General features: G+C 66.1%; 48 protein-coding genes (1 of these 48 cut by a window edge). 16 read left to right on the top strand and 32 right to left on the bottom strand.

The window, feature by feature from the left end:
* Positions 1 to 92 precede the first annotated feature (92 nt).
* The gene (locus BMY69_RS09590; protein WP_255364516.1) at positions 93 to 1,841 is read right to left on the bottom strand and encodes a M28 family metallopeptidase; all 1,749 of its coding nucleotides are present in this window, start codon (positions 1,839 to 1,841) and stop codon (positions 93 to 95) included.
* 407 nt (positions 1,842 to 2,248) lie between these two features.
* On the opposite strand from BMY69_RS09590, the gene BMY69_RS09585 reads away from it, so the two are divergent.
* Complete coding sequence (locus BMY69_RS09585) at positions 2,249 to 3,229, top strand: helix-turn-helix domain-containing protein (protein WP_177191133.1); 981 nt, start codon at positions 2,249 to 2,251, stop codon at positions 3,227 to 3,229.
* Positions 3,230 to 3,350: 121 nt separating this feature from the next.
* Positions 3,351 to 4,310 carry an LD-carboxypeptidase gene (locus BMY69_RS09580; RefSeq protein ID WP_090177559.1) on the top strand — a complete coding sequence of 320 codons (960 nt, stop codon included), beginning with the start codon at positions 3,351 to 3,353 and terminating at the stop codon, positions 4,308 to 4,310.
* A 58-nt stretch (positions 4,311 to 4,368) separates the two neighbouring features.
* On the opposite strand, the gene BMY69_RS09575 is transcribed toward BMY69_RS09580, so the two are convergent.
* The gene (locus BMY69_RS09575; RefSeq protein WP_139206062.1) at positions 4,369 to 4,710 is read right to left on the bottom strand and encodes a hypothetical protein; all 342 of its coding nucleotides are present in this window, start codon (positions 4,708 to 4,710) and stop codon (positions 4,369 to 4,371) included.
* A 232-nt stretch (positions 4,711 to 4,942) separates the two neighbouring features.
* On the opposite strand from BMY69_RS09575, the gene BMY69_RS09570 reads away from it, so the two are divergent.
* Genes BMY69_RS09570 through BMY69_RS09560 form a run of 3 tightly spaced genes read left to right on the top strand, consistent with a single transcriptional unit; the run spans position 4,943 to position 7,288 of the window.
* Positions 4,943 to 6,184: a sensor histidine kinase gene (locus BMY69_RS09570; RefSeq protein WP_090177556.1), complete on the top strand. Its 1,242-nt coding sequence runs from the start codon at positions 4,943 to 4,945 to the stop codon at positions 6,182 to 6,184.
* The gene (locus tag BMY69_RS09565) at positions 6,177 to 6,944 is read left to right on the top strand and encodes a LytR/AlgR family response regulator transcription factor (RefSeq protein WP_090177554.1); all 768 of its coding nucleotides are present in this window, start codon (positions 6,177 to 6,179) and stop codon (positions 6,942 to 6,944) included. Before BMY69_RS09570 ends, BMY69_RS09565 begins: the two co-directional genes overlap by 8 nt.
* Positions 6,945 to 6,958: 14 nt before the next feature.
* On the top strand, positions 6,959 to 7,288 hold the full coding sequence (locus BMY69_RS09560) for a hypothetical protein (protein ID WP_090054078.1): 330 nt from the start codon (positions 6,959 to 6,961) through the stop codon (positions 7,286 to 7,288).
* A gap of 142 nt (positions 7,289 to 7,430) precedes the next feature.
* Here BMY69_RS09560 and BMY69_RS09555 read toward each other — a convergent pair whose 3' ends face one another.
* Positions 7,431 to 9,425: a CocE/NonD family hydrolase gene (locus tag BMY69_RS09555; protein ID WP_090177551.1), complete on the bottom strand. Its 1,995-nt coding sequence runs from the start codon at positions 9,423 to 9,425 to the stop codon at positions 7,431 to 7,433.
* A gap of 175 nt (positions 9,426 to 9,600) precedes the next feature.
* Between BMY69_RS09555 and BMY69_RS09550 the strand changes: the two genes are divergently transcribed.
* The 3 genes from BMY69_RS09550 to BMY69_RS09540 all read left to right on the top strand — a co-directional run bounded on the left by BMY69_RS09550 (position 9,601) and on the right by BMY69_RS09540 (position 12,756).
* Positions 9,601 to 11,196 carry a Na+/H+ antiporter gene (locus BMY69_RS09550; protein WP_090177548.1) on the top strand — a complete coding sequence of 532 codons (1,596 nt, stop codon included), beginning with the start codon at positions 9,601 to 9,603 and terminating at the stop codon, positions 11,194 to 11,196.
* A gap of 22 nt (positions 11,197 to 11,218) precedes the next feature.
* Positions 11,219 to 11,917: a glutamine amidotransferase gene (locus BMY69_RS09545; protein WP_090177547.1), complete on the top strand. Its 699-nt coding sequence runs from the start codon at positions 11,219 to 11,221 to the stop codon at positions 11,915 to 11,917.
* Positions 11,918 to 12,054: 137 nt separating this feature from the next.
* On the top strand, positions 12,055 to 12,756 hold the full coding sequence (locus BMY69_RS09540) for an SOS response-associated peptidase (protein ID WP_090177543.1): 702 nt from the start codon (positions 12,055 to 12,057) through the stop codon (positions 12,754 to 12,756).
* A 400-nt stretch (positions 12,757 to 13,156) separates the two neighbouring features.
* On the opposite strand, the gene BMY69_RS09535 is transcribed toward BMY69_RS09540, so the two are convergent.
* The gene (locus BMY69_RS09535; protein WP_090177540.1) at positions 13,157 to 14,926 is read right to left on the bottom strand and encodes a sensor domain-containing diguanylate cyclase; all 1,770 of its coding nucleotides are present in this window, start codon (positions 14,924 to 14,926) and stop codon (positions 13,157 to 13,159) included.
* 126 nt (positions 14,927 to 15,052) lie between these two features.
* Between BMY69_RS09535 and BMY69_RS09530 the strand changes: the two genes are divergently transcribed.
* Entirely contained in the window at positions 15,053 to 15,586 is a 534-nt protein-coding gene (locus tag BMY69_RS09530; protein WP_090177538.1) for a PAS domain-containing protein, read from the top strand.
* A 217-nt stretch (positions 15,587 to 15,803) separates the two neighbouring features.
* Here the strand turns inward: BMY69_RS09530 and kdsA are convergent, their stop codons facing one another.
* Positions 15,804 to 16,649: a 3-deoxy-8-phosphooctulonate synthase gene (kdsA, locus tag BMY69_RS09525; RefSeq protein WP_090054062.1), complete on the bottom strand. Its 846-nt coding sequence runs from the start codon at positions 16,647 to 16,649 to the stop codon at positions 15,804 to 15,806.
* 169 nt (positions 16,650 to 16,818) lie between these two features.
* Here kdsA and BMY69_RS09520 point away from each other — a divergent pair, with 169 nt between their 5' ends.
* The 3 genes from BMY69_RS09520 (at position 16,819) to BMY69_RS09510 (ending at position 18,872) form a co-directional block, all read left to right on the top strand.
* The gene (locus BMY69_RS09520) at positions 16,819 to 17,202 is read left to right on the top strand and encodes a malic enzyme-like NAD(P)-binding protein (RefSeq protein ID WP_218143155.1); all 384 of its coding nucleotides are present in this window, start codon (positions 16,819 to 16,821) and stop codon (positions 17,200 to 17,202) included.
* 2 nt (positions 17,203 to 17,204) lie between these two features.
* Positions 17,205 to 18,455, top strand: a complete 1,251-nt coding sequence (locus tag BMY69_RS09515; protein ID WP_090177532.1) for a threonine/serine exporter family protein — start codon at positions 17,205 to 17,207, stop codon at positions 18,453 to 18,455.
* Positions 18,456 to 18,521: 66 nt separating this feature from the next.
* Positions 18,522 to 18,872 carry a hypothetical protein gene (locus BMY69_RS09510; protein WP_090177529.1) on the top strand — a complete coding sequence of 117 codons (351 nt, stop codon included), beginning with the start codon at positions 18,522 to 18,524 and terminating at the stop codon, positions 18,870 to 18,872.
* A 16-nt stretch (positions 18,873 to 18,888) separates the two neighbouring features.
* Here the strand turns inward: BMY69_RS09510 and BMY69_RS09505 are convergent, their stop codons facing one another.
* The 5 genes from BMY69_RS09505 to BMY69_RS09485 form a co-directional block, all read right to left on the bottom strand.
* Positions 18,889 to 19,665 (bottom strand): molybdopterin-binding protein, encoded by a 777-nt coding sequence (locus BMY69_RS09505; protein WP_090177526.1) that lies wholly within the window; start codon positions 19,663 to 19,665, stop codon positions 18,889 to 18,891.
* On the bottom strand, positions 19,662 to 20,534 hold the full coding sequence (locus tag BMY69_RS09500) for a cytochrome b/b6 domain-containing protein (RefSeq protein ID WP_090177524.1): 873 nt from the start codon (positions 20,532 to 20,534) through the stop codon (positions 19,662 to 19,664). The genes BMY69_RS09505 and BMY69_RS09500 overlap by 4 nt, the downstream gene beginning before the upstream one ends.
* 49 nt (positions 20,535 to 20,583) lie before the next feature.
* On the bottom strand, positions 20,584 to 21,207 hold the full coding sequence (locus BMY69_RS09495) for a hypothetical protein (RefSeq protein WP_090177522.1): 624 nt from the start codon (positions 21,205 to 21,207) through the stop codon (positions 20,584 to 20,586).
* Between the two features lie 74 nt (positions 21,208 to 21,281).
* Positions 21,282 to 21,737 carry a PaaI family thioesterase gene (locus BMY69_RS09490; RefSeq protein ID WP_090177519.1) on the bottom strand — a complete coding sequence of 152 codons (456 nt, stop codon included), beginning with the start codon at positions 21,735 to 21,737 and terminating at the stop codon, positions 21,282 to 21,284.
* Between the two features lie 130 nt (positions 21,738 to 21,867).
* On the bottom strand, positions 21,868 to 24,294 hold the full coding sequence (locus tag BMY69_RS09485; RefSeq protein ID WP_090177516.1) for a glycosyl hydrolase family 95 catalytic domain-containing protein: 2,427 nt from the start codon (positions 24,292 to 24,294) through the stop codon (positions 21,868 to 21,870).
* 294 nt (positions 24,295 to 24,588) lie between these two features.
* On the opposite strand from BMY69_RS09485, the gene BMY69_RS09480 reads away from it, so the two are divergent.
* Both BMY69_RS09480 and BMY69_RS09475 read left to right on the top strand, forming a co-directional pair.
* Positions 24,589 to 27,480, top strand: a complete 2,892-nt coding sequence (locus BMY69_RS09480; protein ID WP_090177513.1) for a TonB-dependent receptor — start codon at positions 24,589 to 24,591, stop codon at positions 27,478 to 27,480.
* A 20-nt stretch (positions 27,481 to 27,500) separates the two neighbouring features.
* Complete coding sequence (locus BMY69_RS09475; RefSeq protein WP_255364515.1) at positions 27,501 to 28,679, top strand: glycoside hydrolase family 27 protein; 1,179 nt, start codon at positions 27,501 to 27,503, stop codon at positions 28,677 to 28,679.
* Between the two features lie 124 nt (positions 28,680 to 28,803).
* On the opposite strand, the gene BMY69_RS09470 is transcribed toward BMY69_RS09475, so the two are convergent.
* From BMY69_RS09470 to BMY69_RS19335, 11 genes are all read right to left on the bottom strand, one after another.
* Complete coding sequence (locus BMY69_RS09470) at positions 28,804 to 29,901, bottom strand: sterol desaturase family protein (protein ID WP_090177510.1); 1,098 nt, start codon at positions 29,899 to 29,901, stop codon at positions 28,804 to 28,806.
* A gap of 355 nt (positions 29,902 to 30,256) precedes the next feature.
* Positions 30,257 to 30,607, bottom strand: coding sequence for a hypothetical protein (locus tag BMY69_RS19355; RefSeq protein ID WP_143070452.1), 351 nt, complete (start codon positions 30,605 to 30,607; stop codon positions 30,257 to 30,259).
* Positions 30,608 to 30,709: 102 nt separating this feature from the next.
* Positions 30,710 to 31,099, bottom strand: a complete 390-nt coding sequence (locus BMY69_RS09465) for a hypothetical protein (RefSeq protein ID WP_090177507.1) — start codon at positions 31,097 to 31,099, stop codon at positions 30,710 to 30,712.
* A 107-nt stretch (positions 31,100 to 31,206) separates the two neighbouring features.
* A complete protein-coding gene (locus BMY69_RS09460) occupies positions 31,207 to 31,971 on the bottom strand; it encodes an SEL1-like repeat protein (RefSeq protein WP_090177504.1) in 765 nt (254 codons plus the stop codon).
* 63 nt (positions 31,972 to 32,034) lie between these two features.
* Positions 32,035 to 32,487, bottom strand: a complete 453-nt coding sequence (locus BMY69_RS09455; RefSeq protein WP_143070451.1) for a hypothetical protein — start codon at positions 32,485 to 32,487, stop codon at positions 32,035 to 32,037.
* 143 nt (positions 32,488 to 32,630) lie between these two features.
* Positions 32,631 to 33,077 carry a hypothetical protein gene (locus tag BMY69_RS19350; RefSeq protein WP_143070450.1) on the bottom strand — a complete coding sequence of 149 codons (447 nt, stop codon included), beginning with the start codon at positions 33,075 to 33,077 and terminating at the stop codon, positions 32,631 to 32,633.
* Positions 33,078 to 33,132: 55 nt separating this feature from the next.
* On the bottom strand, positions 33,133 to 33,441 hold the full coding sequence (locus tag BMY69_RS19345; RefSeq protein ID WP_143070449.1) for a DUF6968 family protein: 309 nt from the start codon (positions 33,439 to 33,441) through the stop codon (positions 33,133 to 33,135).
* 579 nt (positions 33,442 to 34,020) lie between these two features.
* Complete coding sequence (locus BMY69_RS09450; RefSeq protein ID WP_143070448.1) at positions 34,021 to 34,512, bottom strand: hypothetical protein; 492 nt, start codon at positions 34,510 to 34,512, stop codon at positions 34,021 to 34,023.
* A 223-nt stretch (positions 34,513 to 34,735) separates the two neighbouring features.
* Positions 34,736 to 35,365 carry a hypothetical protein gene (locus BMY69_RS09445; protein ID WP_143070447.1) on the bottom strand — a complete coding sequence of 210 codons (630 nt, stop codon included), beginning with the start codon at positions 35,363 to 35,365 and terminating at the stop codon, positions 34,736 to 34,738.
* A 141-nt stretch (positions 35,366 to 35,506) separates the two neighbouring features.
* Positions 35,507 to 36,067, bottom strand: a complete 561-nt coding sequence (locus BMY69_RS19340) for a hypothetical protein (protein WP_143070446.1) — start codon at positions 36,065 to 36,067, stop codon at positions 35,507 to 35,509.
* A gap of 237 nt (positions 36,068 to 36,304) precedes the next feature.
* Entirely contained in the window at positions 36,305 to 37,300 is a 996-nt protein-coding gene (locus tag BMY69_RS19335; RefSeq protein WP_143070445.1) for a hypothetical protein, read from the bottom strand.
* On the opposite strand from BMY69_RS19335, the gene BMY69_RS09435 reads away from it, so the two are divergent.
* Positions 37,299 to 43,214, top strand: coding sequence for an autotransporter domain-containing protein (locus BMY69_RS09435; RefSeq protein ID WP_090177491.1), 5,916 nt, complete (start codon positions 37,299 to 37,301; stop codon positions 43,212 to 43,214). The genes BMY69_RS19335 and BMY69_RS09435 overlap by 2 nt on opposite strands.
* Before the next feature lie 197 nt (positions 43,215 to 43,411).
* On the opposite strand, the gene BMY69_RS09430 is transcribed toward BMY69_RS09435, so the two are convergent.
* The 4 genes from BMY69_RS09430 to BMY69_RS09415 are packed head-to-tail and all read right to left on the bottom strand — an operon-like array spanning position 43,412 to position 45,676.
* Positions 43,412 to 43,639 carry a hypothetical protein gene (locus tag BMY69_RS09430; RefSeq protein WP_090177488.1) on the bottom strand — a complete coding sequence of 76 codons (228 nt, stop codon included), beginning with the start codon at positions 43,637 to 43,639 and terminating at the stop codon, positions 43,412 to 43,414.
* Positions 43,636 to 44,799: an Arm DNA-binding domain-containing protein gene (locus BMY69_RS09425; protein ID WP_090177485.1), complete on the bottom strand. Its 1,164-nt coding sequence runs from the start codon at positions 44,797 to 44,799 to the stop codon at positions 43,636 to 43,638. Before BMY69_RS09425 ends, BMY69_RS09430 begins: the two co-directional genes overlap by 4 nt.
* On the bottom strand, positions 44,751 to 44,954 hold the full coding sequence (locus BMY69_RS09420; RefSeq protein WP_090177483.1) for a hypothetical protein: 204 nt from the start codon (positions 44,952 to 44,954) through the stop codon (positions 44,751 to 44,753). The genes BMY69_RS09425 and BMY69_RS09420 overlap by 49 nt, the downstream gene beginning before the upstream one ends.
* Positions 44,951 to 45,676, bottom strand: a complete 726-nt coding sequence (locus BMY69_RS09415) for a hypothetical protein (protein WP_090177481.1) — start codon at positions 45,674 to 45,676, stop codon at positions 44,951 to 44,953. The genes BMY69_RS09420 and BMY69_RS09415 overlap by 4 nt, the downstream gene beginning before the upstream one ends.
* Here BMY69_RS09415 and BMY69_RS09410 point away from each other — a divergent pair.
* Positions 45,675 to 45,923: a hypothetical protein gene (locus tag BMY69_RS09410; RefSeq protein WP_090177480.1), complete on the top strand. Its 249-nt coding sequence runs from the start codon at positions 45,675 to 45,677 to the stop codon at positions 45,921 to 45,923. The two genes, BMY69_RS09415 and BMY69_RS09410, sit on opposite strands and share 2 nt — an antisense overlap.
* A 5-nt stretch (positions 45,924 to 45,928) precedes the next feature.
* On the opposite strand, the gene BMY69_RS09405 is transcribed toward BMY69_RS09410, so the two are convergent.
* The 7 genes in view from BMY69_RS09405 to BMY69_RS09380 are tightly spaced (at most 3 nt apart) and all read right to left on the bottom strand, a layout consistent with a single transcriptional unit that may run on beyond the window.
* Positions 45,929 to 46,210, bottom strand: a complete 282-nt coding sequence (locus tag BMY69_RS09405; RefSeq protein WP_090177477.1) for a hypothetical protein — start codon at positions 46,208 to 46,210, stop codon at positions 45,929 to 45,931.
* The gene (locus tag BMY69_RS09400; RefSeq protein WP_090177474.1) at positions 46,207 to 47,169 is read right to left on the bottom strand and encodes a hypothetical protein; all 963 of its coding nucleotides are present in this window, start codon (positions 47,167 to 47,169) and stop codon (positions 46,207 to 46,209) included. Before BMY69_RS09400 ends, BMY69_RS09405 begins: the two co-directional genes overlap by 4 nt.
* Entirely contained in the window at positions 47,166 to 47,333 is a 168-nt protein-coding gene (locus BMY69_RS19655) for a hypothetical protein (protein WP_177191132.1), read from the bottom strand. The genes BMY69_RS09400 and BMY69_RS19655 overlap by 4 nt, the downstream gene beginning before the upstream one ends.
* A complete protein-coding gene (locus BMY69_RS09395) occupies positions 47,330 to 48,415 on the bottom strand; it encodes a DNA-methyltransferase (RefSeq protein WP_090177471.1) in 1,086 nt (361 codons plus the stop codon). The genes BMY69_RS19655 and BMY69_RS09395 overlap by 4 nt, the downstream gene beginning before the upstream one ends.
* Complete coding sequence (locus BMY69_RS09390; RefSeq protein ID WP_090177469.1) at positions 48,412 to 50,370, bottom strand: DNA cytosine methyltransferase; 1,959 nt, start codon at positions 50,368 to 50,370, stop codon at positions 48,412 to 48,414. Before BMY69_RS09390 ends, BMY69_RS09395 begins: the two co-directional genes overlap by 4 nt.
* The gene (locus BMY69_RS09385) at positions 50,363 to 50,569 is read right to left on the bottom strand and encodes a hypothetical protein (RefSeq protein ID WP_090177466.1); all 207 of its coding nucleotides are present in this window, start codon (positions 50,567 to 50,569) and stop codon (positions 50,363 to 50,365) included. The genes BMY69_RS09390 and BMY69_RS09385 overlap by 8 nt, the downstream gene beginning before the upstream one ends.
* A 3-nt stretch (positions 50,570 to 50,572) precedes the next feature.
* Positions 50,573 to 52,315: the 3' portion of a YqaJ viral recombinase family protein gene (locus BMY69_RS09380; RefSeq protein WP_090177464.1), read on the bottom strand. Its footprint extends 15 nt past the window's final position; 1,743 of the gene's 1,758 nt are visible here — the last part of the coding sequence; its start codon lies beyond the right edge, outside the window; it ends in the stop codon at positions 50,573 to 50,575.

The raw sequence follows: 52,315 nt of genomic DNA, 5'->3' as shown, positions 1-52,315 counted from the left end.
ACGTCATCGCGACAACCGATCGCCCCGCCGTGGACCCCGGCGTGCGCCGGGGTGACGCGCCGGAGCGTCCGGGTATCCACGGCGACGACGCATCACTTCGCCTTCTTCGAGGCTCCCGAAGCCAGTGACTTCTCCCGCACCGCCTTGAACTCGCTGCCTTCCTTCCACACGGGCCAGACGTCGCTGTTCGCGAGCTTCTCGCCCAGCGCATAGAACGCCTTCACGTTCTGCGTCACGCCGTCGAAGCTCCAGCGCATGTCGTACACGTCGGTCGGCTGGTGATAGCGGTTCTTCGTGTAATCCTCTTCGGCGGCCAGGCCCGCGGCCTTGCCGCCCTGGACCATGTCGGTACCGCCGCCCGCCGACAGCGCCGGCACGCCGGCCTTGGCGAAGTTGAAGTGGTCGGAGCGGAAGTAGTGGCCCTTCTCCGGCGACGCGTCGCCGCTGACGACGCGGCCGTCGGCCTTGAGCACGTCGGCGAACATGTCCTCCAGATCGCCCTGGCCCAGGCCGGTCACTTCCATGTCGCGCGTGGCGCCCGTGATCGGCAGCGCGTCCATGTTGATGTCGGCCACCGTCTTGTCGAGCGGGAACGGCGGATGCGCGACGTAGTACTTGGAACCCAGCAGGCCCGATTCCTCCATCGTCACCGCGGCGAAGATCACCGAGCGCTTCGGTTTCTCCTGCGCGAACTTGCCGGCGATCTCCAGCATCGCGGCGATGCCGGTGCCGTTGTCGATGGCGCCGTTGTAGATCTGGTGACCCTTCAGCGCCGGGTCGTGGCCGAGGTGGTCCCAGTGCGCCGAGTAGACGATCGCCTCGCCGGGCTCCGAGGTGCCCTTGACCATGCCGATCACGTTGTTGCTCAGCGAGTGGGAAATCGTGCTCTGCAGGTGGATCGATGCCTTCGCGTCGAGCGGCACGGCCCTGAAGCCGCGCACGTCCGCCTGCTTCGCCAGATCGTCGAAGTTCTTGCCCGCCTTCGCGAACAGCCGCTGCGCCGATTCGTGCGTCAGCCAGCCGGCGACGGGGAGGCGCGGCGCGGGATCCTCGCTCTCGGGAAGATCGAGGCGGGGCGTCGTCCAGCCGCTGCGGACGACATTCCAGCCGTATGCGGCGGGTTCCGTCTGGTGGACGATGAACGCCGCGGCCGCGCCCTTGCGCGCGGCCTCTTCGAACTTGTACGTCCAGCGTCCGTAGTAGGTCATCTCGCGACCCTTGAACAATGCCTTGTCCGCGCCGTTCCAGCCCGGGTCGTTCACCAGGATCACCAGCGTCTTGCCCTTGACGTCGATGCCGTCGAAGTCGTTCCACTGCGCTTCCGGCGCGTCGACGCCGTAGCCGACGAAGACGATGTCCGAGTCCTTCAGATCGACATCGGACTTCGCCTGGAGCGTGCCGACGACCATGTCGTTTCCGAATGCGAACTTCTCGGTGCCGCCGCCTTCCGCGACATCGAGGGCCAGCGTGTCCTGCCCGTTCAGCGTGGTGGAGACGGCGGGCACCGTCTGGATCCAGTCGCCCTTGTTGCCGGGCTCCAGCCCCATGCGCTTGAACTGTTCGATGATGTAGTTCGTCGTCAGGCGTTCCCCGAGGGTCCCGGGCTTGCGCCCGTCGTATTCGTCGGACGAGATCACGCGCAGGTGCGCCGCGAAGTCGTCGCCCGTGATCTCCGGGCTGAAGTCGTGATGCTCGTTGGCCACCGCGGGCATCGGAGGCGGGGGCGAGGTGGAGGCGCGGGCCGGTGCCGTCGAGGGGGCGGCCGGGGCCTTTTCTTCGTCGTGGGACTGGCAGGCCGCCAGCGTCAGGGCCGTGAGGCAGGCAAGGGCGAGGCGTCGCATCGGCGGAGGAGTTCCTTCGTGGCTCGTCGTCCAACGAGTGTAGCGGGTGCGGGTGTCGCCCTGCCGGAATTGCTCGCCTAGCAGCAAATTTGCCAAATTCGTCAAATACTTCCGCCACTCGCTACGCCGAATCGGCAAATTCACAAAGTGCTGGCATTTGGTCCCATACACCGTTAGTTATAGGCGTCGGCGGACAGTTTCCCTCTCGGGGAATCCGATTCGGCGTAGGGACGAGGCGGGTGAGCAACCCGCGGGGAAACAGCGCGGGGGTGCGTGATGGTGTGGGTGCGAGTCGAAGGGAACTGTACGGGCAGCGGTAGGGGCGTTGCCGGGGATGGCCCGCGGGTGACCGCGCCATTCCCGCCGATGCGGAACGCATGGGTTGCACATGGCAGGGAGATAACGGCATGAGTCGTCCTTCCGACGTTCACGGCCTGGAAGACTACGATCTGGTCACTCTCGGTGCGGCGCTCGGCCTTTGCGAGGTCGATCTGCTCACGCTGAGCCCGGCGCGACCTCGCGCCGCCATCGCATCCACGACCCACGAGGGCGTGACATACCTGACCGCGCACATCGACTTCGACGTGCGCGGCTCGCTAACCGTTCCCGAAGACGCCTGCATGCTGGTCTATCTGCACGAGGCCGGCGAGCGCAGCTGGTGCCAGGGTGTCAGCGTCGAATCGGACATGGCGGTGACGTTGCTGCGGGGCACGCCCACCGATTTCATGTTCGAGCGCGGCACGCGCCTCACCCTGGTAGTGGCACCGTACGCGCGATTCCGTGCCCGCTTCCTCGCATCGGACCATGCGGACGTCGACATGGCCGCCCAGCGGCTGCGGCTGTTCTCGGTGCGGTCGGAACACCTCCGGCGCGCCTACCGGCAGATCGCCGCGCAGGTGCGGGAGCAGGGCGAACCGGCGATGGGGCCGATCGAAGACCTGCTCGACGAACACATCCGCGTCGCGCTCTCGTCGTCGTCGGAGGATCGACCGGTGGCATCGCGCGGACGCCGTGCCCATTACCAGGTCGTGCGCCGGGCCGAGCGGTTCATGCGCGCGAACCTCCGCCGCGACATCTATTCGCTCGAGCTCTGCCAGGCGGCGGGCGCGAGCGAGCGAGGCCTTCGCTACGCCTTCGACGACCTGCTCGGCATCCCGCCTAACCGTTACCTGGCCATGCTTCGTCTGTGCACGGCGCATCGCAGCCTGGTCACGGCGGAAGCCGGCCGTCGATCCGTGAAATCCGTCGCGCTCAGCTGCGGCATGTGGGATCTGTCCCGCTTCGCTGAGAAGTATCGCAGCGTGTTCGGCGAGCAGCCCCGCGAGACGTTGACCCGCAGCGCCGGGGCCGAGGATCTGACCCCCGCCGAGGAATACGACGGCTGGTAGGCCCAGGCCCGTCGTAGCCCGCCACCGGACCCTTCCCGCCATGCCCTTGCCAAGGGGAGGGGAGGGTCCGCAGCAACTTGCAGTTGCGTTTGCGCATGTGCGGAGCGATGCTTTGCCCCACATGCCAAAACGACTCGATATCCGACTCATCGCGCCCTCCGGCTATGCGGACGACCACGCGGCGCGCGAGCGCGGCGTCGAACGACTGCTGGCCGCCGGCCACACCGTGCACGGTGCCGATGTGCTCGATCGGGTGATGCTGCGTTTCGCGGGCACCGACGCCGAGCGCGCGGCCGACCTCAACCAGCTTGCGGACCCGGGCGTGCCGTTGCCGCATCTCGTCATGGCCACGTGCGGTGGTTATGGCGCGATCTCGCTGCTCGATCGCATCGACTTCGACGGCCTGGCCGCCCGCTTCCTCGACGAGTCCTGCGTGCTGGTCGGACATGGCGACTTCACGGTGCTGCAGTGCGCGCTCTACGCTCGCAGCGCGATAGGATCGCTCCACGGGCCGATGCTGGTCGCCGATTTCGGTGCCCCCTACCTGCGCGAGAACACGTGGCGGCATTTCTGGCATACGGTGCTCTCGCCGCGCACCGACATGAGCTGGACGTGCGCCGACGATCAGCGCGATCTCCTGGTGGAAGGCACGCTCTGGGGTGGCAATCTCTCCGCCTTGTGCAGTCTCGTCGGCACGTCGTACCTGCCGCGCATCGACGGCGGCATCCTCTTCGTGGAGGAAGTCGGCGAGCAGGCGTGGCGCATCGAACGCATGCTCTACGAGCTGAAACTCGCCGGGGTGCTGGAGCGGCAGCGCGCCATCGTGATCGGCGGGCTTGGCGGCCAGCGCGTCAGCGAATACGACAACGGCTACGACATCGATCACGCCCTGCAACGCTTCGGCAAAGCCTGCAATCTGCCGATCCTTCGCGGCCTCTCGTTCGGCCATGGCGCCGACAAATGGACGCTGCCTTTCGGCGCGCACGCCGTGCTCGAGTGCGTCGCGGGCACCGCCACGCTTTCCGCGTTCGACTACGCGTATGCCGGTGCGGCCAACGGCGGGCCCGTCGCGTCCGCCTGATTCGCTGGAGGGAGCGATGTACGAATGCGGCCCACGCGGGCCGCATCGTTCCTTTTCCTCAGGAAAGCGCCGTGACCTGCGTGGCGCCGATGACGCCGATGAAGACGATCGACAGCATCCAGAAACGCGCCGGGTCGCGCCAGACGCAGACGCCGAGGCACACGATGCCGAGCACGCACGACACGATGCCGGCCGCGGTCAGGCCGACCGCGACGAGCGACGGATCGCCACCGCCGGACGCGAGCAACATGGGTCGGAAAATCGCATACCAGGCCAGGACGAGGCAGGCACCGCCGACGATGCCGAGCAGCCAGTTGGCGGGATGGTTTTTCGGCAACATCTGGATGCCGAGGTAGATGGCGAGTACGACGACAGCGAAAACGACGAGCAATAAAGCCATGCGTTAACCCCTTGAAGTGTGTCGTGGCCCGCGGTCCCCACCGCTGGCCGTTTCCCGAGCATGGACCATGGGGGCCGCGAGGTCATGCTGCGCCGCGCAAGCCACCGTGCGGAAAGCGCGGCACGCACGGCAGGCGTTTCGTCGGCCCAGGCGCCGTTTCGTCGGAAACGCCGTGATCCGCGCGTTGACCGCATCGTATGCTCCCGGCCACTCGAAGACGGAAGCTCCCCAGATGGCAAGCCTGAAGTTCGTGATCCGACTCGTCGTGGCATGGCTCGCCGCATGGTGCGTGCTCCTTGTCGCGCTGAACGCCATCGGCTGGGGCGAAGGCCCCCTGCCGTTGGTCTTCACGCTGTGGTTCGTCGGTCTGCTCGTCGCGCTCGCACGCGGCGCGACGCATCTGTATCGCGTGCGCGTGCTCGCCGGACGCATCGACGCGGAGACGGTGTCCAATCGCCAGCGCCGTCGCGTCGAGGTGCCTTATCCGGCGGACGAGGCGTTCGCCATCGTCGAGGCGGTGGTCCGCGAACTGCCGAACGTGCGCGATGTCGGCAGCACGCGCGGTGGCTTGCAGGTGAGGGCGGAGATTCCGCCCGATCTTCCGCAGAAGCAGCAGCGCGGGCGCCTGTCGAGGCTGTATTCGATCGTCGTGCGGAGCACGAAGGTGGTGGCCACCGTGACGCCCGGGGACGGTTCGAGCAGCGTCATGTACGTCTGCGAGCCCGACGGCGGCGCGTGGATCGACTGGTTCAATCCCGACGGTGGCGCGTCGCTCGAATACGTCGAGACGCTGGTGCGCGCCACGACGCAGCGCCTCGCCGAGCGGCGCAACCGCGAACGCGACGACGTGCGCCAGAGCAAGATGGAGAAGGAACTCACGGCCGCGCAGCTCGGCCTGCTGCAGGCGCAGGTCGAACCGCATTTCCTGTACAACACGCTCGCCAGCGCGCAGGAACTCGTGCGCACCGACCCGGCACGCGCCGACCGCATGCTTGGCCACCTCATCGCCTACCTGCGCCGTTCGCTGCCGCGCACGGATGGGTCGCTGTCGACGCTGGGCGAAGAGCTCGAGCGCTCGACGGCCTGGCTGGAGATCATGCAGCTGCGGATGGGCGAGCGCCTGGCGATCCATGTCGACGTTCCGGCGCATGCGCAGAACGTGCCGATGCCGTCGATGATGCTGCAGACGCTCGTCGAGAACGCGATCAAGCACGGTCTCGAGCCGAAGCCTGGCGGTGGCGGCGTCTGGATCCGCGCGGGCGTCGACGGGGCGGGCCTGTCGCTCACGGTGGCCGACGATGGCCTCGGCTTCCGCAGCGACGGCGCGGGCACCGGCATCGGCCTGAAGAACCTGCGCGAACGACTGCGGCTGATGTACGGGAGCGCGGCGACGTTCTCCATCGGTAACAATTTTCCGAGCGGTGTCGCGGCGACGATCACGTTGCCCGTGACGGGGGTGGCCGACCATGCCTAAGTGCATCGTTGCCGAAGACGAGAAGCTGCTCGCCGCGGCGCTCCAGCGCGAACTCGCGCAGGCGTGGCCGGACCTCGAGGTGGCCGAGGTGGCCGAAGACGGCGGAGCGGCGCTGGAGGCCATCGCCACGCATCGACCCGACGTCGCGTTCCTCGACATTCGCATGCCGGGCCTGACGGGCATGGAGGTCGCCGCCGCGGCCGCGGACGTGAGTCCGGCGACGCTGGTGGTGTTCATCACGGCGTACGACCAGTACGCCGTCGACGCCTTCGAACGCGGGGCGGTGGACTATCTGCTCAAGCCGGTCACGCAGGATCGCCTCGCGCAGACGGTGACCCGCCTGCGCGGACGCCTCGCCGACGCGGCGCGCCATGCGGGCCGCACGGCGCAGCTGGCCAGGGACCTCGGGCCGCGCTTCGATACGCCGCCCGACGAGCCGCTGACCTGGGTGACCGCGAGCGCGGGCAGGGCGACGCGCCTGATCCTCGTCGAGGACGTGATCTATTTCCGTGCCGACAACAAGTACACGCTCGTCGCGACGGCCGATGGCGACGCGCTGCTGACGCGGCCCATCCGGGATCTGCTTCGTCAGCTCGATCCGCGGATCTTTCGCCAGATCCACCGCTCCACGATCGTCAATCTGCGTCAGGTCGCATCCGTCGAACGCGACGACACCGGCAAGGGCTGCCTGCACCTGCGCGGCCGCCCGGAAACCCTGGGCGTCAGCCAGCCCTTCATGACCATCTTCCGGGCCATGTAGGCGAGGAGTCCACCATGCGTCTGTTCCTCTCCATCATCTACTGTTTCCTGAACCTCGCCGGCTGCACGGACGCAGGCAACCGCACGCTCACCGCGAGCGCCCGCGAGAACGGCACCGTCACGCTGGAGAGCCGCACCGAGGTGCGCATGGGTCGCGCGCGCTTCGCCTGCGAGGCGAGCCGCGCGGATCGCTGCTGGTACACCGTGTTCGACGCGGGCAGGGAAGTACGCGCGTTCTCGCTGGCGGCACGGGAGGAACGCCTTGTCGACGGATTGCCGCCCGGCTTTACCTTGTGCGTGACGACGAACGCCGACAAGGTGACGAAAGACTGCAAACCCGCGTGAGCGCGTTACTCCTGTAGGAGCGCGCCCTGCGCGCGACATCTTTCGGCCAGAGCCCGGACCTGGCGCGTTCGCCCGAAGACTGGCGCGAAAAAATGTCGCGCGCAGGGCGCGCTCCTACCCGAAGGCAGGAGCGCGCTTACGGTCACGGCGTATTCCGCGGCACCACCGTGTAGACGATCTTCGACGGATGCGCCGCGTCGTGATGCACCACGTTGTGCGCGATCACGCCCTTGGCTTCGTCGTAATTGTTGCCGCCGGTGTTGAGGTTGCGGTCGAAGCGCGGGAAGTTGCTGCTCGTCACCGCCACGCGCAGCTTGTGGCCGGCGGCGAAGAAGTTGCTGGTGTCGATCGGCTGGAACGTGACCTTGTAGGTCTCGCCGTCCTTCATCCACACCGGCGGCTTCCCGTAGCCGTCGCGATAGCGCATGCGCTGGATGTTCTCCGTGATGTTGTACGCCTTGCCGTCCGGATACACGTCCATCACCTTGAAGGTGAAGTCGGTGTCCTTCGCGTCCGACGAGACATACAGCGTCACCGTGATCGGGCCGCTGACCTCGGTGCCCTCCTTGAAGGGTTCGGAGTCGTACACGAGGATGTCGTTGCGCGTGAGCTGCGGATTCTGGTCGAACGAGCCGAACTTCACCGCGGTGCCCTGGCAGCAACCGCCGCCGCCCAGCGTGGTGACGGGATTGGCGGGATCGTAGAGAAAGCTGTCCGGCTGGTCGGTATCGGCCGGCTTCTCGGCCAGCTTGCCGTCGCCGTAGAGCGTGTTCGCCTTGCCGCCACTGGTGAAGTAGAGCTCGCGCGTGGTGGCGCCGACGGGCGGCCACGTGGGCGAGTTACGCCACTTGTTCTCGCCCATCACGTAGTACATCACCTTGGGCTGCTTGTCGACGATCGGGCTGTCCACGCCCTTGAGGAACTTGTCGAACCAGCCGAACACGAGGCCCTCGTAATCGAACCGGGCATCGCCCACGTCGAGATCGCCGATCATGGTGTGCTCGGTGGCGCGGGTGAACGCGCAGTGCAGCACGGGCGCGATCACGGCGTACTGCTGATCGGCGACGGCCTTGGACGCGGTCTCGCGAACGTGGTTGTAAGCCGCGAGGTTCGGCGACACCGAGACGTCGAACCAGCTCATGAACCACAGGCCCGGCTTGTCGATCTTCATGTTCTCGTGCCACAGGCCGCCCTTGTACCAGTTCGGGCTGTTCGGCGTGCGCGCGATCATGTTGCCGCCCGTCGGCACGTCCATGGCATCGGCGAAGATGCCCTTCGGGCCGTCGATCGCCTTCATGATGTCCTTCTCGGGCAGCGTCCAGAACGCCTTGTCCCAGTCGACCGGCGGCATGGCGGCGGCGAGGTCGAACGCCTTCGACGCGCGGATCAGGTCCGCCTGCGACGTGCCGGGCGGGAACATCGGGCGCACCTGGTTCTGCTCGCCGTAGAGCCACGAGATGAAGAGCATCTGCACGGCGCCGCCGCGGTACCAGTTGCCCTGCTCGTAATACGGGCCGACCTTGCCGACGCCGGCACCGAAACCCTGCACGTTGAACGTAGCCAGGCCGGGCTCGTTCTCGGCGACCACGGCCATCTGCCATTCGGCGGTGGACGAACAACCCGTGGTGCCGACCTTGCCGTTGGACCACGGCTGCGAGGTCATCCAGCGCACGGCGTCGACGCCGTCGCTGAGCGGCGCGCCGAGGATCTCGTAATTGCCTTCGGAGAAGAAATGGCCGCGCTCGTTCATGTCGACATACGCGTAACCGCGCTTCACCGCGGCGAGCTGCCGGCTCATGTCGCGCGGCGCGCCGAGCTTCACGTCCCAGAAGTTGAAGTTGTACGGCGTGCGCACGAAGATCGTCGGCACCTTGCCGGCGGCGTTCTTCGGCCGGTAGACGTCGGCCGCCATGCGTTTGCCGTCGCGCATCTTCACCATCACCTTGCGGTCGATGATCGCCACGTCCTCGAGCTGGCGCTCGATGTCGTTGCGCTTGTCGACCATGGCCTTCTGCTCGGGCGTCAGCGTCGTCTGCTGCGCGGCGACGGGACCGGCGGCGAGCGCCAGGCAGAACGTGGCGACGCCGACCGACAACGCGGTCCTGACATCGTGGAGGGCAGGGCGCTTCGATCGCATCGGCAGGCTCGTTTTTTCAGGGACGGTTCATCGAGTCTGGCAAATCGATCAGGGCAGGACAATGCATGACTTCCGGCACGGTGTCTTGTCCGTCTGTCGGCAGCGTGCGTGGCTCTTTCAATCCGGAAGGAGCCACGGGCGCTAAGATGCATCGTTGGCAAAGGGGACGAGACGCATGGCGTCGACCGAGACATTCAAGTTCATCCTGATCCTGCTGGTGGCGATCCTCGCCCTCGAGCTGATCGCGAGGCGGCTGCGCCTTCCGTCCGCGGCCGCGCTTCTGGCCGGTGGCATCGCCATCGCGTTCCTGCCGGGCATCCCGGCAGTGAGCTTCGATCCCGAGCTGGTGCTGACGGTGTTCCTGCCGCCGCTGCTCATGGATGGGGCGTTCTATACCGTGTGGTCCGAATTCCGCAAATACCTCGGCGGCATCCTCTGGCTCGCGGTGGGCGCCGTGGTGTTCACGACCTTCGTCGTGGGCGTCACGGTGCACTGGGTGTTGCCGTCGCTGCCGTGGGCCGCGTGCTTCGCGCTGGGTGCCGTGGTGTCGCCGCCGGATGCGGTCGCGGCGAAGGCGGTGCTGGGCAAGGTCCGCCTGCCGCGGCGCCTGCTCGTGCTGCTCGAAGGCGAAAGCCTGCTCAACGACGCGACCGGCCTGGTGCTGTTCCGCTTCGCGGTCGCGGCCGCGCTCACCGGTGCCTTCAGCACGCAGGCCGCCGTGCTGAGCTTCGCGGGGCTCGCCGTCGGCGGCATCGTCGTCGGTCTCGTGGTGGGCGGATTGCTCGTTTTCGCCCTGCGCTACATCGACCACGTGTTCCTGGCGATCACCGCGTCGTGCCTGTCGCCGTGGGCCGCGTATATCGGCGGCGAATCGCTGCACGTCTCCGGTGTGATGTCGGTGGTCGCCTGCGGCATCGTGTTCGGCTGGTACCAGCACGACGTGTTCACGGCGAACATCCGCGTGCGCAGCACGGCGTTCTGGGAGGTCATGATCTTCCTGCTCGAGGCGCTGGTCTTCATCCTGATCGGGTTCTCGCTGCGTGGCGTCGTCGAGCGTCTCGGTGGCCTGGGCAACGCCATCGACTCCCTTGGCGTCCCCCTGCTGGCCGTGCTCGCCGCCGTGATCCTCTCGCGATTCTTCTGGATCTACGCCACGGATTACCTGCGCGTGCCGCTCGGGCGCCTGGTCGGCAGGCATCCCGCGCCGCCCTCGCCGAAGGCGTCGTTCCTGCTCAGCTGGGCCGGCATGCGAGGCGTGGTGACGCTGGCGATCGCCCTGTCCCTGCCCGAAGCGGTGCCCGGTCGCGACCTCACGCTTGCCGCCGCCTTCGCGGTGATCCTCGTCACCGTCGTGGTGCAGGGCGGGACGATCGCGCCGGTGATCCGCTGGCTGGGCCTCGATCGCGTGGAGCGCTCGGCGTCGGAACACCTCACCGAGGCGCAGGCGCTCGTGCTCGTCGATGCCGCGCAACTCGAAGCCGTCAAGGCGCGTGCCTACGACGAGACGGGCGCGCTCATCCACCCGCGCCTGCTCGAGCAATACACGTACCGCGTATCGATCGCGGAGCGCTACGCGAAGGCGCCGGAAACGCTCGGCACCGGTCGCATGGACCACTACGACGTGGTGCTGGCCGCCATCGCCGCCGGCCGTGCGGAACTGCTGCGCCTGCATCGCTCCGGGCGCATCCACGACGAACTCTTGCACTATCTCGAGCGCGATCTCGATTTCCAGCAGATCGAAGCCGAGAACGACCGGCAGAGCCCTCCCTGACGGCATCACGGAAACCCGAACCATGACGACGTGCGTCGCCCTGCGCCACATCCATTTCGAAGACCTGGGCTACATCGAGCCGCTGCTGCGCGAGCGCGGCTACGACGTCCGTTACGTCGACGCGCCGGTGGCGAACCTCGCCGCGTTCGACCCGCTCGCCGACGACCTCATGGTCGTGCTCGGTGGTCCGGTCGGTGTGTACGACGACGACACGTATCCGTTCCTGCGCGCGGAGATCGACCTCATCCGGCGGCGCCTCGCCGCGGGCAAGCCGATCCTGGGCGTGTGCCTCGGCGCGCAGCTGATCGCCAGCGCGCTCGGGGCGAAGGTGTATGCGCTCGGCGTCAAGGAGATCGGTTTCGGCCCGCTCACGTTGACCGATGCCGGGCGCGCGTCGCCGCTCGCCGCGGTGGGCACCGCGCCGGTGCTGCACTGGCATGGCGACCAGTTCGACATCCCGGAGGGGATGCGCCATCTCGCGAGCACGCCGGTCGGCGCGAACCAGGCGTTCGGCGACGGCAAGGGCGTCCTTGGCCTGCAGTTCCATCTCGAGGCCGACCTCGCGCAGATCGAGCGCTGGCTCGTCGGCCACGCGTCGGAACTCGCGCAGGCCGGCATCGATCCGCGCACCCTCCGCGCGCAGGCGGCCGACGCGGCGGCGGTGCTTCCCGGCGCCTGCCGCGCCGTCGTCGCGGCGTGGCTCGACGAAGCGTATGCATGAGTGGAAGGCCCGGCCGAGCCAGCCGGATCCTTGAATAAGAGCTAGCGTTATTCAAGGATATCGTTCCGCCGATCGGGCCGCGTGGGCCTCTTGGTTCTCCCCGCGTCATCAGCAGGCAGATGATGTAGCTTGGTTCCATGTGCGGCCGCTACGCCACCTTCGGACCTGCCAGCCTCAGTCGGGAGGCGCGGATGGTGCTGGAAGAGCTCGAGGTCGACATCATCAGCGAGATCAACCAGCGCGAGCCGGCGTACAACATCGCGCCGACGGCACGCGGCCTAGTGCTGGGCCATGGCGCCGGCGGGTTCGAGACGAAGCTCTATCGCTGGGGTCTCGTGCCGTCCTGGGCGAAGGACGCGAAGGGCGGCGCGAAGCTGTTCAACGCGCGCTCGGAAACCGTGGCGACGACGCCGTCGTTCCGCAACGCGTTCCGCAAGCGTCGTTGCCTGGTCCCGGCATCCGGCTACTTCGAATGGCGCACGGAGGACGGCGCCAAGCAGCCGTACTTCCTGCACCACCCGGAAGGTCACCTGATGATGTTCGCGGGCCTGTGGGAGGGCTGGCGCGCGTCGCCCGACGACGACTGGCTGCACACGTACACCATCGTCACCGGCGAGCCGGGCAAGGTCTCGGCCGACATCCACCAGCGCCAGCCGGTGATCCTGCCGCCGGACCTCTGGCGCGTGTGGATGACCGGCGAGCCCGACGAAGCGTCGGCCGTGCTGGCCGCCGTGCCCGAGGCCGAGCTGACCTACCACCCGGTCACGAAGGCCGTGAACTCCTCGAGGAACCAGGGCTCCGGACTGGTCGAACCGACCGGACGGGACCGACCGGCCTGACGGTCGCCTCGTAGTCGACGTCGTCGGCGCGGAAGAGCGCTTCCCAGTCGTCGTCGCTCGGTACCCGATAGGGATCCGGCGGCATCTGCCGGCGGATGTGCGCGGCATGGTGCTTCGCGTACGCCTCGACGCTGCGTTCGAGCGCCACGGCGACCTTCGCCCGGGTCGGGCGCCAGCACGCCGGGCCGTACAGCCAGACGAGTTCCCAGCGTGGTCCGGTCTCCTGCGCGAGGCGGCGCAATCGTGCGAACGGGCGTCCGCGGCGCGACAGCCGGGCTTCGTATCCATACCCGTAGTTCGACCAGACGACGTGGCCTTCGGGTACTCCGCGTGGTGGTTTCATGGCATGCCCCCTTCGACATGGGCGGAGCATGGCGGTGCCGGATCTCAGGGCCTTGGATCAGGTTTCCTGGCGATCGCGCGAACGGTGGTGGCGACCCTCCCGGCCCGCGTAAAGATCGCCGTCCGCGCGGGCGATCACGGTATCCACGGCCTCGCCGGGTTCGCTGACCGTGCCGCCGATGCTGAGCGCGATCTCCGCGATCGCGGCTTCCTCTTCGATCAGGGCGCGTGTCTCGCCGAGCCTGGCGGGGTCGTCGATCACCATCAGGAATTCGTCGCCGCCGAGACGCACCACGGCATCGCGCTCGGCGGCGCAACGATGGAGCAGGCCGACGGTGGCGACGAGGATCTCGTCTCCACGCTGGTGCCCGAACGTGTCGTTGATGGCCTTGAAGTGGTTCAGATCGATGACGATGCACGCCCAGGGGCGATGCGCCTTCACGCGTTGCTCCAGCCGCTCCAGGTAACGCCGGTTGAAGGCCCGGGTCAGGGGGTCCTTCGTCGACCACTCCACCAGCAGCTGTTCATAGCGATGCTGTTCCGTGACGTCCTGGGCGTGGCCCAGGACGTAGGACTCGTCGACATCCTTCTCCACCGCGTTCTGGTAGCGCCAGTACCGCAACCCGCCGTCCGAGCCGATCAGCTCGAGCAGCCCCCGATCGATGCCTTCGCGCTGGATGCGTTCCAGGTACGCCTCGAACGCCGGTCGTCGCGCGGGCATCATGAACTCGGCGAGGTTGCGCCCGAGCATGGCACTGATGTCGAAGCCGAGCGACGCCGCGGCGGCCGGATTGATCGACAGGAGGGTGCCGTCGAAGTCGTGCGTGCAGATGAGACCGAGCGAAAGTTCGAAGATCTGCCGGAAACGCCTCTCGCTCGACTGCAGCGCCTCGATCGCGCGGCGACGGTCGGTGACGTCCTGGAAGGCACCGGCGAGACGGACGGGCACGCCGTTTTCCCGTTCGAGCGCACCTACCGTGCGCACCCAGATGGGCCGTCCCTTCGCGGTCACGAAGGGCAGCTCGAGGTCCCACGGCGTGTCGTGGAGTATCGCGGCGTCGATCGCCTGCCTGAGCACTTCGCGCGCGTCGGGCGGGTAGTAGGTGAGGGCATCCTCCAGGCGCGGATCGACGTCCGGCGGGAGGTCGTGGATCACATAGGTCTGTTCCGACCAGCGCAGGTCGCCGTTGCGCAGGTCGAGTTCCCATCCGCCGATGCCGGCGACGCGGCCGGTGCGCTGGAGGAACTGCTGGCTGCCGCGCAGTTCGGCTTCCAGGGCCTGCGAGACCTGCGCCAGCCGCCGTGCCTCGGCGGCATCCTGTTCGGCGGATTCGCGTCGTTCGAGCAACTCCCGGCGGCGTTCGAGCGCGACGGATGCGGCTTCCGCGAGATGGGCGAGGGCTTCCAGTTGCTGCGGCGTGAGTTGCCGCGGCTCGTTGTCCAGCACGCAGAGCGCGCCGAGCGTCACGCCATCCGCGGTCTGCACCGGGAAGCCGGTGTACGCGCGGACATCCGGCGCGCCGGTGACGAACGGGTTGTCTTCGAAGCGCGGGTCCTTCGTGGCGTCGTGCACCTCCAGCGGGCCCGACGCCGCGACGACGTGCTGACAGAACGAATACTCGCGGGGTGTCTCGTGCACTCCAGGCAGGCCGACGTTCGCCTTGAACCACTGGCGGTTCTCGTCGATCAGGCTGAGCAGGGACATGGGCATGCCGGTGACGGCCGCGGCGGCGAGCACGATGGCATCGAACATGTCCTCGGGCGCGCTGTCCAGCACCCGGAGTGCGCGGAGCCGGGCGAGGCGGGCCTGCTCGTCGATCGGAGTCATGACTGGGTACGTCGCTCCCTCTCGTGATGGGCGAAGCTTGCATGCGCCGGAAGCGAGGTCAAGCGCGATTCCTTCACGATTTGCACATGCGGGCCAGTGCGATAAATCGGGCGTAACGCATGAGTCATGCGCCACCGGTTTCCGTGGGGGGGGACTTTGGGCCGATCCGCACCAGCAAGCATCCATCCGCTCCTCGACGGCGCGTGGTCGGGCACGCGACTCGACGCGCTGGCGGCGCTGCCGCAGGCCGTCGTTCTGGCGGACCGGGAGGGCCGGATCGTCTTCGCGAACGCCGCCGCCGACGCGATCCTCGGCCGCGTCCGCCGCGGCGCCGGCATCGATGATTACAGTTCCATGCACGGCATCTTCACGCTCGAAGGCCGCCCGTTTCCCACGACGGATCTGCCGCTGTCCCGCGCCATCCTGCGTCGCGAGACCACCCACGATGTCGTGATGAAGGTGCGCCGAAGCGACGGCGAATCGGCCTGGATTTCGGTATCCGGGCAGCCGCTTCTCGACAAGGACGGTGCGCTGGTCGGCGGCGTCGTGCTGTTCGAGGCGGTCCCCGAGGCACCGCGTACCGTGCAGCCCGCCCGGGCGGTGCTGAGAAATTCGTCAGGAACGCCACTCCGGCGGAGCAGGGTCCTGTCCAGCTCTTGACGGCCATCGCGTTAGACTTGGCGCCGCCGATTCATCAGTAAGCCGCCATGCACGAAAGCGACCCGACCGAACGCAGCGACGACGCGCCGACGTCCGTCCCGGATGAAGCCCCTGCGCGCGCGCCGGATGAGGGCGAGCCACCACGGCCGCGCCGCCCGGACGTGCCGGGCGGTCCGCTGATCCGGAAGGGCCGGTTGCGCTCGGGGCAGTAGCCTCTTCAGCGGATATCAAGCGCCGGGAAACCCTTGACCAGGTCGTCGATGGCCTTGATCTGCTTGAGGAACGGCTCGAGCTTGTCCAGCGGGAGCGCACTCGGGCCGTCGCAGCGGGCGTGGTCGGGATCTTCGTGGGCTTCGAGGAACAGGCCGGCCAGACCGACCGCCATGCCGGCGCGGGCCAGTTCGGCCACCTGGCGGCGGCGGCCGCCGCTCGCCGAGCTGGTGGACTCGCGCCGCTGCAGGCTGTGGGTGACGTCGAAGATCACCGGGCAGTTGTCGCTGCCTTCGATCATCTCGCGGAACCCGAGCATGTCGACGACGAGGTTGTCGTAGCCGAACTGCGTCCCGCGCTCGCAGAGGATGATGCGGTCGTTGCCGGACTCGCGGATCTTCTCCGTCATCAGGCGCGTCTGGCCCGGGCTCATGAACTGCGGTTTCTTCACGTTGACGACGCGGCCCGTCTTCGCGATGGCGACCACGAGGTCCGTCTGGCGGGCGAGGAACGCCGGCACCTGCAGCACGTCCACGATCTCCGCCGCCACGGCCGCCTGGTCGATCTCGTGGATGTCCGTGATGATCGGTACGCCGAACTCGCCCTTCACGCGCTCGAAGATGCGCATGCCTTCCTCGAGGCCAACCCCGCGGAACGAGTGGATCGACGAGCGGTTGGCCTTGTCGAAACTCGCCTTGAAGACGTACGGGATGCCCAGCCGTCCCGTCACGTCGACGTAATGCGCGACGGCGCGCAGGGTCGAGTCGAGGTCTTCCAGCACGTTGATGCCGCCGAAGAGCACGAAGGGCAGGGCGTTGCCGACGTCGACGCCGGGAGTGATGGTGATGTTCATCGCTTAGCGTTCCGGATGCGCGGGTAATGACAAAAAGCATAGCATTCGTCCGCGTCGCGCCGCTGCGACCGGCCGTCCCCGGCGCGCATCTACAAAACCGGTGTCTTCCGCGCAATAGGGTGGAGAACGGGTTGCCTACCCTTCGCGCATGTCCCCGGAGGAGCCCGCCATGAGCACGTCGCTGACCGGTTACAGCCTGCTTCGCAATCCCCGCCTCAACCGCGGCACGGCGTTCCCGCTGGAAGAACGCAAGGCGCTGGGTATCGAGGGCCTGTTGCCTCCCGCGCCCAGTTCGCTCGAACACCAGATCGCACGCATCCGCCTCGAACTGTCGCGTCTCGACACCGACCTGCTGCGCGATGGGGTGGCTTTCGTTCCGGGGCAGGGCAACAACGTCGACATCTTTCCGGCGATGGGCATGGCGCTGTACGCGACCCAGATGCGTCGCGTCACGCAGGACATGTTCATCGTCGCCGCGCGCGCCAGCCCATCCCGGGTTTCCGACGACGGCCTCGCCAACGGGCTCATGGCCTACAAAGCGGAATACCGCTGACGATGGCCGACGATCGCGTCGCCGTGCACGTGCTGTCCCGTGCCGGCGACCTCTTCCAGGCATCCGGCGCCGACACGGCGCATGCGTTGCGGCACGTCCGCGAGGCGTCGTCGCGGCTGGGCATCGACAGCGACGTGATGATCACGATGGAGAACATCGTCGTGACGGTGGAACAGGGCGATCGTTTCGCCACTCGGGTCGGTCCGCGGCTCGCGCCGCCGGGCGTGGACATGGGGCGACTGATCGCGTTGCGTGCCGCCATCGCCGACATCGTGCCCGGTACGTCGTCCGCCGCGTTCGACGCGAGCCTCGATCGCGTGGACCATTCGCCGCGTTATCCCGGCTGGCTCGTGGTAATCGGCATGGCGACGACCGCCGCCGCGCTTGCCCGGCTCTTCGGCGCCACCTGGACGGTCGTCGCCGCGTCCTTCCTGGCGGGGCTGGTGAACGTGCTCCTGCGGACGCGGCTGGGTAAATACGGCATGAACGGCATCGCCGTGGCAGCGATCACCGCGTTCGTCAGTGGCGTGGCGGGCGTGCTCGCGCTGAAACCGTTTCCCGGCGTGTCGCCCGTGCTGTGCCTGACCGCGGCGGGGATGATCCTCGTTCCCGGCGTGCCGCTGATCAACGGGGTGCGCGACCTGGTGACCGGCCACGCGGCCAACGGCATCAGCCGTCTTGCCACGAGCGTCGCCATGTTGATGGCGATCGGCCTCGCGCTGCTGGCCGCGGCGGCATCTACCGGGGGAACGCTGCCCGTCGACGCCGCGCCGGTCGCGCTCGGTCTTGCCGAAGACGTCGCGTTCGCCGGCATCGCGGCCCTCGGCTTCGCGCTCCTGTTCAACGTGCCGGCGCATGCCATCTGGATCTGCGTCGTCTGCGGCATGGCCAGCCATGGGCTGCGCACGGCATTGCAACACGCCGGCCTCGATCTCGCCGCGGCGTCGCTCGCCGGCACGCTGGCCGCCGGAGTGATCGCGCGCGTCGCGACGCGCCGCATCGCCGCCCCGGCCGTGGCGTTCGCCTTCGCGGGCACGGTGGCGCTGATTCCGGGCTCTTACGGCTTCCGTACGGCGGTGGGAGCGATCGAAATCATGCAGGCGGGCGGAACGGCGACGCCCGGACTCCTCGCCACCACGGTATCGCTCGCGATCACCACCCTCGTCGTGACGCTCGCGATCGCGACCGGGCTTTGCGTGGCACTGGCCGGCGAGTCCGTCCATCGACACGGTCGCGCGCCAAGCTTGCCATGACAGCCATTCGGTGGTCTGATCGAAAGGCAACCGATCGATGTCGCCGTCCGTACCAGGGAGAGTGTCATGCGCGCAGTCCTGATCGTCAGCCTCGTTCTCGCCACCGGCATCGCCAATGCGGCGACACCCCAACCGATTACACGCGCTACGCCGCGTGCCGGCTTCGGCACGCGACAGAACAGCGCCGAGTTCTCGCAGTGCCTGCTCGATACGGTCAGGCCGGCCTATCCGGCGACCCGCGTCGAGCAAACGAAAGACGGGCTGCTGATCACGGTGGCGAGTGCCGCGCAGGTCGCTGCGATCGTCGCGGTCGGCGATTACATGGAAGGTAACGGCGCGGCCGTCTCCGTGCGCTCGCCCGGCGCGCGGCAGCCCGAAAAGGATCCTGTCTACAAGGCCGCGCGGGGCTGCGCCTGACGTCGCATCGTCAGCGTCAGATGCCGCCGTACCACTCGTATCCGCGATCTTCCCAGTAGCCGCCCTTGCCGCCGAAGAAGGCCGCGAACGAATCGACGACCTCGATGCGCATGAGGTACTTCGCCTGCTTGTAACCCAGCTGGCGCTCGACACGCAGGCGCAGCGGCGCGCCATGGGCGACCGGCAGGTCCTTGCCGTTCATGCCGTAGGCGAGGATGGTCTGCGGGTGGTACGCGTCGACCAGGTCGATGCTTTCGTAGTAGCGGCCGCTGCCGTCCAGCGTCTGTTCGAGTTCGTCGGCGCAGTGGAACACCACGTAGCGCGCGCCGGGTTTGAGGCCCGCCACGTCGAGGATGCGTCCCAGCGGCACGCCCTGCCACTTGCCGATGGCGCTCCACCCTTCGACGCAATCGTGGCGGGTGATCTGCGTGCGCGGCGCGAAACGCTTCAGTTCGTCGAGCGAGATGCTCTGCGGGTGCTGAACCAGGCCGTCGACCTTGAGGCGCCAGTCGGCGAAGTGGTTCTCGAGCAGGCTGGCGTATTCGTCCGAATCCGGCATCTGCGTGCCATTGGCGCGGAAGACGGGCGAGAGGTCGGCTTCCGTGTATTCCTTCGCCAGGGCATGCCGGCCCTGCAACGCGCGCTGCGCGCGCAGGGTGAGCTTCTCCGTTTCGCGCAGCAGGGCGTCGAAACTGCCGCCCTGCGCGAGCCGGTCGCAGGAGGCGAGGGCGAGGGCGCTGCCACCCAGCGCGAGGCTCCGGAGGAACCGGCGGCGTGAGTTGTCGAGCGTCATGGCGACGTGTCCTCGTCGGAGATGGCGTAGCGCCCGGTGATCATCGAGCGAAGGTTGTTCCACAGGCCCGACAGGATGACCATCGCCACATGGACGACGACGAAGGCCACCAGCAGCGACGCCGTGACGAAATGGATCGACCGCGCGGACGGTCGGCCGCCGAAGAGCCCGGGCAGGAAGGGAAACGCCGCGTCGACGCCGGGCGACATCGTCAGGCCCGTGAGCACCATCAGAGGTAGCAGCACGAACGCCACCGCCATGTAACTCAGCTTCTGCAACGCGTTGTAGCGGCGCGCCTCCTCGCCATGCGCGAAACGCAGGCGCGCATGGTCGACGATCTCGCGCCAGAGGTGACGCGGCGACAACTGATCGCGATCGGGTAGCAGGTCGCGACGGAAGTGGCCGCGCAGGATGCCGTGGCCCAGGTAGATCAGCCCGTTGAAGAACAGGAGCCACGCGAAGAAGAAATGCCAGCGGCGGCCCGCGCCGAGGTCGTGGTACGAAGGGATCGTGATCCATGTCGGGAACGCGCGCGCGGTGGGGCTGCCGTCTTCGTTCGACACGCCGAGCACGCCCGTCGTATCGATGCGCAGGGGGCCGGCCCGAAGGAAACCGTGCAGGGTGTCGCCGTCCGCCCGATTGCCGATCTCGAAGAAGGCGTGGTCGGCGTCGGCACCGTACTGGCCCCAGTAGAGCCGGGGATGGGCGTTGAAGATCTGCAGGCCGCTGAGCAGCAGGAACGACAGGCACGTGACGTTGAGCCAGTGCGTCAGGCGCACGACGAGCGAATGTCGACGGATCAGGCGACGGCGCGGCGCGACGGGGGTGTCGTTGCCGGCGTCGGCGCCGGCGAGAACGGGCGTGGTCATCGAAACACTCCATGCGCCGGCCAGCGCGGGGCTGGCCGGCGCTCGGGCCTTACATGGGCGGCACGACGCCGTTCTTGCCGATGATCAGCTGGTTCGAGGTCAGGCTGCCGTCGGTGGCCTTTTCAGCGCTGACAAAGACGACAGTGCCCGGCTTGACGTCCGCCACGGTGGCCGGCGCCAGCGTCACGACGGGCGTCCCGTTGGGGATGGCGATCTTCTTGTCCTGGCCGTGGTAGTTCACGGTCACGGTGCTCCCGTCGACCGACTTCACCGAGTCGGCCACCGTGGCATTCGTCATCGTGCTGTGCGGCTTCAGGTCCCACGGGTAGCTGCCTTCGCCGAGGCCCTTCAGCTGCGGGGGGAGAATCAGCACTTCCAGCGCGCCGTCGCCGCCTTCCGACTTCGGCATCGAGGCGATGCCCACGAAGTCGCCCTGCTTGATGTCGCCGATGCTCGCCTTCGCGACGCCCGAGAGCTTGTAGCCCTCGATGAGGGTGATCGTCACGTCCTTGCCTTCGCGCGACTTCACCTGCAGGTGGTCGCCGGAGAGAGCGGTGACCGTGCCGCGAACGCGGACCTTCTCGGCGCCGTTATCGGCGAAGGCGGGCGACACGGCGCCGGCGACGAGCGCGGCGGTCGCGCCGAGGATGAACAGCTTGGTGCGGTGGGACATCGGAGGTTCCTTTGCGACAGCCGTCGCGGGTGAGGGAGTCCTCAGTCTACCAACTAGTAGGGTGGTGTCAATCGTCAGATGAGGGGCGCCGAGATCGCGAACGTTCCCGTGGCATGGGCGTAGAGAACGCCGTCGGCGTCCGTGATCCGCGCCTCGGCCAGTGCCAGCGTGCGCCCGCGATGCAGGATGGAGCCGGTGCCGTAGACCACGCCGGCGCGCGGCATGACGGGTCTGACGTAGGTGATGTTGAGGTCGGTCGTGACGAAGCGCGTGCCGACGTCCACCTGCGTCTGCACGGCCAGGGCCATGGCGCCGTCCAGCATCGTGGCCAGATATCCGCCGTGCACGGAGCCCATGGGATTTCCGTGTTCGGGGCCGGGCGAGGCTTCGATCACCACGCGCCCGTCCTCGATGTCGCCGAGGGTCATGCCGAGGGTTTCACCGATGCCGACGCCGAGGCCGCCGGTGCGCTTCGCGGTAAGGAGGAAGTCGAGCCCGGTGGCGGTGTGTTGGTCTGTGCGGGTGGTCATGTCGGGCCTTGAGAGCGGGAAAGGAGTCTAGCTACCTAATAGTAGGTAGACTCGGCGGCTTGCGCCAGACCCGACGGCGCGGTCGCCTCGCGATGCTCAATGAGGGACGAGCTGGCGCCGCGGCGTTCGCTTAGCGGAAATCACCCGTGTCGGGAGCAAGCGTCACCGCCGCGCCGCGACGCAGCGAGAGCGTCTTCGTCCATGCGCCGATCTTCAGACGCGTCGTCTCACCACCGACGCTCCGCACCGTCACCGACGTGACCTTGCCGTCATTCCACGACAGATCGACGACGAAACCGCCGCGCGCGCCGATGCCGGTGACGCTGCCTGCCGCCGCCCATGCCTTCGGCAGCGCCGGGAGCAACGTGATCTCGCCCGGCCACGACTGCACCAGCATTTCCAGCATGGCGGTCGGCGTGCCGTAGTTCGCGTCGATCTGGAACGCGTCGCTGGTCGCGTCGAGGTTGTACATGTCGAACAGGTTCTGCGCGGTGCCGTTGGTCAGGCGATGCGACGGCTTTAGGTTGATGCGGATGAGGTCGTACGCCTTCTCGGCCTCGCCCAGACGCGCCCAGCACATCGCGCGCCATGCGCAGGCCCAACCGTAGCCGCCGGTCCCGCGCGCCTCCAGCAGCTTCGTCACGCCTTCGATCAACGCGGGCGGGCTGCTGTCCTTGCGGATGCGGTCGCCGGGAAAGAAGCCGATCAATGGCGAGAGGTGGCGGTGCCCCGGCTCGCCCAGATCGTCGGGCGTCATCCATTCCTCGAGCCAGCCGGTCTTGCCGCTCACCTGCGGCAGGTACAGGCGCGACTGCAGTCCGGCGATCGTCGCGGCGTAGCCGACATCCTTGCCGAGCAGCGCGCTGGCCTGGCGATAGTTTTCGAACAGGTCCCAGACCAGTTCCTGCGAATACGTGTTGCCCTTGGCGTCGGTGGGGCCGTGCTCGGGGGACCAGTCGGCGTCGTCGATCAGTACTTCGCGCATCCGCCCCGTGGCCGGGTCTCGCACGCTGACGGTAAGCAGGCGCGCTTCCCAGAACTCGCAGGCGCCTTTGAGCACGGGGTAGATACGGGCGAGGTATGCCTTGTCGGGCCGGTATTGATAGTGCTGCCACAGGTTGTTGCACAGCCACGCGTTGCCGGCGGGATGCCATCGCCAGCCTCCGCCGCCGTAGATGTTGGTGGAGATGCCGACGGTCCAGCCGGCGATCTTTCCCGAGCTGTTGCGATAGCTGCTGCGTGGATCGTTGAAGTGCTTCTTCGTGATCCGCGTCCATCCTTCGACCTGGCTGAGGCAGTACTCGGTGAAGGGATCGAAGCACGCGGACAGGCCGGCCCTGTCGGGCAGCCAGTAGTTCATCTGGATGTTGATGTCGTTGTGGTAATCGGCCATCCACGCCGACGTGTTGCTGTCGAGCCACGGCCCTTGCAGTCCGGTGGGCAGGCCGCCTCGCGAACCGGCGATCGTGAGGTAGCGGCCGTATTGCAGATAGGTCGCTTCGAGCTCCGGGTCCGGGGCTGCTCCGCCGGCGTGCGCCTGCAGGCGCGACCACGTGTCCATCCCGCGCTGCGCTTCCGTCGACGCGCCCAGATCCACGCGCATGGTGTCGAACAGCGAGCGGTGGTCGGCGACGTGCGTGTGCAACAGTGTGGCGGGTGCCACCAACGCGGCGGCGTTCGCTTTTTGCAGGGCGAGCGTCAGGGGATCGAGCGACCCATCCATGTAGTTTCGCGAAACGTCCGGTGTGTAGTTCGTGCCGCCGCAAACGATCACCGACAGTGTGGCGCAGTTCTCAAATCGGAGAACTCGCGTATCGGTGCGGATCCGACCGGATGCCGATACCGTGACGCCCGTCGCGTATCGAAGGCCATTCGGCAGGGTGCCGGCGAAATGCGTCGACGCCATGGAGGGCGTTTCGGGCACCATCCCGACACGCGTGGCGTCCTCGTGCATCCCCCGCAGGTCGATCGATCCGCTGTACGTGCCACCACCGCTCTGCGATAGCTGGATCGCGATCATGTCGTCGGGGTGGCTGGCGAAGACATTCCACGTGTACGTGATGCCGTCCTTCCGGTACGTGACGCGCAGCGTGCCCTGCCCGAGATCGAGCTCGCGGCGGTAATCGGTGATGTGGGCCGCATCGTGACCGTCGATCGCGAGGTACAGCTTCGCCAGCATCACCAGGCCGCCGAAATGGTCGGCGGTGTATTCGAACTGGCCGTCCTCGCCCAACGGCACGTCGCGCTCTCCCAGCCACATCGAGGCGTCGGTGAGGTAGAGGAACGTCGACGCCGGGTCGCCACCGACCAGGGCCCCGAGGCGTCCGTTGCCGATCGGCAAGGCTTCGCGTATCGCGTTCGATTCCGGTGCGGGCGTCTCGTAGCGGAGCACGTGTCGACCCGACGACGCGGGAACGGGACCGGGGGGACGTCGCACCGGTCCGCCGTGCGCGAAGGGGGAAAGCGAAAGCCATGGGAGGGTGGCCGCCGCCATGCCGGTCATGCGCAGGAAACGTCGCCGATCCATCGCCGCGAGGCGCGCCTCGTTCAGGTCCATCCGTCGATCCCCGTCGCTCGTCATAGGCACTGCCAGGCCGTTGAGAACTGATTTGTAAGACAAATCAAGCTAACCCGATGCGATGAGGCTTGTCATGCTGCGGCGCAGCTTGTTGGAACCTCCGAAAAAGCGCAACGATGAATATGTACGACAAATGACGGTGAGCTGCTGACCGCTTTGCGGGACTGAACAACGGAGCTTCGTGGTGCCGTCTTGGGGATCGGCGCCTGTGAGCCTCGGGCGGCAACCGTGTGTGCTCGTTGGGGTGTCCACAAAAGTCGGGGAGTGAAGGTCATGCAGCTAACGAAGTTGGCGGTCGCCGTGCGTCGGTCGCTTGTGGCAACGGGTGTCGCCTGGATGGTGGGGTATGGCGCACCGGGGTTTGCGCAGGCGGCGACGGGGGCGGCCCCGGCCGATGCGGCATCGTCCGCGACACCGGCGCAAGCCGCCGGTCCGCAGACGACGAAGGAAGAAGACAAGAAGAAGGTCACCGAACTCGGTGCCGTGGCCGTGACCGGCCAGCTCGCCGCGCTCCAGCGCGCACAGGCGATCAAGCAGGACTCGGTCAACGTCGTCGATTCCATCTCCGCCGAAGAGGCGGGCAAGTTTCCCGATCCGAACGTGGCGGACGCGCTCCAGCGCGTGCCGGGCGTGTCGGTGAACCGCAGCGGCGGTGAGTCGAGCCAGATCGCGGTGCGCGGCTTCGGCCCCGACTTCGTGGCCGTCACGATCAACGGACGCCCGATGGCCACGGCCTCCGGTTCGCGCGCCTTCAACTTCGACGTGCTCCCGTCCGAAATCATCAGCGTCGCGCAGGTCAACAAGACGTCCTCGGCGGACATTTCCGAAGTCGACATCGGCGGTGTCGTGGATATCCAGACGGCGCGTCCGCTCGACTTCGGCGGCTACCACGGCGCCTGGAGCGCCGCGGGCGTGAACAGCAACCTGACCGGCGACTGGAAGGGCAAGACGACGCCGAAAGCCTCGGGTCTGTTCGGCTGGACCAACGCCGACCACACCTTCGGCTGGATGGCCTCGGCCTCGTACTACAAGCGCAAGGACACGCAGCTCAACACGCAGGCGGGTTCCTGGTACGAGAACCAGAACATCTCGCAGCTCTCGAACCTGAGCGATCCGCGCTTCACCAACGTGGCGGTGCCCGAAACGCTTTCCAGCAACGTGGTGGACGAGACGCGCGTGCGCAAGGGCGTCAGCGGCGCCATCGACTGGAAGCCGATCGACCAGCTCACCGTGCAGTTCGATTCGCTGTACTCGAGCTACAAGGTGGATCCGTTCATCCACTACTTCGGTGAATACGGCAACACCGGCGACATCCAGTCGCTGACCACCGACGCCAACAACACGGTGACGAGCTTCGTCCGTAACGGCTCGGGCCCGAACGTGATGGCGAACGACTATGTGCAGTCGTACCAGCCCACGTACGAGAAGAGCTACCAGAACGGCCTCAACGTCGCGTTCGACTTCGACCAGTCGACCAAGCTGAGCCTCGACGTCTCCAATTCCAAGGCATGGAACAAGGAGAGCCCGAACGGTTACTTCCTCGTTGTGGGCACCAAGAACTTCGGTACCAATCCGACCTGGACCAACAACGGCAACGACACGCCGCCGAGCTACTCGAACATCCTGTCGCCCACCAGCCTCGACGGGCTCAAGGCGCACTGCTGCAACGCCGGCTCCGGCAACAACGTGACCGACAAGGTGGACAACTACCAGCTCAAGCTGGACAAGTCGTTCACCGACGGCACGCTTTCCCGCTTGCTGGTGGGCGTGCAGTACACGAAGGACACCGTGAAGCAGGCTAGCTGGGGCACGCCGAACAGCATCCTCTGCAACGCCTATTGCGGCTATAACGTGGATGTTCCGCCCGAGGCCATCGGTGCTTACGTCTATACCGCGCCGCCGAAGATCCACGGCGTTTCCTCGCCCGGCCAGCCGGAGCAGTGGGTCCAGTACGATCCGCGCGCCTATCTGAACTACCTGGCGTCGCCCGCCGCGTACAACCAGCTCCCGGACGACAAGCGCGCCGCGCTGCTCGCCGGCCTGGCCGCCAACGGTGGCACCCTCGACGCCGCCCCGAATCCGGGCAGCTTCAACGAGGTGAGCGAGAAGAAGAAGGCGTTCTTCGCCAAGGCCGTGTTCGAAGGCACGATGTGGGACATGCCCTGGGCGGTGGACGTGGGCGCGCGGTACCTGCATGTCGCCTCGACCTCCACGGCGATCAACCAGCCGCCGATCGCGTACCGCGTCGATCCGAACGACACCAGCAACGGTCAGGTGACCCTCGGACCGCTGGCGCCGCAGTCGGATACCGGCGGGTACCACAAGTGGCTGCCGTCGCTGAACTTCAAGTGGAACCTGCTGGAGAACCTGATCTACCGCTTCTCGTGGTCGAAGTCGCTGACGCCGCCGGCGCTCAGCAACCTCTACTACAACCGCAGCTTCGGCACCCGCCCGAACTCGCTGACCATCTCGCAGGGCAATCCGCAGCTGCAGCCGTACACGTCGCGTAACTTCGACATGGGCCTGGAGTGGTACATCAACGACGCGAGCTACATCGCGGTCGAAGGCTTCGTGAAGCGGGTGGGCAACTTCAGCACGATCGTGAGCACGCCTGTGCCGTTCCTGACGAACGAAAACACCGGACAGCCGTTCATCTGGTCGCTGACCCAGCCCATCAACCTGAACTCCTCGAAGATCTACGGCGGGGAAGCCACGTTCAATTACCAGTTCAAGAACGTGCTGCCCGATCCGTTCGATGGCCTGGGCATGGCGGTGAACTACACGCATGTGAAGAGCAGCACCCAGCTCAACCAGGGTGTGATCGCCTCGTCGGGCAAGTTCGCGGTGCCGGGCATCGGCGATTCGGCCAATGCGAGCCTTTATTACGAGAAGGGCCCGGTGCAGGTGCGCGTCGCGTACAACTGGCGCGGCAAGTACCTGGAGAGCATCTCGTACGGTGCGGGCTCGACGCCGGCCACGCGTAGCGCCTACGGCCAGGTGGACCTGAGCGCGAGCTACGACATCAACAAGCACCTGACGGTGTTCGCCTCCGGCACGAACCTCACGCACGAGCACCTGTACGACTACTCGGTGTACCGCAACCGCTTCCTGTATGCCGAAGCCAACGGCACCGTCTACACCGTCGGCCTGCGGGGTACGTTCTGATGCGGCGCGATGTCAGGTTCATGCGAAGCGCGGCTCTCGGCATGCTGGTGTGCGCGGCGGGTATCGCCACCGCGCCGGTGCAGGCGGAGGAGGCCGCGGGTGCGTTGCCGCAGATGGGCTTCAACAACTGGAACTCGACGCACTGCCGCGCCGAATTCGACGAGGCGATGATCCGCGGTGTGGCCGACAAGGTCATCAGCCTCGGGCTGCGCGATGCCGGCTACACGTACGTCAACATCGACGATTGCTGGGCCAACTGGCAGCGCGACAAGGACGGCCGCCTGCAGCCGAATCCGAAGCGCTTCCCGAGCGGCATCGCGGCGCTCGCCGACTACATCCACGCGCACGGGCTGAAGTTCGGTCTGTACTCCAGCGCGGGTACGTCCACCTGCGAACCGCTGCAGGAGAACCGTGGCTTCCCGGGCGGCCTGGGCCACGAGAAGGAGGACGCGAAGTCCTTCGCATCGTGGAAGGTGGATTACCTCAAGTACGACAACTGCAACAACCAGAAGCTCGACGCGCATAAACGCTATACGGACATGGCCGAAGCGTTGCGCAACAGCGGCCGCACGATCTTCTTCAGCATGTGCGAGTGGGGCGAGAACAAGCCCTGGCTCTGGGCGGGCAAGCCGCCGGTGGACGCCGGTTCCTGGCGTACCACGGGCGACATCAGCGACAACTACGCCTCCATGCTGAAGATCTTCAAGGAGAACGTGGTCCTCGACAAATACGCCAGCCTCGGCCACTGGAACGACCCGGACATGCTCGAGGTCGGTAACGGCGGCATGACCGACGTCGAGTACCGCAGCCACTTCAGCCTCTGGTCGATCATGGCGGCGCCGCTGCTCATCGGCACCGACCTGCGCACCATCAAGCCGGACGCCCTGGCCATCCTGCTCAACAAGGACGTGATCGCCATCGACCAGGATCCGCTCGGCGTGCAGGGTCACCAGGTGCGCGACAAGGATGGCATCCACGTCATCGTCAAGCCGCTCAAGGACGGCGGCCGCGCGGTCGCGGTGTTCAACGAAGGCGACAAGGCGAAGGACGTGACGGTGCCGGCCACCGAGATCGGCCTGAAGGCCGGTGGCAGCTACACGATGCGCGATCTCTGGGCGCATACGGACGCGAAGGGCGATGGTTCGATCAAGGCCAGCCTCGCGCCGCATGCGACAGTGATGTACCGCATCAGTCAGTGACGAACCGGTGCCGGCCGGGCCAAGGCCCGGTCGGCATCCCACCACAATTCAGGATCAGGTGGGAGCCGATCCTATCGGCGATCCCGCGCCAGCGGACAACGTGCGAGAGACGCGGCCACCTCTCTCAGGCCGCAGCTTCCTCCGCCGGCGCATCGGCCAACCCCGAAGCACCGCTCGTCACCGGACGATGCCCCACACCCTGCGCCTCCCATTCGGAAACGGGCACGGGTCGATAGTCCTCGGTGAACGCCACCTCGCCCAGCCGCCAGCCCGCCGGGCGTCGCACGGCACCCCAGAAGCGCCTCAGCGCGTTCCAGTGCAGTCCGATCAGTCCATGGTTGTTGTCATCGTCGACCATTGGATCGCCCACGCCCGTGGGGCGCACCGGTTCACCATACAGGGCGGTACCGAACACCACGTCCCAGAGCGAAAACACCTGGCCGAAGTTGCAGTCGTGCAGTCCGGGCCGGTCCGGATCGACCAGCATGTGGTGCAGGCGATGGAAGGGCGGGTCGACGAAGACGCGACCGAACACTCCGCCGAAGTGAATGCGCACGTTCGCGTGCGAGAAGTTCTGCACCAGCTCGCCGAGCAGCATCAGCCACGCGAATTCGTCGGGCTCCACGCCCATCACGATCCCCACGGTCGCGAGGATGATCGACTGGATGAAACCGTCGACGGGACTGCCCCGGTCGTTCGTCCAGCAGCTCATCTGCCGCGTGCTGTGATGCATGCTGTGCAGCGCCCACCACCACGGCAGCGCGTGCTGCAGGCGATGCATCCAGTAATAGACCAGGTCGTATACCATGTAGTAGATGCCGAACAGCACGTACGGATGCTGTTTCAGCGCCGGAAACCAGTGCGTGATCGCGAGAGGCGACGCGCTGGCGTCGGAGGGGCCGGTGTCCACGCCGCCGATCCAATTCGCGAGCGGCGTGAGGATGAGGAAGCTGAAGAGCGGAAAGATGCCGACCAGCATCATCACCGTATAGGTGAAATCCACACGGGTGAGCTTGCGGTCCTTCCAGCGCTCGGCGGGCACCCAGCTTTCGAGGGGGCGAAAGACGAAGCCGATGATGCACAGCTGCAGCGTCGCGATCAGGAGCGCCGCGGCGATGTCCTTCGGATCGCCCGCCAGACGCCCCAGGTGCAGGGCGCCAAGGACCGGTACGACCGCGTGCGCGCTGAACCAGTCGACCAGATGGGACCAAAGCTGAAGCATCGCGGCACCGTGACGGGGGAGGGCGGTCGGATGATGACGACACGCCGTGACCCGCCCAGCCTGAGGCATACGGGTTTCGTGGTGCTTTCGCGCGTCAGGCGCTTTTTGCCAGGAGGGCAGCGTGCGAGGTCGTCTTTCTGCATGGCGAGGATGGCTCCCCGCCGAGCGGCCGTTGGATTGATTTTCGTGATCATCGCGATCGACGTGCTCGTCCTCTTGTCCATGGCCAACGCCATCCCGCAAGATATTGCACATGGCATACCGCTGCCCTCGGCCCGAGGTACGCCAGGTCACCGCCCGGGCGGCTTGACTGGCGCGACGCAACCGGTGGGTAGTGCTGGAGCCTGTTCCCCGGTCACTTCATGTATTCCACCCGCAGGATCTTGCCACTTCGGCGATTCACGGTGTACGAGGCGCCGCCACCCTTGTACCGTTGCCCCTCCGATCGGGGGACAAATTCGTATTCGAACATTAGTTCGGTGGTTCTGATGACTAGATCGCAGTGAGCGATGTCGCCGAGATAGCTGTCCATGTCCGAGCCGCTTCGGTATTCCTTCAGGTGATCCCTGAACGCTGCAAAAGCAGGTCCGGACATCGCTACACCGTCGGCCGATGTGGCTCCTCCGCACGACTGAACTTCACTGGTGCAGCCCGCGGTCTGTGCAAATACGATGATGACGGCCAATAGGGTCTGTAGCCGCTTCATGTAACCGACTCACGGGTAAGGAAGAAGTGTCAGCGCCATCCCTGAGGGCGCTGTGGCATGTGCGGTGGACATCGATGCGGCGGCGGATGAGGGCGCGCTGCGCTATCGAGTGACCACCCCGTCGACCACGGAAAGCCCCTCGATCAACGCGGCAACTGTCGCTCCGTAACTTGGAGCGATCCAGAAGACCCGATAGCCCTCGTTGGAAACCCGCTCGCGCAACCGCGCAAGCTCTCTATCGTTCGTGCTCCCGTGGTTCAGGTCGATCAATACGTCTTTCGTAATCTCAGGGTCTGTCGAAAGCTCGCACTCGAAGATGATGTTTCCCTCTGAAAAACCGTCGACCTTGAAGCGGCTTACGCCCGAGAGGATCAAGGTGAATTGCGATCCCTGAGCGGTGCGCACGAACAACCTCGCTTCGTCGTCCCTTGTCAGGACGCCGTCGAGATACCCATCGTGGAGCGGTGGTAGCGGCGAGAATGGTCGGCTCATACGTCTTTTTTGGTCTCGTGCTGCGTTGGCACGGGGTCGAAATGAACGGCGTCCTCTTCATCTCGTTCGAGCTAGCCGGAACCGCGACCGAGCCGGCGTGGGACTGGTTACCTCGGCAGACTGTCCAGCCTTACGTCCTGCGGTCGTATGAGTCGGAGCCAGAGCGTTCTCAGAAGAATTCCCGCCATCTTTCCATAGAAACGAACGTCGATTCGTCGTCCTTCTCGCTGATGCTCCATGTGAGCCAGCCTTGACTGGCTCAGGATGAAACCGCCTTTCGCCGCCAATCTATATGCCGACTCCGCTAGCTCGCGGTCAACTGCCGTACCTATCCCTCGGAAGTACATCTCGCCGAGCCACTGTGCCGCCAGACGGTCTCCATCCTGCGACGCCTGCCGTATGAATCCGAGGGCGCGATGGGCGTCGCCTCCGGCAAGCAGGAGTTCTCCGGCATATCTCACGTCTGCCGGCTGTCCACGCCGTGCCAGCCAAAGACTGGACGCGAGCATCCCAGCCCTGTCGTCGTCACCGAATTGCAGCGCCAGCATCGTCCGATGCGTGCCTTCTCGCTCGGCCATGGGCGAAACCGCTGCCAGCTGAGTGGCTTCATGCTTCCGCCCGCTCAGATAGAGTTCGCGCAGGCACGTCTGAAACTCCGCCTCCGCTTCCGTCGCTCCAAGATCGAAGGCTCTGGCGTACCACCTTCCGGCGGAATGGAAGTCCTGGCGCTCGATAAACGCCCAGCCGATATACCGGGCGTACCTGGGGTCGTCACCGAGGCCGGATGAGGTTTCCAAGGCCAGTGCACCTTCGAGATCGTTGGCCCGATCAAGTGCATCCAGGGCCGACCACGCGACATCTGAATCATTCATACGGCGACCTGTGGTTCATGCATCGTATCTGGCGTCGTTGAAACCGCGGGTTTGGATCGACGGTCAATCACAGAAATTCTCGAGCGATGCCATCCCCGGGCTACCCTGCGGCAGGTTCGCTGCTGCCAGAACGAAACCTTGACGCCAACGGGTGCCGTCACCGACAGGGGTGCCTTCGGCATGAATCATGAAAATCCCGCGAAGACCGTCATTCTTGTACAGTTCGCTTAGCCAATATCCGCCGTTGGCGGGCTTTCCCGCTTGGATGGGCTTGGCTTCCCACTTTCTGATCGCAGACTTCTCGCATAGCGAAAATCCCTGGGCGAGCAGTTTATCCCGAATGGCCTGGACGTACTGATAGGATCCGGACTCCGCGATGACGTGGAACGTCACGCCGTCGCCTGAATCGGACTGATGTATGTAAGAGACACTTCTGGCGCTGGCTGGCACCATCGCCTCCAGCTGGTTGTCTGGACTGGAACAGGCCGCGGTGCCCATGGCAGTCATAATCAGCACGGCTATCTTCCATGTAGGTAGCATGTCTATTCCTTAACCGGTGATCGTCGACGAGGTCAGCCATTGCGGTATGGCGTGAACGAATGGCCCTTCGCTCGTGGGAGTTTCAACGCATGCGCCGCTGGATAGGTACGTCGGGCCTCTTACGGACATCCTGCGAAAGAGGGGCCCGGTCTGTCCGACCCAGGAATGACAGGTCCGTCGAGACCGAGCTCGTTCAACTTCTGAAAGAGATCCCGAACACGAGGCTTTTCGCTCGGTGAAAGCCGGTCGCACTGCGCCATAAGGCCTGCTGTATCGGCTGCCATTCTGATGCGCATCAGATGAGACGTTTTGTCCCGATCATCCTGCCGAATCGATCGATACATCGCGACATCCTGGCTAAGCTCCGCCAGATATCGGGAGGTCAGCATCTCGTCGATGAAAACGGTATAAAAGCGATAGACGAGCACGGCAGCAACTGCGGCGCCAAGGAAAGCTGAGGCAGTTGCGAGAAGAAGACTTTTTACATTCATAAGGCTTTGGCCGCCTTGCATCATCGGGCGAGGCAAAAAGGGCATCGCATGGCCGGCCCCTGTCCTTCCGGCCATTCGAATCGACGTCCATCACGATTGCAGTCGATCCAACCGTGAGACAAATATGCCATCAAGGAGTGGGTGGTCCAAACCCGATCCCCAAATTCCCGAGAAACGTCAATCGACCATCTCGAACCTCGGGCGTACCAGACAGGTACATCGCGGCTCGGTCGATACCGAGAATCAGTGCCTGAAGCGCATCCACACCACCAGCGGAGCGAACCTTCTCATCACCGATACCGCGCAACTGGAAGGGGCAAAAGTAGTCTGTTCCATCGTCGTATGGGCGGGGCAGGCCGATCAGCAGTTCAATCGAGCCGCGCTCCGATTCGAAGGACCGTGAGGCAATGACTCGACCAAGTTCCATCAAATTGTCCAAGGCTAAGGTTTACCGGCGGTACCGGGGTCGGTAGCGGCAGGGTCTCGCGACGAACGGAGACGGGTAAAGTCAAAGTTGCACGCGTTACCCATGTTGAGCCTTGCAATCTACATCGTCCCGCAAGAGATCCGCCGAATAGTCCCCGAAATATCGGTCGAGCACTCCCCGTGGCACCTCGGCGATCGGCGGCCCGAAGCCCGCATCGAACGGTCCAGAGAAGGACGCCCCAGCTTCCCATGCGGTGGGCGATGGCACCCATCCGGCCTGCTGCAGATTTCCTGTCGAAAGGGAGCGCATTGATGGGTAACGTGCCGAGGTCAACAATCACCTCTGCCTTCTTCCAGTCAAGGTAGTGAGCTGAGACACGAAGCGTGCCCAGTCCTCTCGTGGCCGTTTCGGACTGGATTTCAGACGGCGTGTTGTAGTTGTCCAAGTCCTTGCATTGAGTGGCGGCGTCGCTCGATAAGATTCGAAGAGCGGCGACGAAGTAATAGAAAGTGTTCTCGAACACTTCATGGTCACTCATCTCGCTGGATGACAATCACATCTCCTAAGTAGGCTGGCAGAAGTTCGGCTTTTCTACCAAATCGCGAGTGCGCGCCCTTCATCATGCAGTTCCGCTGCCTCAACCTGCTGCCGGGACTCATCATCGAGCGGAATGGACAAGGTTCCAACATCGCCAAAGGTCAACGTTATGTTCTGCCCATCCACTTCCAGAGCGTCAGTCACCACAGCGCCGATGAATGCACAAAGCTGGTCACGAAAGTGGCCTGGGTCGTGCTCATAGATGACAGGGCGAGGCTTGCTGTAAGACGTCAAGGTTGCACCATCGAACTGGAACTGGAAATAGTCCATGACGAAAGCGACGGCCGAAAGCTGTCTTCCGAGCAATACCCGCTTGAGGATGGATGTAGCGTTCGTCATGTCCTGTCTCGCGATGTGCCGAACCGGTGAGTTATCGGGAACGGTCTGGCCGATAGATGGGTCAATCCCCTGGCTCGAACTGTTTTGATAGGTGCCATACCCGGTCGGGTATTGGTACTTTTGTTCTCGGACACTCGCGACGTGCATGCGTCAGCCATGAGGCAGTTCTGGGCACAGGGCTCAGGAACGTTACGGCCGTCGACGTGAAATGCCTCACGGCGCATTGTTAAGGATGCGAGTTCGTGCATGGAGCCAGGTCCAGACCTGATGTTGCAGGCGGCTGAAGGGCAGGTCACGGCGGCATGGCTCCAGGCATGGGCGGCGGTTGGCCAAGCGTTCCTGAGTGTTGCGGCGATATTTGCGGCCGTCCTCATCGCTCGCGCCAACCGGGCTCATTGGCCCGGTTGTCGGGCCACAAAGGGCCGGCAACCGGAAAAAATGCCCTATCGCCGTTCTGCGAAAGGGTCCGGCACGATGGACAATAGCTCACTTGCGGACTGCCGGACCGGAACCCACGAAGGGTGCTTGAATGCAACAAGACAGCCGTGAACGTCGTCATGTTTTCGCCTTCGGGGATAACGGCCGCATCCGGCAGGTCTTGCAGTAAATGCTTGAACTGGTTGAGTCGGTCGACAGTCGCCGCATTGAGCTGGCCTCGCTGCAACGACACCACGGAGCCAATGAAGTCCCTGGCATCTGTCGTCAGTTCCCAAGGGGCATTGTAGGAGCCCATAATCTCGCACTGTTCGACGGGATCAGCGCTGGCGACCTCCAAAGTCTTCCTCAATTGGCTCACGTAATTCAAATAGTCATCGTTCGTGTCGTCGGACATTGCTTGGCTCAGAGGATGGGCGGCTCGTAAGGCGGCGGGAATCGGCTCGATTGGCTCGATAACCAGGGGTTTCAGGAATACCGGTGTCTCCGGCGTCGGCTCTTCGACTTGCTCAGCCGGGCGGTAGGGCCTGGATGACGGACGAGGGTGCGCTTCCTCGGCTGTCATTAGGTTTCCCTGCTTGTCATACCGTTACCGCTTCGGAATGCTCGGCCGGGCGCTGGAGAAGCGGCTTGACGGCATCGAGCGCGCACCATGCCGGCAAAAGGAAGAAAGAGCGACCTGCCAGTCTTGGCAATGCGCCGTAGCTCAGTCAGAAGTCCACACGTAGACCCATGTGTCACCTTGCTTCGCATAAGTCACGGCAGTCGACTCCAGATGGCCCGCAACGACAACGTCGTGGCTGGAGCGTACTTCTTCGCGCTCATTTTTTCCGACTGGTGGTGAATTGAGCGCCGCGCTGCGCGTATACCAACCTGGACCGTCCTTCCGCACGTAGCAGAATTTTACGTCGTCACAGAACGTAGGTAGGTTTTCCAAGGCCCACCCTTCGCCTATCTTGAAAGCCACCACGAGTTGCGGGTGCCCGTTGTTGGAAACGCCGTAGAACGCGTACGCGTCGGACGTCGCATCCACGAATTTACCGTGAGCAAGCACGTAGCATCCGCTGCCTCCATCCCTGACATCGGCCTCGACGCTGGCGGTGTCGAGGCTTCTCATGGCCGGCACAGAAAGGCCCGGTCTTTCCTTGACAAGGTGCTTGACCAAGCCTGAGGGCAGGGCGTCGCTGCAAGGTTCCGCCGAGACGTGTCCAGAAAACAGCGTCGCGCCTGCGACGACGCACGCCAGGAACGATGTTGCATGTCTCATCAGTGCACTCCAAGTGCAGCAAGGCGCTGGGGGCTGCCACCGGCGGAGGAAGCCCTCGTCCGCGCCTTGATGTCGGGCACGAGTCCGGCCGAACATGCGGAGCGGCGGGGCGTGAAAATCAGCACCGGAAGGTCCCAGGTGTGGGCGGTGCTAGAAAGGTCGGGACAGAAGAGCATTGCATCGCTACTCCTGTCCCTTTGACTGTTTGGATTGACGCCCATCGTTGCGGCATTCGATTTAGCGGGGCGTACGTCGCCCAAGCATCTCCGCGAGACTCAAGTCCTTCATGTTATGAAAAATCACATCCTTTATTCGCCAGCCGGCTTGCGTTTCGACCGTGATGTATTCGATACGGATCTTTTCGTTGTCGCTTGGGTAAGTGAACGACACCATGACACGGTCTTTTCCGGTGGCTTCCAATGTCAAGTCGGTAGCGGCGGGGTCTTGCGACGAAAAAAGGATGTTGAAGTCGAGGTTGCACACCTCACCCTCGTGTTTTGCCTGGCAATCAGCATCGCCTTGCAACAGATCCACTAAATGGTGCTCGAAGTATCGTTCGAGCATGCTCCGTGGGGCTTCAGCTATCGTTGGCCCGAAGCCCGTATCAGCGGGGCCTGAGGACGACGCCATCGCCTCCCAAGCGTGGTCCCGGTAAAGGTGAGCGACCACATCGAGGGAGCCTGCCGCAGATCTTCTGTCGACGGCTAGTGCATTGATGGGCGAAAAGCAGGCAGTTGCTGACAAAAGCAGCATCATCCGGAGCGAGCCAGATTTCATCGTTTTCATTCTTTTCATTTCACTGCTGTTGCTGTGCCGGCGGCCGGTAAACCTGATGGGGCGCGGTACAGCCGAACCAATATCCCAGAACGGTCCGAACTTGTTACATCCATACTGGTAATAGGGAGCATCCCAAACGGGACCGTCAGGCATTGCGTCCACCTTTGCCGCACATGCAGCGTCGATACGGACGCTATGGCATCGCAGGACCTCTCGCATGTAGGGGAAGTCTGATTGCGCGTGATCCGTGACGCGCATCGCAAACGGCAACTTCTTACGGGGCCGCATCCCTCGATCAGCCCCTAGGGTGTTTCCTCTGGCAAAACTCGCCGGCTGGCGCACCGATGCGGTCCGGCGCATGAGCGGAGATGCCTGCCGTCGACACTTTTCCCCAGCGTAGCGGCTACCATCGCGACGCGCCGCCATCGCGGTGTCTTTCGCCAGGGGAAAATCCATGAACCGCACGTACCGTCTGGTATGGAACCGCGCGCTGCGCGTCGTCCAGGTCGCCTCCGAGCTCGCGTCGGCGACGGCAACGCCGTCGCTGGGCAGCCGCCCGCGCACCTGGCGTCTGAACCCGCTCGGCCTCGCCCTGGCGGCGTGCGGGATGCTTTCGATGTCGTCGCCCACGTGGGCGCAGGTTTGTGCCCAATGCGGCGCGGCCGGAGGCGCCGCCACCAGCGACCGCGCGGCCAGCGGCGGTCAGGGCAACGGTCAGGGCGGTTCGGCGCAGAACATCTCGGGCAGTCCTCACGTCGAGATCGCCGGCGGATCGTCGTCGGGCGGAGCAGGCGGCAACGGCGCGACCGGCATCGACGTCAGCGGCTCCGTAGGGCCGTCGGGCGGCGCGAGGGGCGGACTGGGAACGAGCGTCAATGGGGTCGCCACCGGCGGCCAGGGGGCGGACGGCGCGTCCGATGTCCACGTGCCCAGTGGTGGCGGTGGCGGCGGAACGGGCCTCTATAACTCCGGTGGGCCGGTCGTCCTGGGAGCGGGAACGATCATTATCGGGGGTGCGGGCGGCGCGGGCGGCACGCCGGTATCCGGCACGGGGGGCGGAGGTGGCGGCGGCGGTGGCGCGGCGATGATCCTCGCCGCGGGTGGCGCCAGTGGCGTCACCGTCGGCATCTCGTCGAGCCTCACGGGCGGCGCGGGCGGGCGCGGCGGCCAATCGACCACCGACTCACCGACCTGGGGTGGTGGGGGTGGCGGTGGCGGTGACGGCTTGTTGATTCTCGGCATCAACGCGAACGTGAACCTCACAGACCGGACGAGTCTCGTCCGCGGCGGTTCGGGTGGTGCGGGCGGCGCAGGTAACGGGGCTGGTGGCGGCGTGGCCGGCGATGCGGGCGCGGGCATCCGCGCCCTGGGCACCAATCTTTCGGTGACCAACGCCGGTACGGTCATGGGCGGCGACGCCACGGGCGCGGGCCTGGCGGGTTCGGCGATCGTCACGCAGTCGAATGCGACCATCGTCAACAGCGGAACGCTCTCCGGCGGCATCGTCAACGGCGGCCACGCCTCGTCGGTCGTCTTCAACGGCGGTGGCGGCACCCTGATTCTTGCCGCCGGTTCCGTCGTGCAGGGTGCCGTCGAACTCGCACCGGGCGCCGCGGCCACGATCACGTCCACGGCGGCGTCGGCGATCGACGGCGCGACGCTCGACGGTGGCGGTGCCTCGCTGTCGCTCAACCTCGCGCGAGCCCTCGACATGGGCCGGGCGATCACCGGCAGCGGCAACGTGCGAACCAGCGGCACGGGCGACCTGTACCTGCGCGGCCTGAACTTGGACGGCAGCGCCGACTTCGCGGCGTCGGGCGAGGTGTTCGCGATGGACGGCACGATGCAGACCTTCGGCTCGCAGCACTACGCCGCGCCCGTCCTCGTCGCCCAGGACACGAACTTCATCAGCGGCACGTCGTCGGTGACTTTCGATGGCACGCTCGACACCACGGGCGGCGCGAACAGCATCACGGTGAACGCGCCCGTGGGTGCCGTTACCTTCGGCAACATGGTCGGACCGGGCAGCCTGCCGTCGTTGACGGTGGCGGCGGACGCGCTCGCCATCGGTGCCGTCAACGCGAGCTCGCTCACGCTGGCCATCACCGGCGACATCACGCAGGCGTCCGCGTTCTACGTGTCCGGGGTGAGCCGCTTCATCAGTGGTGGCGACGTCATCCTGACCAGCGCCGGCAATGCCTTCGGCGGCGCCGTGAATCTGCAGGGGCGCAACGTCGCGGTCGCCACGTCCGGCAACCTCGCGGTCAACGCGATCGACGTCGGAGGAGCCGGCAACGTCGCGTTGTCCGCCGCCGGCACGCTTACGTTCGCGTCGCCCGTGTCGACCGCGGGTGACATCGCATTGTCGGGGCGGCTGACCTCGGCGCGACTGAGCGGTCGCAACGTGTCCCTCAATGCCATTGGCGGGCTCACCCTGAACGACGACATCGCGGCGAGCGGCGTTCTTTCGCTCGGTTCGACGGCGAGCGTCGATCAGGTGGCCGGTGCGATCCAGGCGAACACGCTGACCGCGACCACGTCGGGCAGCCTCACGCTCAATGGCGCAGCCAATGCCATCGCGACCGTCGGCGACGTTACCGCCAACGATTTTTCCCTGGCGGACGGCGTCCCGGTCACCTTCGCCGGCAACGTGCGGGTAGGCACGTTCGAACTCGCGGCGAACGTCGGCGCCACGGTGACCGGTTCGATCGTGGCGAACACCGTCGCCACCCTCGGTGCCGGCACGGTGCTCAGCATCGGCAACGGCGGTACGAGCGGTTCGTTCACGGCTGACCTGATCGACCACGGCACGCTCGTCTTCAACCGCGCCGATACCGCGAGCTTCACCGAGGCCCTGGCCGGCGACGGCAGCCTCGTGAAACAGGGCGCGGGGAAGCTGCTGTTCGATGGAGACGGCTCGCCGTTTCAGGGGCAGACGCATGTGCAAGCGGGCGAGCTCGTGGTGGGCAGCACGGCCGGCAGCAACGCGAAGCTGGCGGGCCCGGTCGACGTCGCCACGGGTGCCGCGCTCGGCGGCCATGGCCGCATCCTCGGCGACGTGACCCTCGCGACCGGCGCGACGCTGTCGCCCGGTAATTCCATCGGCACGCTGTCGATCGATGGCGACTTCACGCTGGCGCAGGGCACCGCCATGACCGCCGAGCTCGGCGCAGCCGGTGTCGGCGACAGCGTCGTCGTCGGTGGCAATCTCACCATCGACGGCACCACGCTCGACGTGGTCGATGCGGGCGGCATGGGCCCGGGCGTCTACAACCTCTTCTCCTACGGCGGCTCGCTGACGCTAGCCAACGGCGGCCTAATCCTGAATTCCCTTCCGGCGAACCATCAGGCGGCGTTGCAGGTGCTCACCGGCGACAAGCGCATCAACCTCGTCGACTACACGAACGCCACGTTGAACTACTGGAACGCGAACGGTCAGGCCGACGCCGCGCACGCCGGCGGTGGTAGCGGCACATGGAGCGTCACCTCGCCGACCTGGACCGATGCGCAGGGTTCGGTCACCGCGCCGATGACGCCGCAGCCGGGCTTCGCGATCTTCGGCGGCGCGCCGGGCACGGTCTTCGTGGACGACGGGAACGGCGCCGTCACGACCACGGGCATGCAGTTCCTGAGCGACGGGTATCGCGTGACGGGCGACGCGCTTGGACTCGTCGCGTCGGGTGGCCCGGCGACCATCCGCGTCGGTGACGGCAGCGAAAGCAGCAGTGGTTACGTCGCCACGATCGACGCGGCGCTTACCGGCACGCAGGGCCTGACCAAGGCCGACGCCGGTACCCTCGTGCTCAACGGCGAAAACCTGTACTCGGGCGACACGACGATCAGCGGCGGCCATCTGCAGGTGAGCGACGACGCCAATCTTGGTCAGGCCGGCAACGGCGTGGCGCTGCAAGGGGGCACGCTGCGCGTGACGGGAACCGGCTACTCCGCTACGGATCGCACGCTTTCGGTGCTGCTCGATGGCGGCATCGAGATCGCGGATTCCGGCAATGCCTTCGCGTGGAACGGCAACGTGAGCGGCCCCGGCACGTTGCACAAGCTGGGCGCGGGTACGCTGGTGTTCGACCACGCCAACACGAACACCGGTCCGCTGGTCGTCGAGGAGGGCACGTTGCGGGTGGGCGACAGCGGTGCCATCGGTTCGGGTGCGCTCGCGATCCGCGACGGGGCGACATTCGAAGCCGCAGCCGACGGTTTGTCGTTCGTCAACACGGTAAACCTCGGCGGCCACGCGACGGTGGCCGTGAACGGCGGCGACACGCTGACGTTCAACGGCGGTCTCGCCGACGATATCGCGCCCGGCATGCTGGTGAAGACCGGCACGGGCACGCTTGCGCTGACGGCGACGGGCGCCTACACCGGCGGCACCGAGGTCGACGCGGGTACGCTCCGCCTGGCCGCCGGTGGCGCGGCAGGCACCGGCACGGTCGCCCTGCACGACGGCAGCACGCTGGCGCTGGTGCAGGACGGCATGTCGGTCGGCAACGCGCTGTCGGTCGCCGGTAACGCGAACGTCGACGTGGCGAATGCCGCCGCGCTCACGGGCGACATCGGCGATGGCGCGTCGGCCGGAGGCGTCACCAAGACAGGCGCCGGCATGCTTACGCTTACCGGTAACACCACCTATTCGGGCGTTACGACCATCGCCGATGGCACGTTGCGTGTAGGCGACGGTGGCACGCGCGGTACATTGCCAGCCACCATCGTCAATCACGGCGAGCTCGTGATCGATCGCGCCGACGACGTCGGCTACGCGGGATCGATGTCCGGCGACGGCACGCTCCGCAAGCTGGGGAATGCCGTACTCCATCTGACCGGCGACAGCGCCGCGTTCACCGGCGCATCGTCCATCGAGGGCGGTACCCTCCAGCTCGACGGAACGCTGGGCGGCAGCCTTGCCCTGACCGCTGGCACGGTGCTCACCGGTGTCGGTGCGGCCGGCTCGGTCGCACTCGCCGTCGGAGCCCAGCTTTCGCCGGGAGGCGAGGGCACGATAGGCGCGCTCGCCTTCCACGGCGATCTCGACATGGCCAGTGGCTCGCGGTACGTGGTGGACGTGAGCGACGCGGGGCAGGCCGATCGCGTGACCGTCGACGGCCATGCGCATCTCGGCGGCGGTTCCGTCGTGAGCCTGGGAACCGGCAATCGCTGGAGCGCGGACACCACGTACACCATCCTGACCAGCGCAGGTGGCGTGGACGGCCGGTTCGCGGACGTCTCCAACAATCTCGCCTTCCTAGCGCCTTCGCTGGGTTACACGGCCAACGCGGTCGCGCTGACCCTGAGCCGCAACGACACGGCATTTCCCGACGTGGCCGCTACACGGAACCAGCGCGCGGCGGCGGCGGGCGTGGAGTCATTGGGCGCGGGCGTGGCGGCATACGACGCGGTGGTAAGTATGAACGCCGCAGGCGCGAGAAAGGCGTTCGACGCGTTCTCGGGCGAAATCCACGCCAACTTCCGTGGCGCCATCGTGGAGGACGACCGCTACCAGCGCGATGCCATCAGGCAGCACTTGCTCGAGGGTGGCGGTAGCGAGGGAGGGGTGTGGACGTCCGCCTGGGGCCACTGGGGCGACCACGAGGGCGACGGCAATGCCTCGCGTCTGCGCGAGAACGGTGGCGGCCTGATGGTGGGCGCCGATGCGGGCGTTGAGGGCGACATGCGCATCGGCATCGCTCTGGGCACGGGTCACGTGTCGGCATCGGCGGGCCGGGATGACGCGCAGGGCGACACGCGGACCGCGGCGGTCTATGGCGCCGGTCAATACGGCAACGTGTCGCTGCAGGCCGGTGTCCTTTACAGCCATCGCGATATCGACACGCATCGCGCGATGGACGTGGACGCGATAACGGGTCGGCTTAATGGCAGCCAGCGTGCGCGTTCGGCGCAGGCGTATATCGAAGGCGCCTACGCCTTCCGTTTCGAGCGTAGCTCGGTCGATCCGTTTATCAACGTCGCACGCCAGCAACTGCGCACGAGCGCGCTGCACGAGCAGGGCACCGACGCCGCGCTCGACGTCATGGGTGAGAAGAGTGCGCAGACGTTCGGCACGGCGGGTGTGCGGGGACGCTGGGATCTTTCGCCGCAGGGCGACATAGGCCTCTTCGGCAGCCTTGGCTGGCAGCACGCCTGGGGCGACACCGAGACGTTGAGCCGCCAGCGCTTCGCCGCGGGCGGAAATGGGTTCACGGTGGCCGGTACGCCGATCGCGGGTAACGTGGGCGTGCTGACGTTCGGCTTGCGATTCAGACCGTGGGCATCGGTCACGGTGGACGCGTCGTACGCGGGGCAGTTCGCGACCCACGCGAAGGATCAGTCGGCGCGGTTAGGCGTGAGCTGGGTGTTCTGATGGTCCGCGGCGTGGTATCGCGGAAGCGTCCGCGGTACGTCCGCAGCGCGCACACGACGACATCGAAGCAAAACGCAATCGGGCCAGGAGTAATCCTGGCCCGAGCGTCGAGATGGTGGAGGTGGCGGGAGTCGAACCCGCGTTCCATGTAGCCAAATCAAAGATTTGAATATAACTAGTGACTAGAACTCGCCCAGTCAGTCGACGAACGCAACCAAGCCCTTACCAGCCTTGGCGATCGTGCCTAGTTCGTAGGCGCTAAGTCTGCCTACATCAGTGAATGTCACACGAGCGCCGCCGTTTGCCGCTGCCGCTGCGATGAGACCTAGCTCGTAGGCGCTCTTGCCAGCAATGCTTACGGTGAACCCGCCGCCAGCTTGCGCGAGGGTGGACAACTCGTAGACAGATAACTTTGCGATGCTCACTTTACGTCCTTTAATGTGGATGCTTGATTCCAAAGGGCTGCTACCTTTGCCCCCGCGTCAGGGGCGATGGATGGTATCCAGCGCCCGTAAACCTTGATAATCATAGCCCAGTCTTTGTGCCCCATCATCGAGGCAACCCACACGGGGTTCTCGCCAGCGGACAACAGCGTGGACGCGAAGGTGTGCCGCGTCTGGTATGGGTAGCGGTAACGCACTTGCGCCCGGCGTAGGGCAGGCTGCCACGCCGTCTTGCGGATCGGGCCGTCGTGCAGCCACGGCTCGCCGGTACGCGGGTTCAGGAACACCTCCTTTCCGGCAAGCTGGGTGTGGACCCGCTGGGCCTGCAAAGCATCCAAGGCAGGCTGGAGCAGAGTGATCACGCGCCGGCCCGCCCGCGTCTTCGGCGCCTTGACCTGCTTCCGAACCTTCGCCCGGCGAACCGTCATCGTTCTGCCGGCGAGGTCGATGTCGTCCCACCGGAGGGCGATGAGCTCGCTCGTGCGCAGCCCCGTCCAGAAGGCGAACTGGAACAGGTTACGGACCTGCCCCTCGCATGCGGCAAGGATCGCCGCCACTTCCGCCTGGTCGAACGGGTCGACGTCGTCCTCCTCCTTCGGTGGCTCGACCTTCTTCGGCGTCCATCCCGTGAAAGGATTCGTCTGGATGAGTTCGTCATCCATGGCGGCGTCGTACATGCCTCGCATCGGCAGGAGCAGATTGCTGATGCGCTTCAGGCCGCACGTCTGCGCTGCCACCCAAGCCTTCAGGTCGGAGCGCGTCAGCTCCGAAAGGCGCTTCGCGCCGAAGGCCGGTTTCCACACCCTCGCGATAGCCAGCTCGTAGTCCCGGAAAGTCGTGTGCGTCAGCTCGCCACGCCGGCCATCGAGCCAGCGATCCAGTGCCTCTCCAATCGTAATAGCCGCGCCTGGCGTCTTCGCCATCGTGCGAGCACGGTTGCTGTCGGGGAAGTATTTCGCGTAGTCGAACGTCCCGCGGGCGATCTCGGCTAGGATCTGCGCCTTGAGATTCTCGACGTACCGCTGGTTGGCCTTCGTGGGCGGAAGCCGGATCCGTTCCCGGCATCGCACGCCCTGGTAGTAGAAGTCGATCGCTATGCTGCTTTGCGTTGCAGGTCGGACACCGTTCGCCCTTCCACCCATCTCTCGTATCCCTCTGTGCTGATCAGGACGCGGCCGTCGGGCGCGCGCTTCCATACCATCCCTTCGAGCCACACCCCGTTCTTGATCTTGGCGCGGATGGCTTCCTCGCTGTAGCCGGATTCGACCGCGAACTTGGCGACGGTCATGTACTTCATCGTTCGACCCTCCTGAACTCCACCGCCCATACCCACGGGTTAGCGGACCAGCTGCCGGCGCCGTTGATCGATTCCCAGAGGTGCGCGAAGCCGTGGACCGTCGCCGGTAGCAGCTCGCCGCGCGTGGCGTCGCTTCCCACGGCGGTGGCCGCCATGTGGTTGTCGACACCCTCGGCGTGTGCCTGCTTCTCGCTGATGTCCTGCAACCGCTCCACGCGCACGGCGGTTACCTCGAGCGTGATCCGGCTGGCCCAGCGGGGCATGAAGCGGGCATGTCGGTAGCGCCCCGGCGCGGCCTCGCCAGGCGTCGAGCCAAACTCCCGCCAGTCCTTGGCGCTGTTCCGTGCGCCATCCGCCTCGTAGCGGATTGGAGCCCACGGCCTGCGGTAGCCGGCCTCCATGCATCGGTCGGCGATAGCGGATCCCGAGAGGGCGTCGAGCGATGCTGCCGCTCGCCATGCCTCGCGTACCCAGAGCCGATCGCCGACTGCGCACGGCGCGCGTTGCTGACGTTCGAGGTCCCATTCCGGGTTGTGAGGGATGCGGTGGGCGAAGTGCCAGAGGTTGCCACCTTCGTGGCGAAACTCGCCGACATATCCTGGCACGTGTTCCCAGTGATGAGCCCAAGGTTGGCGCTTCACCACCCGCCGCGTCACCGTCTTGCGGCCCTGGAGAATTGCTCGGATCATCGGCGTACTGAACAGGATGGGGAGTTCACGCATGGGAAAGGTCCACGAATTCGAAGCTAACGGCCGCAAATTCACTCTCCGGATGACCGAGAGGCTTGGTGACCGCGAGTACCACTGGACGGCGGAGGTGGAATTGAACGGGAAGTCCATTGGGACCGTGTCGGGACGTACCCGACGCGAGACAATCCCGGTCGGAAGCTGGGACGAGGGCACGCTGCACGCCATGGCCTACTTCGAAGCCCAAGAGGCGGTCAAGCGCCGTGAGGGAGTCTCCTGGTAGGCAAATCACGACTGCACCGCCTTGGTCTTCTCGCGGGCCAGCATTCGGCGGTGCAGCTCTTTGACGAAGAGCACCTTCGGCTCGTCCCAATTCGAGACGGAGAGGCCGTGCAGAAGCGCCATCGTCAGGTCGTCCGGATTGGCGACCGGCGCCGATGGCGCGACCGGAATCACGGTGACCACCTTCGACGGATCGTCGGCCTCGACGACGGCGATGCCCATCTCGCGCATGCTGGCCTTGTCCTCGGCCGATAGCTGGCCGCGCGGGAATACGATCACCTGGTTCATTCCGGCCCCTCCGGCGCGGCGGCGATCATGGCCGTGTAGATGCCAAGCATCGTTCCGTCCGACGCATTACCTGCCTTGACCATCGACCAGCTCGGCTCGACTGGCACGAGCTTCCACCCCTCCGGCACCGCCGAATACCCGGTATGCGGGTGGGCGGCGATGATCGCTGCCCGGATGCGTGCAGGAACCACATCGACAGGGCAATCGCTAGGCGCTGCATCGACATAAGCCGCCGTAGCACGCCGTACCATCTCATCCGTCACCCCATCCCCAGCCGTGACGACAGCCGGGCGCGGGGCGAAAATACGGCGCACGCTCTCGATGGCTTCGGGCGTGTAACCCTCAATGTGAGTACCGTCGATGATGTTCTGGCGCCCTGCATCGTAGGCAGCGCACATAGCGGCCACGACCCAGTCGTGGGGCATGAAGTTCGGAACCTTGGTGTAGGCGTGATCGGTGTCCACCCGCGCGTAGTTCTGCGCGATACGAACCATCTGCGCCGGATTCACCATAGGCAACGCCGTGCGGCTGATCCACGTCACCCCATCGCCCACCGCCTGCTCGGGCTTCAGTTGGTCAAGGTATGCGTTCAACGCGGCCGTCGACTCTGCAAACGCCGCGTCGCCTTTCGGCCACTTCGACCTCGGCTGCTCGACAGGCTCGGCGGCTTGCTGCGCCGATTTCGCGCGCTCGGCCAGCAGTTCGCCGAACGTCTCGACGTACTGTTCCGGCGTGGCTCCCCACGAGAGCGAGCACTCGTCTATCGACTCACTCGGATCATCTTCGTCCGGAACCTCTTCGGTGAAGAACGCGCGCTCGATACCGTCGAGGCATGCGCTACGGCGCTGCAGGTTGCCGATGTTCGTCATGACGACATCCATCGATCGGACAGCCGATCCGATGTGCAGGGCGTCGCACACGGCGGCGAGGATTGCGTCGGCGGTGTTTTCGGTGCTCATGCCTTCTCGGCCTCCTGCTTCTTCGCCTGCTCGACGGCGTCGGTGAGTTTCTGGATGTAGGACTCCGCGGCGGCGATCGACATCACCTGGTGCCCGCCGCAGACGAATGTGTGGACCTTGCCGGCGATGGCGCTGGCTTCGGGGCGGTAGGCGTTCGGGCTCATGCGGCTTGATCCGGCAGGGTGAGGCCGCGCTGCATGGTGCGGCGATGCGCGATCGCGGCGTACTCTGGATTCAGTTCGATGAGAAGGGAGTCTCGCCCCAAGCGCTCGGCCGCCACCCCGGTCGTGCCAGCGCCGCCGAACGGATCGAGCACGACGCCGCCGGCGGGCGTGCCCGCAAGAATGCAGGGCTCGATCAGGTCGGGTGGGAATGTCGCGAAGTGCGCCTCCTTGAACGGCTGGGTGGCCACCGTCCACACGCTTCTGCGATTACGGCGACCGGTATAGTCGACGTCGTCCCGGTCGAGGCGATGCTGTGGTTTCTGGCCGTGATCGCCAGCTGACGCTTTCGTTTCGCGGGCGAACGAGTTGCGGCGGCTACCGCCCACGGCGCGCATGGTGCCGTTGGTCTTGCCGGGGACGCGTTCGCTACCGATCTGGGCATCCACGTTTTGCGCCAGCCGCGCGACGCTCGACGGCTCCAGTTCTTCCGATATCGCCGCCTGGTCGAAGTAGTAGCGCTCGGACTTGCTCAGGAGGAACAGGTACTCGTGCGCCTTCGTGCAGCGGTCGCGCACGCTCTCCGGCATCGGGTTCGGCTTGTGCCAGATGATGTCCTGACGGAGATACCAGCCGTCAGCCTGAAGGGCCAGCGCAACGCGCCAAGGGATACCGATCAAGTCCTTGGGCTTGAGTCCAGGGGTACGCTTCAGGCTACCGGTGCCCGATGTCCCGAGCGGGTATGCGCTGATGCGGCGCGCTTCCAGCATCGACGAGCCTTCGAGCTTCGATGACGCCTCGCCCGCAGTGTTTCCGCGCGACTGGGCGCCCCACGATCCGGCGTAGCTGTCCCCGAGATTGAGCCAGAGCGTACCGTCGTCCCTTAGAACTCGCCGAACCTCACGGAACACCGCTACGAGCTCGGCCACGAATTCTTCCGGCGAGGGTTCCAGTCCAATCTGTCCGTCGACGCCGTAGTCGCGCAAGCCGAAGTAGGGCGGGCTGGTGACGCAGGTGTGCGCGGAGGCCTCCGGCAGAGTGCGAAGGACGTCGCGGCAGTCACCCGTGATGATGGACACCGTCATGCCGCGACCGCCATGTCTTCGTACGCCGCATCGAGGTTCGCCTCAGCGATCGCGCGGAGCGGCGGCGGGCTCACGGAGTTGCCCACCATACGCACGCTCTTGCTGATGCTCAGCGGCCGCCCGTCGGCCGTGCGATCGATGATGTAGTCGGCCGGGAAGCCCTGCGCGCGGAAAAGTTCCTCACGGCGGAGCATGCGCAGGCCGATGTCAACGATCACGTACAGGTTGCCCTGCACCCACACAGTGACCAGCGCGAGGCGGTCCTTCGTGGTCACGGTGTCGAGAGGTTCGTCGATGTCGACGCCTCGCGCCGTGCCGTAGTACTTGATGAGGAACGCGGCGACACGCAGCGCGCCCGCCTCGTGCTCGGGGCTGAGCGTGCACTCGACGACCGCGTGGTGCTCGCCGCCTGCGCTGATGGTGTGCAGCGCGTCGGCGACATCAGCTGCTGAGCTCGTGCCGCGCAGCTTCGCCAGGTGCGCCGAAGCCAGCGAGGTCTTGCCACTGCCGCCCGCCGTGATCGCGCCCACGGGATCGTTCGCGTCGGCACCGATGGACTTCCCGAACTGGCGGACCAGGTACGCCGTCGAGACACCCATGGCGTGCGCCGCACCGGCGGGCCGCGCAGCGCCCGCGCCTGACGTGATGGTGGGCATCGGGGCGCCCGCTGCGGTCCCGGTGCTGTCGCCACGGAACTTCACCAGGTGCGCGGCGGCGACGGCGTGCTTCACACCACCGGCCGGGGCGACGCCGATCGGCTTCTCGATGTCCAGCGACCGCGGCGCTTGGCCGGCCCGCTCACCGTAGCCCGTCTGGACCAGCGTAGGCGCGATCAGCGCGAAATGGCCGCCCTTCACCTCGGCGCACATCGTGCCGATCGGACGGGTGACCGGCTTGTTCGTGTCGACCGACGCCTGGGCGTGCTGCGTGATCAGCGGTGCCAGCGTGGGCTGCACGAGCGCCGCGTCGTATTTCGCGGTCGTGGTGGCGCCCGGCTCGTGCACGCTGCTCTCGGCGGTCTGGCCGCGCCGCCCGCCGACGCCCACGATGAACGGTTCGGCGGCTTTCAATACGTAGCGGTCCACGCCGCGTGCGATGCGGCGCATGGTGGCGTCGGCCAGCGGCTTCTTGCGCTCGAAAATCGACGGGCAGGGCACGGCGAAATCGATGCAGTCGGCGGCGGTGACGTAGGGGTTGGCGCGGCCCGGGCCGTGGGTCGGCTCCGGCCACACGATCGGCTGGCCGTCGCGGCGGGCGACGAGGAACAGGCGCTTACGGCTGGTGCCGGCGCCGTAATCGCTCGCGACGAGCTTCCGCCACTCGACGACGTAGCCGAGCGAGCGGAGCGCGCCGACGAAGTGCTCCCACGTCCGGCCGGCGTGCTTCTTGTCGGGAACGAGGCACTGCTCCCAGACCGACACGCGCTCGCCGCGCGCGGCGACCGTGCCGTCCAGCTTCACGACGCGGCCGGTCGCCTTGTCGCGCTTCGCGACCAGCGGACCCCACTTCAGGATCTGCTCGACGTTCTCCAGGCTGACGATGCGCGGCGCGAGACCGGCGCGGGCCAGCGTGCCAGCGACCTTCAGCACGACCCACGACAGAGAGCGCGTCGCCTTGCTTCGAGGCTGGCCGCCCTTCGCCTGGCTGAAGTGCGTGCAGTCCGGCGAGGCGTGGAACCAGCCCACGAGCCGACCGGCAACCTCGCGCAGGATGTCGACCGCCCAGACGTCGGCCTCCATGTGCCGGGTGAACGGGTGATTCGCCGCATGCATGGCGATCGCGTCCGGGTCGTGGTTGACCGCGACGTCGGGGTCGCGGCCGAGTGCCTGACGCAGCGCCTCGCTCGCGCCGCCGCCACCGGCAAAGAAGTCGACGACGATCTCGCCCGGGCGAAGGCGAGAGGGCGTCGCGCGCGAGGGGAAGTTGAAGCCGGTCTGGCGGTTGCCGTCAGCCATGTGCGTGGCGCTCCTGATGGGCGTTCTGCGGAAAGTCGGGATGGGTTCCCCACGGCGCGCGCATCTCGCGCCATGGGTGGTTGGGTTCGATGCACCGGCGGTGGGCGTAGCGCCCGCGGTTCCCGTCGAGCCAGAGCTCGCGCTGCTGGGTCTGCTGGTTGTCGAACCAGCCGTCGAAGAGGTCGCCGGTGCGGGGCATGGCCTATGCCGCCTTCTTCAGTTCGCCGGCCGCGTTCTGGATCACGGCGTACAGGCCGCGGTAGATCGCGAGCAGGTCGTCCTCGGCGTAGAGCTTCGCGGCGCGCTCGGTTCCGACCGGCTGGAAGCCGAGGGAAGCCAGGCCGTCGGCCGAGATCGAGAGCGGGGCGATGCGGGCGTTGATGTCGCCGAGCTTCACCGTGCGGCGCGGGCCAGCCGCGGGCGCCGTATCGAAGTGCATCGGTTCTTCGAGCGCCCGCAGTTCGGCGGTAACCGAGTGGACCGGATCGGGCGTGGGCTCGTCCGGCGCGAGCTCGGCGGCGGCGCGTTCACGTTCTGCGGCTGCCTCGGCTTCCGCACGCGCGCGCTCATCGGCCAGACGCTCCCGTTCGGCTTCCGCCTGCTCGCGCTCGATCTTCTCTCGCTCCTCGCGACGGATCCGCTCGCGCTCCGCCTCCTGCCGAGCTTCCTCGCGGCGCAGGTGGTCGGCGATACGGGACTGCACCGCGAGCTTGAAGTCGTCGATCGGCTTCACTGCCAGCTGCTGAAGGTCTGCGAGCAGCGCGCGGTGTTCCCCGGCGAGCTCCGCCACCCACGCCAGCTTGGCGCGGAAGTCGTTGGCCTGGCGGTCGGCGGCAATCTTCCCGTTCGCGAGCGCCGTGTCGAGCTTGTCGTCGATGCTGGTGAGCGTCTTCAGGCCCTTGATGGCGCCGGCGAAGTCGGGCATCACCACGTCGAGACGCAGGCCGGTGATGGAGCCTTGCAGATCGGCCACGTGCGCCGAGAAGGCCTTGCGAGCCGCTTCGATGCGTTCCTGCCGGCGCCGGATCTTCTCGCTCTCCAGCAGCTTCTCGGCCATCAGGCGGTTGTCGCGCACCAGCTTGGCGAGCATGTCCTTCTGGCGCTTCGCCTGGTCGATGCTCTCGACCTGGGCGAGCATCATTGCCTCGGCGGCGTTGAGCGTGTCTTCGGCCTTCTTCATGGCCTTGATCTGCTGGTCGAGGTCCACGAAGTCCTGATCCGTCTGCGGCTCACGGATCAGCTTGTTGTCGAGGAAGTCGCGCAGGGCGCTCTCGAACACGCGGAAATTCTCGCGCACGGAGATCTGGCCGATGACCTGCACGGCGACGGCCGGAAGGTCCTGCACGGCCTCGGCGACGAGCATCGGCTTCTGCTCGGGCAGCGTGTAATCGGTGAGGTCTCGGTCGAACTGGGCCCAGCCGTCGCGGATGCGCTCGAACCAGCGGGCATCAGGCCACACCTCCGTCGAAACGAAGTTGTCGCGCGTTCCATCGGAGACGGTGAAGATGACGCGCTTGGCCCCGGTGATCATCATGATCTGCTGGCACTGCGGCATGTGGTCGTCCGGGACAGTGCCGGCGGCGACGGCCGCGGCGAGCTCGCCGTTCCACTGCTTGTGCTCGAAGGCGGTTTCGCCCGCCATCGTCAGGCCGTCGCAGGAGGCGGACAGGTGGCCGCCGGTGTCCTCGTCGGAGCACGTCACCGGGTAGAGGTCGTCACCGATCAGTTCCTCGACCAGCGGCCGCGCCATCGCTTCGACGTGGTGGCCATAATCGAGGATGTTCTCCTGCACCCAGTCGCTGAATTCCTTCGGCGTGCCGGTGTGCTTCATGCGCAGCAGTTCGGAGCGCGTGGTCCGCTTCGAGAGGCCAAGCATGGCGGCAGCCTCGCTCGCGCCGTGATGGTTGAGGCGGAACGCCGCCCATTCGTCGGAGCCCTGCTGGAG

The organism is Luteibacter sp. UNC138MFCol5.1, assembly GCF_900110505.1.
Taxonomy (GTDB): domain Bacteria; phylum Pseudomonadota; class Gammaproteobacteria; order Xanthomonadales; family Rhodanobacteraceae; genus Luteibacter.
Note: the sequence above shows the minus strand (reverse complement) of the source record. Positions and strands in the feature narration are given on the sequence as shown.

Bases quoted from the DNA above. Each gene is read 5' to 3' on its own strand.
- BMY69_RS19355 (WP_143070452.1), bottom strand. From the start codon at position 30,607: ATGAAGCGGCTACAGACCCTATTGGCCGTCATCATCGTATTTGCACAG.
- BMY69_RS09400 (WP_090177474.1), bottom strand. From the start codon at position 47,169: ATGAGCACCGAAAACACCGCCGACGCAATCCTCGCCGCCGTGTGCGAC.
- BMY69_RS09445 (WP_143070447.1), bottom strand. From the start codon at position 35,365: ATGACAGCCGAGGAAGCGCACCCTCGTCCGTCATCCAGGCCCTACCGC.
- BMY69_RS09510 (WP_090177529.1), top strand. From the start codon at position 18,522: ATGCGCGCAGTCCTGATCGTCAGCCTCGTTCTCGCCACCGGCATCGCC.
- BMY69_RS19655 (WP_177191132.1), bottom strand. From the start codon at position 47,333: ATGAGCCCGAACGCCTACCGCCCCGAAGCCAGCGCCATCGCCGGCAAG.
- kdsA (WP_090054062.1), bottom strand. From the start codon at position 16,649: ATGAACATCACCATCACTCCCGGCGTCGACGTCGGCAACGCCCTGCCC.
- BMY69_RS09560 (WP_090054078.1), top strand. From the start codon at position 6,959: ATGCGTCTGTTCCTCTCCATCATCTACTGTTTCCTGAACCTCGCCGGC.
- BMY69_RS09520 (WP_218143155.1), top strand. From the start codon at position 16,819: ATGAGCACGTCGCTGACCGGTTACAGCCTGCTTCGCAATCCCCGCCTC.
- BMY69_RS09545 (WP_090177547.1), top strand. From the start codon at position 11,219: ATGACGACGTGCGTCGCCCTGCGCCACATCCATTTCGAAGACCTGGGC.
- BMY69_RS09535 (WP_090177540.1), bottom strand. From the start codon at position 14,926: ATGACTCCGATCGACGAGCAGGCCCGCCTCGCCCGGCTCCGCGCACTC.
- BMY69_RS09580 (WP_090177559.1), top strand. From the start codon at position 3,351: ATGCCAAAACGACTCGATATCCGACTCATCGCGCCCTCCGGCTATGCG.
- BMY69_RS19350 (WP_143070450.1), bottom strand. From the start codon at position 33,077: ATGGCCGGAAGGACAGGGGCCGGCCATGCGATGCCCTTTTTGCCTCGC.
- BMY69_RS09425 (WP_090177485.1), bottom strand. From the start codon at position 44,799: ATGGGTGGAAGGGCGAACGGTGTCCGACCTGCAACGCAAAGCAGCATA.
- BMY69_RS09530 (WP_090177538.1), top strand. From the start codon at position 15,053: ATGCGCCACCGGTTTCCGTGGGGGGGGACTTTGGGCCGATCCGCACCA.
- BMY69_RS09485 (WP_090177516.1), bottom strand. From the start codon at position 24,294: ATGGACCTGAACGAGGCGCGCCTCGCGGCGATGGATCGGCGACGTTTC.
- BMY69_RS09410 (WP_090177480.1), top strand. From the start codon at position 45,675: ATGGGAAAGGTCCACGAATTCGAAGCTAACGGCCGCAAATTCACTCTC.
- BMY69_RS09550 (WP_090177548.1), top strand. From the start codon at position 9,601: ATGGCGTCGACCGAGACATTCAAGTTCATCCTGATCCTGCTGGTGGCG.
- BMY69_RS09505 (WP_090177526.1), bottom strand. From the start codon at position 19,665: ATGACGCTCGACAACTCACGCCGCCGGTTCCTCCGGAGCCTCGCGCTG.
- BMY69_RS19340 (WP_143070446.1), bottom strand. From the start codon at position 36,067: ATGAGACATGCAACATCGTTCCTGGCGTGCGTCGTCGCAGGCGCGACG.
- BMY69_RS09415 (WP_090177481.1), bottom strand. From the start codon at position 45,676: ATGCGTGAACTCCCCATCCTGTTCAGTACGCCGATGATCCGAGCAATT.
- BMY69_RS19335 (WP_143070445.1), bottom strand. From the start codon at position 37,300: ATGGATTTTCCCCTGGCGAAAGACACCGCGATGGCGGCGCGTCGCGAT.
- BMY69_RS09450 (WP_143070448.1), bottom strand. From the start codon at position 34,512: ATGCACGTCGCGAGTGTCCGAGAACAAAAGTACCAATACCCGACCGGG.
- BMY69_RS09495 (WP_090177522.1), bottom strand. From the start codon at position 21,207: ATGTCCCACCGCACCAAGCTGTTCATCCTCGGCGCGACCGCCGCGCTC.
- BMY69_RS09565 (WP_090177554.1), top strand. From the start codon at position 6,177: ATGCCTAAGTGCATCGTTGCCGAAGACGAGAAGCTGCTCGCCGCGGCG.
- BMY69_RS09555 (WP_090177551.1), bottom strand. From the start codon at position 9,425: ATGCGATCGAAGCGCCCTGCCCTCCACGATGTCAGGACCGCGTTGTCG.
- BMY69_RS09480 (WP_090177513.1), top strand. From the start codon at position 24,589: ATGCAGCTAACGAAGTTGGCGGTCGCCGTGCGTCGGTCGCTTGTGGCA.
- BMY69_RS09490 (WP_090177519.1), bottom strand. From the start codon at position 21,737: ATGACCACCCGCACAGACCAACACACCGCCACCGGGCTCGACTTCCTC.
- BMY69_RS09435 (WP_090177491.1), top strand. From the start codon at position 37,299: ATGAACCGCACGTACCGTCTGGTATGGAACCGCGCGCTGCGCGTCGTC.
- BMY69_RS09570 (WP_090177556.1), top strand. From the start codon at position 4,943: ATGGCAAGCCTGAAGTTCGTGATCCGACTCGTCGTGGCATGGCTCGCC.
- BMY69_RS09540 (WP_090177543.1), top strand. From the start codon at position 12,055: ATGTGCGGCCGCTACGCCACCTTCGGACCTGCCAGCCTCAGTCGGGAG.
- BMY69_RS09515 (WP_090177532.1), top strand. From the start codon at position 17,205: ATGGCCGACGATCGCGTCGCCGTGCACGTGCTGTCCCGTGCCGGCGAC.
- BMY69_RS09465 (WP_090177507.1), bottom strand. From the start codon at position 31,099: ATGAGCCGACCATTCTCGCCGCTACCACCGCTCCACGATGGGTATCTC.
- BMY69_RS09475 (WP_255364515.1), top strand. From the start codon at position 27,501: ATGCGAAGCGCGGCTCTCGGCATGCTGGTGTGCGCGGCGGGTATCGCC.
- BMY69_RS09590 (WP_255364516.1), bottom strand. From the start codon at position 1,841: ATGCGACGCCTCGCCCTTGCCTGCCTCACGGCCCTGACGCTGGCGGCC.
- BMY69_RS09585 (WP_177191133.1), top strand. From the start codon at position 2,249: ATGAGTCGTCCTTCCGACGTTCACGGCCTGGAAGACTACGATCTGGTC.
- BMY69_RS09500 (WP_090177524.1), bottom strand. From the start codon at position 20,534: ATGACCACGCCCGTTCTCGCCGGCGCCGACGCCGGCAACGACACCCCC.
- BMY69_RS09405 (WP_090177477.1), bottom strand. From the start codon at position 46,210: ATGAACCAGGTGATCGTATTCCCGCGCGGCCAGCTATCGGCCGAGGAC.
- BMY69_RS09390 (WP_090177469.1), bottom strand. From the start codon at position 50,370: ATGGCTGACGGCAACCGCCAGACCGGCTTCAACTTCCCCTCGCGCGCG.
- BMY69_RS09460 (WP_090177504.1), bottom strand. From the start codon at position 31,971: ATGAATGATTCAGATGTCGCGTGGTCGGCCCTGGATGCACTTGATCGG.
- BMY69_RS09385 (WP_090177466.1), bottom strand. From the start codon at position 50,569: ATGCCCCGCACCGGCGACCTCTTCGACGGCTGGTTCGACAACCAGCAG.
- BMY69_RS09470 (WP_090177510.1), bottom strand. From the start codon at position 29,901: ATGCTTCAGCTTTGGTCCCATCTGGTCGACTGGTTCAGCGCGCACGCG.
- BMY69_RS09395 (WP_090177471.1), bottom strand. From the start codon at position 48,415: ATGACGGTGTCCATCATCACGGGTGACTGCCGCGACGTCCTTCGCACT.
- BMY69_RS09575 (WP_139206062.1), bottom strand. From the start codon at position 4,710: ATGGCTTTATTGCTCGTCGTTTTCGCTGTCGTCGTACTCGCCATCTAC.
- BMY69_RS09420 (WP_090177483.1), bottom strand. From the start codon at position 44,954: ATGAAGTACATGACCGTCGCCAAGTTCGCGGTCGAATCCGGCTACAGC.